The organism is Kitasatospora sp. NPDC058406, assembly GCF_042722765.1.
Taxonomy (GTDB): Bacteria; Actinomycetota; Actinomycetes; order Streptomycetales; family Streptomycetaceae; genus Kitasatospora.
The window spans coordinates 1-55,801 of record NZ_JBHXKE010000027.1; the positions used below are offsets into that span (position 1 = coordinate 1).

The 55,801-nt window shown below is 73.0% G+C and carries 49 protein-coding genes, 1 tRNA gene and 2 pseudogenes (1 of these 52 cut by a window edge); 23 read left to right on the forward strand and 29 right to left on the reverse strand.

Annotated features, from left to right (window positions below; all coding sequences use genetic code 11):
* The 8 genes and pseudogenes from ACFWOG_RS08015 to ACFWOG_RS08050 all read right to left on the reverse strand — a co-directional run.
* Positions 1-512, reverse strand: a pseudogene (locus ACFWOG_RS08015) (hypothetical protein); the annotation flags it as partial.
* A 168-nt stretch (positions 513-680) separates the two neighbouring features.
* Entirely contained in the window at positions 681-1,382 is a 702-nt protein-coding gene (locus ACFWOG_RS08020) for a spherulation-specific family 4 protein (RefSeq protein WP_329884931.1), read from the reverse strand.
* A complete protein-coding gene (locus ACFWOG_RS08025) occupies positions 1,379-2,284 on the reverse strand; it encodes an NAD(P)-dependent oxidoreductase (RefSeq protein WP_329948784.1) in 906 nt (301 codons plus the stop codon). The genes ACFWOG_RS08020 and ACFWOG_RS08025 overlap by 4 nt, the downstream gene beginning before the upstream one ends.
* A gap of 134 nt (positions 2,285-2,418) precedes the next feature.
* Positions 2,419-3,126: pseudogene (locus tag ACFWOG_RS08030) on the reverse strand (NDP-sugar synthase); the annotation flags it as partial.
* Positions 3,127-3,196: 70 nt separating this feature from the next.
* Positions 3,197-4,189 (reverse strand): SDR family NAD(P)-dependent oxidoreductase, encoded by a 993-nt coding sequence (locus ACFWOG_RS08035; protein ID WP_329884933.1) that lies wholly within the window; start codon positions 4,187-4,189, stop codon positions 3,197-3,199.
* Positions 4,190-4,275: 86 nt separating this feature from the next.
* Positions 4,276-5,808, reverse strand: coding sequence for a hypothetical protein (locus tag ACFWOG_RS08040; RefSeq protein WP_329884934.1), 1,533 nt, complete (start codon positions 5,806-5,808; stop codon positions 4,276-4,278).
* A 150-nt stretch (positions 5,809-5,958) separates the two neighbouring features.
* Positions 5,959-7,464: a GT4 family glycosyltransferase PelF gene (pelF, locus tag ACFWOG_RS08045; protein ID WP_329884935.1), complete on the reverse strand. Its 1,506-nt coding sequence runs from the start codon at positions 7,462-7,464 to the stop codon at positions 5,959-5,961.
* Between the two features lie 104 nt (positions 7,465-7,568).
* On the reverse strand, positions 7,569-9,956 hold the full coding sequence (locus ACFWOG_RS08050) for a hypothetical protein (RefSeq protein WP_329884936.1): 2,388 nt from the start codon (positions 9,954-9,956) through the stop codon (positions 7,569-7,571).
* A 415-nt stretch (positions 9,957-10,371) separates the two neighbouring features.
* Here ACFWOG_RS08050 and ACFWOG_RS08055 point away from each other — a divergent pair, with 415 nt between their 5' ends.
* A complete protein-coding gene (locus tag ACFWOG_RS08055) occupies positions 10,372-11,280 on the forward strand; it encodes a tyrosine-protein phosphatase (RefSeq protein WP_380355921.1) in 909 nt (302 codons plus the stop codon).
* 130 nt (positions 11,281-11,410) lie between these two features.
* Here the strand turns inward: ACFWOG_RS08055 and ACFWOG_RS08060 are convergent, their stop codons facing one another.
* From ACFWOG_RS08060 to ACFWOG_RS08095, 8 genes are all read right to left on the reverse strand, one after another.
* Positions 11,411-12,388 carry an RNA polymerase sigma factor SigF gene (locus ACFWOG_RS08060; protein ID WP_380355924.1) on the reverse strand — a complete coding sequence of 326 codons (978 nt, stop codon included), beginning with the start codon at positions 12,386-12,388 and terminating at the stop codon, positions 11,411-11,413.
* Positions 12,389-12,579: 191 nt separating this feature from the next.
* Complete coding sequence (locus ACFWOG_RS08065) at positions 12,580-13,425, reverse strand: RNA polymerase sigma factor SigF (protein ID WP_329948780.1); 846 nt, start codon at positions 13,423-13,425, stop codon at positions 12,580-12,582.
* Between the two features lie 317 nt (positions 13,426-13,742).
* Positions 13,743-14,036 (reverse strand): Dabb family protein, encoded by a 294-nt coding sequence (locus ACFWOG_RS08070; protein ID WP_329948779.1) that lies wholly within the window; start codon positions 14,034-14,036, stop codon positions 13,743-13,745.
* Positions 14,037-14,098: 62 nt separating this feature from the next.
* Positions 14,099-14,263 carry a hypothetical protein gene (locus tag ACFWOG_RS08075; RefSeq protein ID WP_355405344.1) on the reverse strand — a complete coding sequence of 55 codons (165 nt, stop codon included), beginning with the start codon at positions 14,261-14,263 and terminating at the stop codon, positions 14,099-14,101.
* Positions 14,264-14,723: 460 nt separating this feature from the next.
* Positions 14,724-14,813 (reverse strand) — tRNA-Ser (locus tag ACFWOG_RS08080).
* Between the two features lie 138 nt (positions 14,814-14,951).
* Complete coding sequence (tadA, locus tag ACFWOG_RS08085) at positions 14,952-15,461, reverse strand: tRNA adenosine(34) deaminase TadA (protein ID WP_329884942.1); 510 nt, start codon at positions 15,459-15,461, stop codon at positions 14,952-14,954.
* Between the two features lie 57 nt (positions 15,462-15,518).
* Positions 15,519-16,067 carry a hypothetical protein gene (locus tag ACFWOG_RS08090; protein WP_329884943.1) on the reverse strand — a complete coding sequence of 183 codons (549 nt, stop codon included), beginning with the start codon at positions 16,065-16,067 and terminating at the stop codon, positions 15,519-15,521.
* Positions 16,068-16,310: 243 nt separating this feature from the next.
* Positions 16,311-16,547: a hypothetical protein gene (locus ACFWOG_RS08095; RefSeq protein WP_329884944.1), complete on the reverse strand. Its 237-nt coding sequence runs from the start codon at positions 16,545-16,547 to the stop codon at positions 16,311-16,313.
* Between the two features lie 184 nt (positions 16,548-16,731).
* On the opposite strand from ACFWOG_RS08095, the gene upp reads away from it, so the two are divergent.
* On the forward strand, positions 16,732-17,367 hold the full coding sequence (upp, locus tag ACFWOG_RS08100; RefSeq protein ID WP_329884945.1) for a uracil phosphoribosyltransferase: 636 nt from the start codon (positions 16,732-16,734) through the stop codon (positions 17,365-17,367).
* A gap of 92 nt (positions 17,368-17,459) precedes the next feature.
* Here upp and ACFWOG_RS08105 read toward each other — a convergent pair whose 3' ends face one another.
* Positions 17,460-18,131, reverse strand: a complete 672-nt coding sequence (locus ACFWOG_RS08105) for a LytR C-terminal domain-containing protein (protein ID WP_329885014.1) — start codon at positions 18,129-18,131, stop codon at positions 17,460-17,462.
* A 302-nt stretch (positions 18,132-18,433) separates the two neighbouring features.
* Complete coding sequence (locus ACFWOG_RS08110; protein WP_030061387.1) at positions 18,434-18,730, reverse strand: type II toxin-antitoxin system VapB family antitoxin; 297 nt, start codon at positions 18,728-18,730, stop codon at positions 18,434-18,436.
* A gap of 147 nt (positions 18,731-18,877) precedes the next feature.
* On the opposite strand from ACFWOG_RS08110, the gene ACFWOG_RS08115 reads away from it, so the two are divergent.
* Positions 18,878-20,560, forward strand: coding sequence for a helicase HerA-like domain-containing protein (locus ACFWOG_RS08115; RefSeq protein ID WP_380355931.1), 1,683 nt, complete (start codon positions 18,878-18,880; stop codon positions 20,558-20,560).
* Between the two features lie 62 nt (positions 20,561-20,622).
* On the opposite strand, the gene ACFWOG_RS08120 is transcribed toward ACFWOG_RS08115, so the two are convergent.
* The gene (locus ACFWOG_RS08120) at positions 20,623-21,786 is read right to left on the reverse strand and encodes a hypothetical protein (protein ID WP_329884947.1); all 1,164 of its coding nucleotides are present in this window, start codon (positions 21,784-21,786) and stop codon (positions 20,623-20,625) included.
* Between the two features lie 90 nt (positions 21,787-21,876).
* Positions 21,877-22,542 carry a rhomboid family intramembrane serine protease gene (locus ACFWOG_RS08125; RefSeq protein WP_329884948.1) on the reverse strand — a complete coding sequence of 222 codons (666 nt, stop codon included), beginning with the start codon at positions 22,540-22,542 and terminating at the stop codon, positions 21,877-21,879.
* A 115-nt stretch (positions 22,543-22,657) separates the two neighbouring features.
* On the opposite strand from ACFWOG_RS08125, the gene ACFWOG_RS08130 reads away from it, so the two are divergent.
* Positions 22,658-23,176: a YbhB/YbcL family Raf kinase inhibitor-like protein gene (locus tag ACFWOG_RS08130; protein ID WP_380355936.1), complete on the forward strand. Its 519-nt coding sequence runs from the start codon at positions 22,658-22,660 to the stop codon at positions 23,174-23,176.
* Between the two features lie 145 nt (positions 23,177-23,321).
* Here the strand turns inward: ACFWOG_RS08130 and ACFWOG_RS08135 are convergent, their stop codons facing one another.
* Entirely contained in the window at positions 23,322-24,290 is a 969-nt protein-coding gene (locus ACFWOG_RS08135; protein ID WP_329884950.1) for a YafY family protein, read from the reverse strand.
* Positions 24,291-24,443: 153 nt separating this feature from the next.
* On the opposite strand from ACFWOG_RS08135, the gene ACFWOG_RS08140 reads away from it, so the two are divergent.
* Together ACFWOG_RS08140 and ACFWOG_RS08145 are read left to right on the forward strand one after the other, a co-directional pair.
* On the forward strand, positions 24,444-25,886 hold the full coding sequence (locus tag ACFWOG_RS08140) for an MFS transporter (protein ID WP_380355998.1): 1,443 nt from the start codon (positions 24,444-24,446) through the stop codon (positions 25,884-25,886).
* 289 nt (positions 25,887-26,175) lie between these two features.
* Positions 26,176-26,514 carry a DoxX family protein gene (locus tag ACFWOG_RS08145; RefSeq protein WP_380355939.1) on the forward strand — a complete coding sequence of 113 codons (339 nt, stop codon included), beginning with the start codon at positions 26,176-26,178 and terminating at the stop codon, positions 26,512-26,514.
* A gap of 105 nt (positions 26,515-26,619) precedes the next feature.
* On the opposite strand, the gene ACFWOG_RS08150 is transcribed toward ACFWOG_RS08145, so the two are convergent.
* The 3 genes from ACFWOG_RS08150 to ACFWOG_RS08160 form a co-directional block, all read right to left on the reverse strand.
* Positions 26,620-27,234 carry an HhH-GPD-type base excision DNA repair protein gene (locus ACFWOG_RS08150; protein WP_329948774.1) on the reverse strand — a complete coding sequence of 205 codons (615 nt, stop codon included), beginning with the start codon at positions 27,232-27,234 and terminating at the stop codon, positions 26,620-26,622.
* Between the two features lie 189 nt (positions 27,235-27,423).
* Entirely contained in the window at positions 27,424-27,978 is a 555-nt protein-coding gene (locus tag ACFWOG_RS08155; RefSeq protein ID WP_380355942.1) for a class IV adenylate cyclase, read from the reverse strand.
* Positions 27,979-28,139: 161 nt separating this feature from the next.
* The gene (locus tag ACFWOG_RS08160) at positions 28,140-28,874 is read right to left on the reverse strand and encodes a TetR/AcrR family transcriptional regulator (protein ID WP_380355944.1); all 735 of its coding nucleotides are present in this window, start codon (positions 28,872-28,874) and stop codon (positions 28,140-28,142) included.
* Positions 28,875-28,947: 73 nt separating this feature from the next.
* On the opposite strand from ACFWOG_RS08160, the gene ACFWOG_RS08165 reads away from it, so the two are divergent.
* The 8 genes from ACFWOG_RS08165 (at position 28,948) to ACFWOG_RS08200 (ending at position 39,869) form a co-directional block, all read left to right on the forward strand.
* The gene (locus ACFWOG_RS08165) at positions 28,948-29,688 is read left to right on the forward strand and encodes an NAD(P)-dependent oxidoreductase (RefSeq protein ID WP_380355947.1); all 741 of its coding nucleotides are present in this window, start codon (positions 28,948-28,950) and stop codon (positions 29,686-29,688) included.
* A gap of 288 nt (positions 29,689-29,976) precedes the next feature.
* Positions 29,977-31,317 (forward strand): helix-turn-helix domain-containing protein, encoded by a 1,341-nt coding sequence (locus ACFWOG_RS08170; protein ID WP_380355949.1) that lies wholly within the window; start codon positions 29,977-29,979, stop codon positions 31,315-31,317.
* A 92-nt stretch (positions 31,318-31,409) separates the two neighbouring features.
* On the forward strand, positions 31,410-32,213 hold the full coding sequence (locus ACFWOG_RS08175; RefSeq protein WP_380355952.1) for a TIR domain-containing protein: 804 nt from the start codon (positions 31,410-31,412) through the stop codon (positions 32,211-32,213).
* The gene (locus ACFWOG_RS08180) at positions 32,210-34,168 is read left to right on the forward strand and encodes a hypothetical protein (protein WP_380355955.1); all 1,959 of its coding nucleotides are present in this window, start codon (positions 32,210-32,212) and stop codon (positions 34,166-34,168) included. Before ACFWOG_RS08175 ends, ACFWOG_RS08180 begins: the two co-directional genes overlap by 4 nt.
* The gene (locus ACFWOG_RS08185) at positions 34,165-35,499 is read left to right on the forward strand and encodes a hypothetical protein (RefSeq protein WP_380355957.1); all 1,335 of its coding nucleotides are present in this window, start codon (positions 34,165-34,167) and stop codon (positions 35,497-35,499) included. Before ACFWOG_RS08180 ends, ACFWOG_RS08185 begins: the two co-directional genes overlap by 4 nt.
* A 189-nt stretch (positions 35,500-35,688) precedes the next feature.
* A complete protein-coding gene (locus ACFWOG_RS08190) occupies positions 35,689-38,394 on the forward strand; it encodes a germacradienol/geosmin synthase (RefSeq protein WP_380355959.1) in 2,706 nt (901 codons plus the stop codon).
* A 177-nt stretch (positions 38,395-38,571) separates the two neighbouring features.
* Complete coding sequence (locus ACFWOG_RS08195) at positions 38,572-39,378, forward strand: VOC family protein (protein WP_329884961.1); 807 nt, start codon at positions 38,572-38,574, stop codon at positions 39,376-39,378.
* Positions 39,375-39,869: a DinB family protein gene (locus tag ACFWOG_RS08200; protein WP_380355962.1), complete on the forward strand. Its 495-nt coding sequence runs from the start codon at positions 39,375-39,377 to the stop codon at positions 39,867-39,869. Before ACFWOG_RS08195 ends, ACFWOG_RS08200 begins: the two co-directional genes overlap by 4 nt.
* On the opposite strand, the gene ACFWOG_RS08205 is transcribed toward ACFWOG_RS08200, so the two are convergent.
* Positions 39,832-40,623, reverse strand: a complete 792-nt coding sequence (locus ACFWOG_RS08205) for an ArsR/SmtB family transcription factor (RefSeq protein ID WP_380355965.1) — start codon at positions 40,621-40,623, stop codon at positions 39,832-39,834. The two genes, ACFWOG_RS08200 and ACFWOG_RS08205, sit on opposite strands and share 38 nt — an antisense overlap.
* A 65-nt stretch (positions 40,624-40,688) precedes the next feature.
* On the opposite strand from ACFWOG_RS08205, the gene ACFWOG_RS08210 reads away from it, so the two are divergent.
* Both ACFWOG_RS08210 and ACFWOG_RS08215 read left to right on the forward strand, forming a co-directional pair.
* Positions 40,689-41,822, forward strand: a complete 1,134-nt coding sequence (locus tag ACFWOG_RS08210) for a hypothetical protein (protein ID WP_380355968.1) — start codon at positions 40,689-40,691, stop codon at positions 41,820-41,822.
* Entirely contained in the window at positions 41,819-42,655 is an 837-nt protein-coding gene (locus ACFWOG_RS08215) for an isocitrate lyase/phosphoenolpyruvate mutase family protein (RefSeq protein ID WP_329948763.1), read from the forward strand. The genes ACFWOG_RS08210 and ACFWOG_RS08215 overlap by 4 nt, the downstream gene beginning before the upstream one ends.
* Before the next feature lie 138 nt (positions 42,656-42,793).
* Here the strand turns inward: ACFWOG_RS08215 and ACFWOG_RS08220 are convergent, their stop codons facing one another.
* On the reverse strand, positions 42,794-43,711 hold the full coding sequence (locus tag ACFWOG_RS08220) for an alpha/beta fold hydrolase (protein ID WP_380355975.1): 918 nt from the start codon (positions 43,709-43,711) through the stop codon (positions 42,794-42,796).
* 238 nt (positions 43,712-43,949) lie between these two features.
* On the opposite strand from ACFWOG_RS08220, the gene ACFWOG_RS08225 reads away from it, so the two are divergent.
* The 3 genes from ACFWOG_RS08225 (at position 43,950) to ACFWOG_RS08235 (ending at position 48,744) form a co-directional block, all read left to right on the forward strand.
* On the forward strand, positions 43,950-46,190 hold the full coding sequence (locus tag ACFWOG_RS08225; RefSeq protein ID WP_380355979.1) for a BTAD domain-containing putative transcriptional regulator: 2,241 nt from the start codon (positions 43,950-43,952) through the stop codon (positions 46,188-46,190).
* Between the two features lie 227 nt (positions 46,191-46,417).
* Positions 46,418-48,022, forward strand: a complete 1,605-nt coding sequence (gene dacB, locus ACFWOG_RS08230) for a D-alanyl-D-alanine carboxypeptidase/D-alanyl-D-alanine-endopeptidase (protein WP_380355981.1) — start codon at positions 46,418-46,420, stop codon at positions 48,020-48,022.
* A gap of 257 nt (positions 48,023-48,279) precedes the next feature.
* Positions 48,280-48,744 (forward strand): MarR family winged helix-turn-helix transcriptional regulator, encoded by a 465-nt coding sequence (locus ACFWOG_RS08235; protein ID WP_380355984.1) that lies wholly within the window; start codon positions 48,280-48,282, stop codon positions 48,742-48,744.
* An 80-nt stretch (positions 48,745-48,824) separates the two neighbouring features.
* Here the strand turns inward: ACFWOG_RS08235 and ACFWOG_RS08240 are convergent, their stop codons facing one another.
* Positions 48,825-49,232, reverse strand: a complete 408-nt coding sequence (locus tag ACFWOG_RS08240; protein ID WP_329884968.1) for a hypothetical protein — start codon at positions 49,230-49,232, stop codon at positions 48,825-48,827.
* A gap of 165 nt (positions 49,233-49,397) precedes the next feature.
* On the opposite strand from ACFWOG_RS08240, the gene sigJ reads away from it, so the two are divergent.
* Both sigJ and ACFWOG_RS08250 read left to right on the forward strand, forming a co-directional pair.
* On the forward strand, positions 49,398-50,360 hold the full coding sequence (gene sigJ, locus ACFWOG_RS08245) for an RNA polymerase sigma factor SigJ (protein WP_329884969.1): 963 nt from the start codon (positions 49,398-49,400) through the stop codon (positions 50,358-50,360).
* Between the two features lie 251 nt (positions 50,361-50,611).
* Positions 50,612-51,451, forward strand: a complete 840-nt coding sequence (locus tag ACFWOG_RS08250) for an NAD(P)H-binding protein (RefSeq protein WP_380355988.1) — start codon at positions 50,612-50,614, stop codon at positions 51,449-51,451.
* A gap of 249 nt (positions 51,452-51,700) precedes the next feature.
* Here the strand turns inward: ACFWOG_RS08250 and ACFWOG_RS08255 are convergent, their stop codons facing one another.
* Positions 51,701-53,812 (reverse strand): MMPL family transporter, encoded by a 2,112-nt coding sequence (locus ACFWOG_RS08255; protein WP_380355991.1) that lies wholly within the window; start codon positions 53,810-53,812, stop codon positions 51,701-51,703.
* Positions 53,813-54,573: 761 nt separating this feature from the next.
* Here ACFWOG_RS08255 and ACFWOG_RS08260 point away from each other — a divergent pair.
* Together ACFWOG_RS08260 and ACFWOG_RS08265 are read left to right on the forward strand one after the other, a co-directional pair.
* Complete coding sequence (locus tag ACFWOG_RS08260) at positions 54,574-54,855, forward strand: type II toxin-antitoxin system Phd/YefM family antitoxin (RefSeq protein ID WP_329884972.1); 282 nt, start codon at positions 54,574-54,576, stop codon at positions 54,853-54,855.
* Positions 54,856-54,860: 5 nt separating this feature from the next.
* Complete coding sequence (locus ACFWOG_RS08265) at positions 54,861-55,139, forward strand: type II toxin-antitoxin system RelE/ParE family toxin (RefSeq protein WP_329884973.1); 279 nt, start codon at positions 54,861-54,863, stop codon at positions 55,137-55,139.
* A gap of 386 nt (positions 55,140-55,525) precedes the next feature.
* Here the strand turns inward: ACFWOG_RS08265 and ACFWOG_RS08270 are convergent, their stop codons facing one another.
* On the reverse strand, positions 55,526-55,801 hold the 3' portion of the coding sequence (locus ACFWOG_RS08270) for a hypothetical protein (protein ID WP_329949073.1). 81 nt of this gene lie beyond the right edge of the window; the window shows 276 of its 357 coding nt (coding positions 82-357); its start codon lies off the right edge, out of view; its stop codon occupies positions 55,526-55,528.

Consider the following 55,801-nt stretch of genomic DNA (forward strand, 5'->3'; position numbering starts at 1 on the left):
GTCTCGAAGCCGTCGATGTCGTAGACGGGGACGTCGACGGACTGGTCGACGCCGCCTCCGAGCAGCCACTGCCAGGCGAGGCCGGGGGTGGGCTGCCAACGGGTGCCGTTCGAGGTGCCGTTCGGCGTGCCGGTGCCGCCGGTGCCGCCCGTACCCGGGCCGGGCGGCGTCCCCGGTGCGGTGCCCGGGGTGGTGCCCGGGGTGGTGCCGGGCTTGCCCGTCGGGGTGCCCGGCGTGCCCGGGGTGGTGCCGGTCGGGGTGCCCGGTGCGGTGGTGGCGGTGCCGGGCGCGGGCGGGGTGGTGGCCGCCGTGGCGGCGGGGGCCGACGACGAGCTGTCCGGGGCGGTCGGGCTGCCCGGGACCGGGTCGGCGGTGGCCGCCGGGGGCTGGGCGCCGGTGGCGTCGGCCGAGGAGGTGTCCTCGTCATCCGGGCCGGAGCTGCTGCACGAGGTCGCCAGCAGGGCCGTGGCGAGGGCGAGGGCGGCCAGGAGCGGCCGGGTACGACGGGTCACGGTGCTCGAACTCCGGGTCTGGTCAGGTCCGTTCGGCAACGGGCGGGTCGGTGGCGATCGGTGGGTGTGCGGGCCGGGCGGCAGTCGGCGATCCGCTGACTGCCGGTCCGGTGGTCGGTCGGGCGGCCGGTCCGGTGGTGCCGGGTCGGCCGTGCGCGGCCGGGACCGTCACGCCGGCGACGCCAGGTCGGGGGCGGTCAGGTCGTGCGGCAGGGTGCTCCAGGGGTTGTCCCCGGCGCCCGGGACCGCGCAGCCCGCGCCGGCCCGGCGGGCGGCGATCAGTGCGGTGGCCTCGCGGGCCCGCTCGGCGGGCACGTCGTAGACCAGGTGGCAGAACCGGGCGGCGGCGTGCCGGCCGGTCCAGAGCGGCAGGGTGAGCGACTGGTAGGCCGTCCAGTCCCCTTCGAAGGTGACCAGCAGGTCGGCGAGCCCCACCTCGGCGTACCCCGGGTCGGGGTGGTCGCCGTGTCCGAACACCACCGTGGAGCACCCGGCGGCCCGGGCCGCGGTGGCGAGGCGGCGGTAGTGCGGCAGGGCGCCCGGCTGGGTGGACACCTGGTCGAGGTAGACGCCGGTGATGCCGTGCCGCTGGCGGTAGGTCAGGACGTCGTTCACCACGGCGGCGTGCGACCGCCGACCGTAGTCGGTGTCGGCGTAGCCGAGCAGCGGCAGACCGGCGGCACGGAGCTGCTCGGCGGCGTCGGTGAAGACGTGGTCCGGATCGCCGGGGCCGTCGGCGAGGTTGAGCACGACGGCGGCGATCCGCTTCGGGTCGGCGGCGGCGACCGCCTGCCAGGCCGCCGGGTCCACCGCGGGGTGGACGTACAGCGGCACCAGCAGGCGGCCGTCGTGGTGGCTTGCGCCGGTCATGCGGCGACCAGCGGTTCGGTGGAGAGCCAGAGGTCGCGCAGCGTCTCGTCGAGCCCCGTCTCCGGCCGCCAGCCGAGCGTCCGGGCGGCGGCCGACACGTCGGCCTGCTGCCAGGAGACGGCCGCGGACCGCTCGGAACCGGCGCCGCTCTCGTCGATCCGGCCGGTGAATCCGGCCGCCGTGACCAGGCCGTCGGCGATCGCCCGGACCGGCCTGGCCGTTCCGGAGGCGAGGTTGAGCACCCTGGGCAGCGGGCCCTGCGCGGTGACGGCCAGACCGACCGCGCGGGCGATGTCCCGGGCGTCGACGAAGTCGCGGTGGGCCGAGAGGTCCCCGACCTTCACCACGCCCTCGGCGCCGTCCGGGGCGGCCCGGCGCAGTTCGGCGGCGAGCCGCCCGGGCAGCGAGCCCGCCGGGGCACCCGGGCCGACCGGGTTGAACACCCGCAGCACCACGGCGTCCAGCGGCGAGCCGGCCACCGCGAGGGAGCCGGCCAGCTTGGTGGCGCCGTAGACGCCGACCGGGCGGGCGTCGGCGTCCTCGTCGAGCGAGCTGCCGGGCGGGCAGACGCCGTACTCGCCGGCCGAGCCGATGTGCACCAGCCGGGCCTTCGGGGCACCCTGTTCGAGCGCCTCGCAGAGCACGGCCGGGCCGCGGGCGTTGACCTCGGCGAGCTTGACGGCGCTGCCGGCCACCGCACCGGCGAAGTTGACCACCGCGTCGGGGGCGAGCGCGGCCAGCTCCTCGCCGAGCGGGCCCGACCCGGCGGCTGCCAGGTCGAGGCGCAGGTCGTGGTCGGGCCGCCGTCCGGCGGTCAGCACGGTGGCCCCGGGCAGGGACCGCAGGACGACGGCGGCGTGCCGGCCGAGAAAGCCGTCGGCACCGAGCAGAAGGATTCTCACGCGGCCCGTCCGTCGTTCTCTGAACCGGCCTGGCCCACCGCGGCGGGCTGGTCGGCGACGTCCGGTGCGGTACGGGCGGCCGGGATCGGCAGCTCCTGCTCGCTCGGCACGGCGTACAGGCCCTCCGCGGCCTCGCCCGGGAGCAGCAGCGACCGGTTGAGCGCGAACTCGGCGTTGGCCCGGTCGTAGTCGTCCGGGCGCCCGATGTCGAGCCAGTAGCCGTCGAACTCGTAGGCGGCCGGCGGCGTCTTGGCGGCGAGCAGGTCCAGGACCAGTTCGTCGAAGCCGAGGGGCAGGCCCGGGGTGTACTTGGCCAGCGCCGAGCGCGAGACGCCGTACACGCCCATCGAGACCCGGTAGTCGATGGTCGGCTTCTCCTGGAAGCCGGTGATCGAGCCGGACTCGGTGGTCAGGACGCCGAAGTCGATCCTCACCTGGCGGGCGTAGGTGGCGATGGTCAGCGGCGACCCGGACGCCTCGTGGTGCTTGAGCACACCGGCGAAGTCCAGGTCGGTGAGGACGTCGCCGTTCATCACCAGGAAGTGCTCGGGCAGCCGGTCCTGCAGGGTGAGCAGCGGGCCGAGGGTGCCGAGCGGGCTGTCCTCGACGGCGTAGCCGACCCGCAGGCCCCACTGGGAGCCGTTGCCGACGTAGGCGCGGATGATGTGGCCGAGGTGGCCGATGGCCAGGGTGACGGTCTTGAAGCCCGCGGCGGCGAGCTGACGCATCACGATCTCCAGGATCGCGTGCTGGTCGCCGATCGGGACGAGCGGCTTGGGAAGGGCGGTGGTGTACGGGCGGAGGCGGACGCCCTTACCGCCGGCCAGGATCACTGCGTGCATGGTGTTTCCCCCACGGAAGTCGGTGCGACAGGGGCCTTCGATGCCGGGAGCGGACGGAAGGCGGGCTGGGTCAGACGTTGTAGATGTCGGTCTTGTAGCGGGCCAGGTTGGCCGGGTCGCGGAAGAACTCGATGGTCTGCTCCAGGCCCTCTTCGAGGGAGTACTGCGGAGCCCAGCCGGTGGCGGTGCGCAGCCGGGTGGCGTCGGCCACCAGGCGCATGACCTCGGAGTTGGCCGGACGGATGCGCTGCTCGTCCTCCTTCACCGTGACGTCCACGCCCATCAGCTTGCCGACCAGGATCACCAGGTCGCCGACCGAGATCTCGCCGCCGGTGCCGGCGTTGAAGGTCCGGCCGACCACGGTCTCGGCGGGGGCGGTGCCGACCGTGCGGAAGGCCAGCGCGGTGTCCTTGACGAACATGAAGTCGCGGGTCGGACGCAGGTCGCCGAGGGTGATCTCGGTCTCGCCGGCGGCCAGCTGGGCGATCACGGTCGAGATGACGGCGCGCATCGACTGGCGCGGGCCGAAGGTGTTGAACGGGCGCAGCGTGACGACCGGCGTCTCGAAGCTCGCGTGGTAGCTGTCGGCCAGCCGGTCCCCGCCGGCCTTGGAGGCGGCGTACGGGGACTGCGTGTTGATCGGGTGGTCCTCGCTGATCGGCACGGTCTGCGCGGTGCCGTAGGTCTCGCTGGTGGAGGTGTGCACCAGGCGGGGGATGTCCAGGTGACGCACCGCCTCCAGCACGTTGAGGGTGCCGGTCACGTTGGTCTCGATGTACGAGTGCGGTGCCTGGTAGGAGTACGGGATCGCGATCAGGGCGGCCAGGTGGTAGACCGCCTCGGTGCCCTTGACCAGGCCGTTGACCGACCCCGGGTCGCGGACGTCGCCGAGGACGATCTCGACCGAGTCCAGCACCTCCTTGGAGAGGGTCTCCAGCCAGCCGAACGACGAGAAGGAGTTGTACTGGACCATCGCGCGGACGTGGTGGCCGTCGGCCACCAGGGCCTCGACGAGGTGGGAGCCGATGAAGCCCTCGGCTCCGGTGATGGCGACGCTGCTCATACGGTGATTCGCTTTCTTCTCTCTGGGGACTGGCTTTCTGGGACCGGGCCGGGTGTGTGAACGGTGGTGACCCGGCCGGTGGTGGTTCAGCGGTGCTTGGTGGTGCGGCCGAGCACGGGCCCGGCGATGGCGGTGAGGAGCGCGGCCGAGGCCCCGCAGCCGATCAGCTGCAGGAGGGTCGGGTCCACACCGGTCAGCAGCCCGGCGCACTCGGCACCCGCGGCGGCCAGACAGATGAGGGCGGTGCTCCAGCTGAGCCCGAAGGCGTTCAGCAGCAGCGCCAGCCAGAGCGAGCCGCCCAGCAGCAGCAGCGCGCCGAGCTCCGGGACGCCCAGCGCCGGGGCGCCGGGCCAGAGCACGGTGGCGGCGGCGTCGAGGGCGGCCACGGTGGTGAGGTAGATGAACAGGCATCCGAGCAGCACGCCGCCGGTGCGGCGGACGAACTCGATCGGCGTGTGGCTGGTCCGCAGCGCGGCCACCGCCATCGCCCGGTACCGGAAGAGCAGCCACTCGGCGAGGCCGAGACTGAGCGTCAGGGCGATCATGGCCGGCCCCGTCGGGCTGGCCGAGGCGCCCTCGGCGGCTCCGGTGCGCACCGCCTCGTGCACGGTGACGCCGAGGCCGGCGATCATGGTCAGGGTGCCGACCGCCAGGCCGAACAGCAGGTGCGGCACCTCCTTGACGAGCGGCAGCCGCAACGGCACCGGCTCCGGCTCGCTGCGACGACAGCGCACCAGCTCCCGGGCGGCCAGGCCGATCGCCAGGCCGAGGGAGGCCAGCAGCACCGCGGTGCGGACCACCTGCGGCACGTCGACGGCGAGCACCACGCCGGCGCCGAGCGCGGACGGTGCCAGCGCGAGCAGCAGGAACTTCTCCCGGCCGAGCACCAGCAGCACGGTGGCCGCCGCCAGGTAGCCGGACTGCCCGGCGGCGAAGCAGAGCGCGCCCAGCGGCCCGCCGACCACGTACCCGGCGGTGGCGGAGGCCACCGCACCCAGCGGTGCCCCGATCGCGAGGCAGGCGGCGGCGGACCGGCGCCGGCCCCGGCCGAGCCAGGCGTACGAGCGGTGCGCCAGTGCCTGGTTCCAGGCCCAGCTGGCCAGGGTGGCGACGGAGAGCGCGAGCATGCCCGAGGGCAGCCCGAACCGCATCCGGTCGGCGGCGAACAGGTTGGCGCCGAGCAGGTAGCCGAGGCCGGGCAGGGCGAACACCAGGCCCCGGACCACGCAGCGCCAGGGGTCGGCCCGCCAGGGGTTGGCGAACTCGGCGCTCGGGCCGGGGTAGCGGCGCTCGACCTTCTCGAACAGCTCCGCGGCGACGGTGAAGGAGTCGGGGCGGCCGTACAGCAGGGCCGCCTGCTCGTCGGAGAGGCCGTCGGACTCCAGGAAGGCCGCGATCTCGTACGGGTGGACGGCGTCCGCGCAGACGTCGCGCAGCCGCTCGGCGAGCTCGTCCAGCGGGTCGGGGGAGAGGTCGAGCGGGTCCTCGGCCGGTTCGGGGCGCTGCTCGGGCAGGACCGGGCGGCGCCGCCCCCGCGGCGGGAGGGTGCGCAGCTGCACGGTCTGCTCGGCCCAGTCGGGTCCGGCCTCGTCGGGGACGAGACGGAGGGGACCGCTCATGCGCCCACCTCGCTGCGCTCGGCGGCCGCTTCGCGGCACGCGCACCTGCTGATGATTCGCTCGCTGCGCTCGCTCATGCGCCCACCTCGCCGCGTTCGGCGGCCTCTTCGCGGCACGCGCACCTGCTGATGATTCGCTCGCTGCGCTCGCTCATGCCGTGACCTCGCTGCGCTCGTGCTCGGACGGCTGCTCCCAGTCCGGGTCCGGCGGGCCGTCCGTGACGGCGACCACGCCTTCCGGCAGCCAGCGGGAGGTGCCCAGCAGCTCGGTGTAGATGCCGCGGAAGCCGTCGATGTTCTGGCGGAGCGTGAACTGCTCGATCACCCGCAGCCGGGCCTGCTCACCGAGCCGGGCCCGCCGCTCCGGGTCGCGCAGCAGCTCGATCGCGGCGGCCGCCATCGGCTCGGGCTCGCGCGGCGGAACGACCAGGCCGGTGTCGCCGACCGCCTCGCGCACACCGCCGACGTCGGTCGACACGGTGGAGCGGCCGCAGGACATGGCCTCGATCAGGGTGAACGGGAAGCCCTCGCTGATCGAGGAGAGCATCACCACGTTCCCCGCGGCGTACGCGTCGGTGATGTCCGCGACGCGGCCCTCGAAGGCCACCGAGTCGGCGACGCCGAGCTCGGCGGCCAGGGCTATGCATCCGTCGCGGTACGCCTCGCCGCCCTTGGGCGTGCCGCCGAACAACCGCAGCCGTGCCTCGGGTATCTCCTGCTGGACGATCGCGAAGGCCCGGATCAGCGTCTCCAGGTCCTTGATCGGGTCGACCCGGCCGGCCCAGCTCAGGGTGGGGGTCTCCGGCTCGGGTCCGGCGGGCGGGAAGGCCGCCGGGTCGACACCGTTGTAGACGGTCCGGATGTGCGCGGAGGGCGTGCCGCCGCGCTCCTCCCAGCGCCGGTTGTACCGGTTGCCGGGGGTGACCAGCGCGGCCCGCCGGTAGCTCTCCTCGGCGAGCATCCGGTAGAAGCCCAGCAGCAGGGCCTTGACCGGCCAGCGGTACGGGCCGGTGCGGTAGCCGAGGTAGCGCTCGCGCAGGTAGATGCCGTGCTCGGTGAGGAGAAACGGTACGCCGTACTGCTGGGAGGCGATCAGGCCGGGCAGGGTGGCGAGGCCGCCGCTGGCTGCGTGCGCCACACCGTCGCGGGGCGGGTCGACCGAGAGCGGCCGGAGGGCGTGCTCCAGCAGGTCGGTGGCGTTCAGCGCGTCGTGCAGGGTGGGCCGGGAGACGGCGGTGGAGAGGTAGTCGCGGGTCCAGACGTGCTGGAGGGTGCGCAGGGCCCGCTCGCTGCGCAGCGCCGGGCTGAGCAGCCCGCGCCGGGCGAGGTCGGCGAAGCCGTACAGCTCGGTGCCGAAGTGGGTGGTGTAGACCGGGTCCAGGATGGAGTGCAGGAAGCGCTCGTAGGCGTTGAGGAAGCGCCGCATCTCCTTGCCGCGCGGTGCCCGGCCGTCCGCGGCCGGTGCCCAGAGCGGCGCGGTGGTGACGGACCGCACGTTGGCGGGCAGTTCCCAGGCCAGTGGTTCGTGGCCGGTTCCGGTGACGGCGATGATGTCGAAGTCGACGTCCGGCATGCCCTGGACGAGCTGGTCGCACCAGACGCTGACACCACCGTGCTGGTGCGGGTACGTCCCCTCGGTGAGCAGGGTGACGCGCATCTCTGTCCCCCCTCCTGTTCTTGCGTCAAGCACCCGGCCGTGGTGGCCGGGTCGGGTGGTTCCGGTGGCGGGCCGGGAGGACCGGCCCGCCACCGGGTCACCGTTTAGCGGGTGCCGGTCTTGCCGGCGGTCTTCTTGGCGGGTTCGGCCTTCCCCCCGGAGGCCTTGCCGTGCTGCGGGGTGGTGCCCTTGCCGGCGGCCTTCCCGGCGGTACCGGTCGTGCTACCAGCAGTGGTACCAGTGACCGCGCCCTTGCCGGCCACCGGGGCCCCGCTTCCGGGGACCAGGGTCGGCGCGTCGGTGCGGTCGGTGTCGCCCGGGCCGGCCGGGACGGCGTCCGCCGTGCCCTGCGGCACGACCTTGGTGTCGCTCGGCGCCGGGGCGGTGACCGACTTGGCGGCGACGCTCGGGCTGGTGCCGGCCGGGGCGGCCGGGGTTCCCGCGGCGGGCAGCTTCAGCTGGATGCCGCTCTGCAGCTGGCCGGGCTTGACCCAGCCGGAGAGCGAACCGGCGTAGGCGGTGCCGAACGCGGTGCTGCCGATGGCGAGCTGCTGGACGGTGCCGGTCGGCATGGTGGCCTGGACCTGGACGCCGGCCGGGGCGTTCACCGTGACGGTGTCGCCGGTCCGGTAGGCGGTGACCTGGCCGGAGGAGAGCGCCGTGTTCCAGGCCGCGCGGCGCTGGAACTCGACGCCGAGGTCCTTCTGCGCCAGGTTCACGATCGGGGTGTTGTCGGCGTGCAGCGACCGGTAGGTCGAGAGGATCCGCTCCAGCACCGGGTAGACGATCCGGTCCTCGGCCAGGTTCGACTGGTGGATGAAGTGCGGCCGCGGGTCGTTGCTCAGCACGTGGCCGAGGTCGATCCGGGCCTCCAGCGGAACGATGTACGAGAGGTAGCCGGTGTTCACGTCCAGCGGCGTCGGCAGGCAGGTGGAGTTGGCGTTGTTCTCGCAGACGCCGCTGCCACCGTTGGCAGCGCTGGTGTAGATCCAGTTGTACTCGTCCGTCTGCTCCTTCGCCGTGGCGGCGTTGTAGAAGACGTTCATCGGGTAGCGCGGCACGGTCAGCGTGGACGAGCCGACGGCCCGCTGGGCGGGCTCGCGGGACGCGTCGCTGGCGGTCCACTTGACCCCGTTGGCGGCCAGCGCGGGAGCCAGGAACGGGTTGTCGCTGGTCTCCTGCGGGGCGGTCAGCAGGCCGGAGTGCTCGCCGGTGACGAGCTCCGTCTTGTCCAGCGTGAGGCCCCGGGCGGTGGCCCAGTCGAGGTTGTTCTTGATCTGCGAGCTGATGGTCGCCTGGTCGATCCAGACGGTGTTGCCCGCGCCGTCCTTGGAGCACTTCCACGGGACCACCGAGACGTCCTGGAGGCAGCCCAGGTACGGGTGGGTGTAGGTGTGGTTGACCCAGCGGTAGCTGGTCTGGTCGGCGATCATCTGGTCCACCACCGGGTCGGTGGTGGTCTCGTGGTCGACCTTCCAGTCCTCGCTGCCACCGCCGTTGAACACCATGTCCATGGTGAAGTTGTTGGTGGTCTGCCACTGCTTCGCGAACTGCGCGTCGGCGACCGACATCCGGATCGGGTTGGCCGTCTCGGGGGTGCCGGGCGGGCAGGTGACGTCACCGGGGGTGCACTTGAGGACGGTGTCCCAGCGGTCGTCGGCGAGGAAGACGTCGTCGACGTGGGCAGCGAAGTAGTTGCGGTCGTAGCCGAGGTGGACACCCTGGGTTATCCAGTCGACTATGCCGCGGGCCAGCAGGCGGTACTGCTGCTGGTACTGGTTGTAGACGAAGGTGACGACCAGTTCCTTGCGGCCGTCGTGGCTGTACTCGCCGACCAGCGAGCCCTTGGCGGTGCTGCCGGGGATCGGCACCTCGACCAGCGGGGTGAAGCTCGATCCGGCCGGCAGCGTGGCCAGCGGGGTGGCCAGGTAGCCGTAGCTCTCGGAGACGCTCGGGTCGTTGTCCTCGAACGGGACGGAACCCTTGAGGTACCCGAACGGCCCCGTCAGGCCGGCCGTGGAGACCTGTCCCTGGAAGCCGTCCAGCGTGCCCATGTAGCCCGGGTTGACGGCCCAGTTCAGGCCGACCTCGGGCCGGGCGTAGGTGTAGGCGTCGACCTGGCGGACGTTGAACGCCGCCTCGTACGTGGCGATCGCGGTCATCTCGGCGGAGCCGGCCGCGAACGGGTTGTCGTTGGGCAGCACGATGCCCTGGTACTTGCCGCGCGGCTGCCCGTTCAGCGTGTCGCTGAGGAAGGCGGCGTCGATCACCGGGCGGTTGGCGTCGTTCAGGTCGACGATCTTGTACGGGGTGCCCTGGCTCTTGAGCTCGGCGGCGATCGCCGCCGTCGCCGGTCCGCCGTCACTGATGACCAGGACCGTGAGGTCGATCCGGGGCGTGGTGGTGGCGCCGTGTGCGAGGGACGACTGCAGGCCACCGGCCAGCAGAACGGCTGCCGCGCAGGCGGCAACTCTTCGGGTCGCTCGACCCATGTTGTCTTTCCTCCCCTGGGCAGGGCGCTCCGCTGCTCGGCACTCGCCTGCCCTGTCGCTGTTCGCAGGCAGCATGCTGCCCGGCGCCCATCCTGGTGGAGAGTCCGTTCCAGGTGGGACCAAATGGGCAGGAGTGCAGCGAATCTGTTACCAACGTTCATGGTCGGGCCATGAAAGCGCTGATTGTGGCCGGAACGGCACCGGCTGCGCAAATAATCAATTAAAAATTAAAACCCGAAGCCTGAGCGTTACCGCTGCTCACCCACCGTGTGGTCCGGGCGGGCGAGGTGGACCCTACACTGGCGGCGTCGCGCCTCACACTCTCGCACACCCTGCCGTTTCGATGGGCAGGTTCATGCAATATCGCGCAGGGTTGTGCCACGTCACCGTCCGAATATCCAATGGAGGCCGCCGCGTGACCGAACAGCAGACCGAGACCGCCGTTTTCCCGGCCGCCCGCAGCCTGGGTCTGTTCGGTGCCGTCAATGCCCGCGACCTCGGTGGCTATCGGACGGTCGGCGGGCGGCTCCTCCGCCCCGGTGCCGTACTGCGCAGCGACGGGCTCAACCGGCTCACCGACGAGGACCTCGCCCTGCTGGCCGCGCTGGGCCTGCGGCAGGTCGTCGACCTGCGCAGCCTGGAGGAAGTGCGCGAGGCGGGCCCCGACCGGGTGCCCGGCCTGCCGGTCGCGGTGATCGCCGACGCCGAGCACTCCGCCACCGCGATCACCGTGGAACGCGCCGCGCCCGACGGCGTGACCCTTCATCACCTGCCCGTTTTCGCGGCGGACTTCGATATTTTCGCGGCACTGCGGGAAGCGCTCGGTGACCGTAGCCCGGAGAGGCAGCGCGCCCTGCTCGGTGACGGCCGGGCCGGCGCGATGATGACGGGCCTCTACCGGTGGTTCGTCACCGACCGGATCGCCTGCGAACGATTCTCGGCCGTCCTGCGCCTGCTGGCCGCGCCGGGCGGTGCGCCGCTGCTCTTCCACTGTTCGGCCGGAAAGGACCGCACCGGCTGGACGGCGGCCGTGCTGCTCACCGCGCTCGGCGTCGATCGGGAGACCGTGTTCGCCGACTACCTGCTCACCAACGAGCGGTCGGCCGCGATCGTGGCCTCGATCGTGGAGAGCTTCCGCGCCCGGGGGCTGATGCACGAGCCGGAGCTGCTGCTGCCGGTCTTCCGGGCCGAGCGCTGCTACCTGGAGGCGGCGTTCGAGGAGGTCGAGTCCGGATGGTCCGGTTTCGAGGCGTTCTGGACGGACGGCCTCGGTCTGGACGACGAGGTGCTGGCCGGTCTGCGCGCCAACCTGCTGGAGCCGTAGGGCCCGCCCGGCCCCGGCCCGCCCGGCGATCCGCCGGGCGTTCGGTCTGACCGGCGATCCGCGGGTGCCCCGGCGCCGGGTGCGCGTCCGGCGGGAGCCGTCGGGCACGCACCCGGTCGGGACGGCGGAGTCACCCCTCGCTGATCAGGCCCTCGCGCAGCTGGGTGAGGGTCTTGGTCAGCAGCCGGGAGACGTGCATCTGGGAGATGCCGATCTCGTCGCCGATCTGCGACTGGGTGAGGTTGCCGAAGAACCGCAGCATGATGATCCGGCGCTCGCGCGGCGGCAGCTTCGCCAGCAGCGGCTTGAGCGACTCCCGGTACTCCACGCCCTCCAGCGCGAGGTCCTCGTAGCCGAGCCGCTCGGCCAGCGGTCCGTCGCCGTCCTCCTCGCCCGGGCTGGAGTCCAGCGAGCTGGCGGTGTACGCGTTGCCGACCGCCAGGCCCTCGACCACGTCCTCCTCGCTGACGCCGAGGCAGACGGCCAGCTCGGCGACGGTGGGGGAGCGGTCCAGCCGCTGGGAGAGCTCGTCGCCGGCCTTGGTGAGTGCCAGGCGCAGCTCCTGGAGACGCCGGGGCACCCGGACCGACCAGCTGGTGTCCCGGAAGAAGCGCTTGATCTCCCCGACCACCGTCGGCATCGCGAAGGTCGGGAACTCGACCCCGCGCTCCGGGTCGAACCGGTCGATCGCCTTGATCAGGCCGATCGTGCCGACCTGGACGATGTCCTCCATCGGCTCGTTGCGGCTGCGGAACCGGGCCGAGGCGTACCGGACCAGCGGCAGGTTCAGCTCGATCAGCGTGTCGCGGACGTACGTGTGTTCGGCGCTGCCGGGGGCCAGGGCGGCCAGTCGCAGGAACAGCGAGCGGGAGAGCGTCCGGGTGTCCAGCCCGGCGCCGGACGGCGCCGGGGCGGCCTCCGGGACCGGCTCGGGGCCCGTCTCCGCGGTGCTCGGCCCGGCTGCCGCCGGGCCCGCCCCGGGGGGTGCTCCCGCTTCGGCGCCGGGTGGCGCGGCCGGGCCCCGCCGGAACGGGATCCGGTCGACGGCGAACGTCGCTCCTTCGGCCTGACCAGCGTGGATCTCCGCAGTGCCCAGCTCTCCGGACATGCACCCACCCCCTTGTGACTGACAGTTGAACGGGTGCCCTCGCCCGGCGGTTCCCGAGCGATGCCTTCCCCCTCCATACCGGAACACGGTCTCCGGCAAACCAGGGGGTCGCAAGACGTCACGCGCCGGTAACGCGGAGCGATCCCGCCGTCGCACGGAGCGCCGTCCTGTTTTGTCGGGGATTGTGACGGTCAGTCTTCCCAGGAGTTGCCGGTCCGAAGCCTGGCCAGGATCCGGGAGAGCAGCCGGGAGACGTGCATCTGGGACATGCCCAGCTCGGTGCTGATCTGGGACTGCGTCAGGTTGGCGAAGAACCGCAGCATGACGATCCGTCGTTCCCGCTCCGGCAGCTGCACCAGGAGGTGACGGACCATGTCCCGGTGCTCCACCTCGGCCAGCGCGGAGTCCTCGTAGCCGAGCCGGTCGAGGAGGGCCAGCCCGCCCTCGTGCTCCTGCGCGGCTTCCAGCGACGCCGCGTTGTACGCCCGGCCGGCGTCCAGGCAGGCGCGGACGTCCTCCTCGGGGATGCGCAGGCTGGCGGCGATCTCGGGGACCTTGGGGGCCCGGCCGTGCGTGACCGTCAGCTCCTCCATCGCTCCGCTGACCTGGACCCAGAGCTCCTGGAGCCGGCGCGGGACGTGCATGGTGCGGACGTTGTCCCGGAAGTAGCGCTTGATCTCGCCGAGGATGGTCGGAAGTGCGTAGGTCGGGAACTGCACGCCCCGGGTGGGGTCGAACCGGTCGATGGCGTTGATCAGGCCGATCGTGCCGACCTGGACGACGTCCTCCATCGGTTCGCTGCGGCTGCGGAACCGCGTGGCGGCGTACCGGACCAGCGGGATGTTGACCTCGATCAGTGCCGCCCGGACCCGCTCCCGCTCGGGGGCGTCCGGGGGCAGCTCGGCGAGCCGCTCGAAGAGCACCCGGGTCAGGGTCCGGACGTCCACCGTCGGACGGCCTCCGGGGCCGCGCAGGCCGTCCGGGCGGAGTTCGCCGGCCGGGCTGATCACGGTGGCCAGCACCTCGTCGTCCGGCACGCTCCCTGGTGTCCGCACGGACACGTCACCCCTCCCAAAGTCGACAACGGTGAGACCTGTGGACCGGGTGTCGTCGGGTTTCGTGCACCACCTAGCGATGTCCGGCAAAACCGGTCATAGCATCACAAGGCGGGCGCACGTCGGGCAAGCACCGCGTGGAGGTGTGTTGGTGCCGCGCCGGAGGATCCACCGGGCCCTCCGGCGGCACGGCGGCGGATCGTTCCGGGACAGAGCAAGGCGCCCCGTCCGGGTTCCGGGCGGGGCGCCGCGGCCGTCCGGGGGACGCGCCGGGGGTGCGTCGGGACGGCCCTCCGGGCTCAGACCTCGATGTCGGCGATCACCCAGGTGGCGAACTCGCGCCACTGGCCGGCCGCGGCCTGGTGGGCCGGGTGGGTGAGGTACGCCTGCAGGGCCTCGCGGTCCTCGACGAGGCTGTTGATCGCGTAGTCGTGGGCGATGTCGCGCTCGGTGGTGTTCCAGCCGCACTCCCACTCGCGGAGCTCGGGAACGACCGGGCCGAGCTCCTCGAAGGCCTTGGCGCCGGCGAGCGCGCGCTCGTCGTCCTTGCTGACGCCTTCGTTGAGCTTGAACAGGACCAGGTGCCGGATCACGATGCCGCTCCTCGCGGACGGGGGGTGAGAGTCAGGGCCCACCGTAGCCGGTGGGGTCCGGGCTACTTCACCAGCCCGGACATGAAGGTGCCGACGGCCTTGGCGGCGTTCGAGATGCCTTCGAAGCCGAGCTGGACCAGCTCGGCGGCGCGGGCCGGCGAGGTGATGATCGTGTAGAGCACGAAGACGAGCAGGAGGACCATTCCGATCTTCTTCGCCTGTGCCATCCGGTGACCTTCCTCCTTGCCGTGGGCCGCCGCCATCCGGTCCCCGAGCGGTCCTCTGCACTGGGCAGCTTATCCACCCGGACGGCCCATCAGGTGTGCGACGCGTTCACCCGGTGGGACGAAGGTCCCCGTGACAGGGGCCTTTCTCCGGGTGCCCGCTCGCGGATCGGACGGCAGGATGGGGAACGTACCGAGGATCTGGCAGGAATCCCCGGTGCGTGGATCCGGAGCTCCCCGCTGTGGGACCGGGTGTCGCGACTTCCCCCCCGACGCGACCCCGGTTGTGGGACTCCGTCGGGGGAGCGGTCAGTCCCCCCGAGCCGCTCCCCCCTTCCAGGCTCCGTACTCGACCGGGCGTTGGTGGTCATCGGCCCCCGAGTGCGGAGCCCATTTCCGTGTATGAGGGTGCGCGGAAACGCCGAGGGCCCGTCCGGACTTCCGGACGGGCCCTCGGGCTTTCTGGCGGTAGCGGTGGGATTCGAACCCACGGTGAAGTTGCCCCCACACACGCTTTCGAGGCGTGCTCCTTTGGCCGCTCGGACACGCTACCGAGGGGAACTCTACCGGACGGGTGGCACCGTCACGAAATCTTTGTCGGGGAAGGGCCTGCGGCGGTCCGCGGCGCGGTGCGCGGGGGCCTTCGGCGGTGCGCCGGGGGGTGGTGCCGACGGCGGTGTCCGCGGTGGTGTCAGCGGTGGCCGTCGAAGAAGGCGCGGAGCTGCTCGCCGCACTCGTCGGCGAGGACGCCCGGGACCACCTCGGGGCGGTGGTTGAGCCGGCGGTCGCGCATCACGTCGAAGAGGGAGCCGGCCGCGCCGGCCTTCTCGTCGAGGGCGCCGTAGACCACGCGGTCGATCCTGGAGAGCACGATCGCCCCCGCGCACATGGTGCACGGCTCCAGGGTGACGACCAGGGTGCAGCCGCCGAGGCGCCACTCCCCGATCTTCCCGGCGGCCTGGCGGATGGCGACCACCTCGGCGTGGGCGGTCGGGTCGCCGACGGCCTCGCGCTCGTTGTGGCCGCGGCCGAGGACCTCGCCGTCCGGACCGAGGACGAGCGCCCCGACCGGGACGTCTCCGGTGGCCGGCGCCAGCGCGGCCTCGGCGATGGCGAGGCGCATCGGCGCCGCCCAGCGGTCACGGACCGGGTCGGGGCGGACGGGGGCGGGCAGCGGCGGGATCGGGCGGGCGGACTGCATGGCATCCAGTGTCGGGCATGGCGGGCATCCGGCCGTCCGGACGGCGGACACGGACCGTTACCGGACCGCCTCCAGGACCTCGCCGCAGCCGAGCGCCTCGGCGATCTCCTCCAGGGCGTCGCCCGGCACCGCGCCCTCGCCGCTGAGGGCGAGCAGCCGGTCCGGGGCGAGGCCGAACTCGGTGAGCAGGTGGGCGTCGCCGAGCGGGCCGACCGGGACGCTGCCGCGGTCGCCGGACTCCTCGTCGTCGTCCTGCTCCCCGGCCTCGCCGCCCTCCTCCAGTTCGGCGACCAGGTTGTCGAGGTCGCCGAACTCGCTCTCGCCGGCCTGGTCGACCAGCTCGTCGGTGAGGACGGACCCGTAGGAGCTCCGGGCGGCGGCGGCGCCGTCCGACACGAAGATGCGGGGATCCTCCTCGCCGTCCACCCGGACGACGGCGAACCAGGCGTCCTCCTGTTCGATGAAGACCAGGACGCTGTCGTCGTCCTGGGTCGCCTCGCGGGCCAGGTCTGCCAGATCGGCGAGGGTTTCGACGTTGTCGAGTTCCGTCTCGCTCACATCCCACCCGTCGTCGGTGCGAGCAAGCAGTGCAGCGAAGTACGCCACCAGGGACACTCCCAAGATCTCGGTCTCGGCTGTCGGCGCTCTCGGGCAACGCGGAACTGGCCGCCCCCGCGCCAGAGGCGGTCCGCCGTTCGGACCGTCCCATCGGAATCGTGACAGAAAGCCCGGCTCTGCGGGGGGTGTTCGGCAGCGCGTCTTTGCAGGTCGTGTCGGAAGGGTTGGCTGCCGGACGGCGAACGGGGGACGGGGTGGGAAGAGGCATGTGGAGAAGCCGTGGAGGGCTTGTCAGATCCGGAAGGTTCGCATCCGCATCGCTTCGCGCATGCGGCGTTCCTTGGTCCGGCGTGGCTGGACCCGCTCGCGCAGTTCGCGCGCCTCGGTGAGCTCGCGAAGGAAGACGGCACGCCGTTTGCGGCGTTCCGCCTCGGTCTCCGGGCGGTCCGGGGGCGGGCCGAAACGGCCGTCCGACGAGGTCGCGGCCTCGTCCGCCGAGCCGTCCCCGGTGTTCGGGTTGCTCGTCATAAGACCTGACCTTCCCAGATCGGCCCGGTTGATACCACAGGAAGCGCATCCGTCCGGACGTTCGCGGTGCGTCACGGCGTGTCACTGTCCGGCAGGAGGCGGACGGGGGGCGGACGGGGGGCGGCGCGCCCGGGTCTGGCACGGCGTGTCGTACGGGCGTCCGGGCGCGGGCTAACCTCGATGCATGCGGACCCACGTCGTCGACCACCCCCTGGTCGCCCACAAGCTCTCCACCCTGCGCGACGAGCGCACCGACTCGCCGACCTTCCGTCGCCTGACCGACGAGCTGGTGACCCTCCTCGCGTACGAGGCCACCCGGGACGTCCGCACCGACGAGGTGGAGATCACCACCCCGGTGGCGGTCACCACCGGCACCCGGCTGTCCTACCCCCGCCCGCTGGTGGTGCCGATCCTCCGGGCCGGCCTCGGCATGCTGGACGGGATGACCCGGCTGCTGCCGACGGCCGAGGTCGGCTTCCTCGGCATGGTGCGCAACGAGGAGACCCTGGAGGCCTCCACCTACGCGACCCGGATGCCGGACGACCTCTCCGGCCGCCAGGTCTACGTGCTCGACCCGATGCTGGCCACCGGCGGCACGCTGGTCGCGGCGATCCGGATGCTGATCGAGCGCGGCGCCACCGACGTCACCGCCGTGGTGCTGCTGGCCGCGCCCGAGGGCGTCGCGGTGATGGAGAAGGAGCTGGCCGGCCTGCCGGTCACCGTCGTCACCGCCGCCGTCGACGAGCGGCTGAACGAGAACGGCTACATCGTTCCGGGCCTCGGCGACGCCGGCGACCGGCTGTACGGCACGGCCGGCTGAGCAGCCCCGTACGTGCGACGAGAGCCCCCCGGCGCGGTGCCGGGGGGCTCTCGTCGGTCGACCGGGCGGGCGGACCGCCGGCTGTCGGTGGTTCAGCAGCTGCCGGTGGTGCTCGGAGCCGGCGTGGGCTTGGTGGCCAGGGCCAGCGCGGCGGCGGCCTGGGTCTCGTCGAGCAGCGCGTTGTAGCTGTCGCCGATCACGAAGTCCACGGTGCCGTCGGTGCGGGCGTCGGCCGTGCTGGTGGCACCGGCGATCACCGAGCCGACCAGGGTGGACGCCCCGGCGCCGGCCGGGCCGGCGACCACCTGGGCGGTACCGGGCACCTTCTTGTCCAGTTCGGCGGGCGCGTTGCCGACCTTGCCGATGGTGAAGCCGCGCTTCTTCAGCTCCTCGGCGGTCCGCGCGGCCAGCCCCGCCTTGGCTGTGGCGTTGTAGACGTTCACGGTGACCGACGCCGGCTGCGGGATCGCCTGCGGGTCGACGGGGGCGCCGGGCGCTCCCGGGGCGGTCGCCGCGCCGTCCGGGGTGGGAGCGGCCAGCGGTTTGCCGGAGGGGGAGGCGCAGGCCTGGGCCGAGGCGTGCTTGCCCTTGCCGCTGAAGATGTCCCAGAGCTGGACGCCGCCGAGACCGATCAGCGCCAGCGCGAGCAGCGCGCCGATCAGGGCGAACACCTTGCGGCTCTTCTTCGGTGGTCGGCCAAGCCGCGGATAGGCGTTGCCGGTGATGCGGTACTGCTTCCCCTTCAGGCCTTGGGGAGTCAACATGCTCACGGTTTGTCTCCCCCTCGTGCCGGGGCGGGGATCGGGTGTGACGGGCCGGCCGGGGCGCGGTGTCGGAACGGGGCCGCGGCCGTAGTCAGCAGATTAGTGCCGTACGGCTGCGAAGGTACTAAACGATCATCATCTGGAGTATCCCGGCACCCGAAAGGGGGTATCCGGGTGCGAACGGACCGCCCTCCGGGTGGTGACCGGAGGGCGGTCCGACGTCGCGTGAGGGGCCGGCTGCCCCGACATCTCCGCCGGCGTTCCGGTCGACCCCGTCGACTTCTCCGCCGGTGGCCGGTCCGTCATTCCATTTCGAGGACACGGGCGTGCAGCACCTGGCGCTGCTGCAGCGCGGCGCGGACCGCGCGGTGCAGCCCGTCCTCCAGGTACAGGTCCCCGTGCCACTTCACGACGTGCGCGAAGAGGTCCCCGTAGAAGGTGGAGTCCTCCGCCAGGAGGGTTTCCAGATCCAGCTGGCCCTTGGTGGTCACCAACTGGTCGAGTCGCACCGGGCGTGGGGCGACGTCCGCCCACTGGCGGGTGCTGGTACGGCCGTGATCCGGGTACGGCCGCCCATTGCCGATGCGCTTGAAGATCACACGGAAAGCCTACCGTTTGGGCGGCGGATGGCGCAGCAGCCGCGGCGCCGCCACGCGCTCGGGTGCGAGCTGCGGGCGGCGGATTGGGGCTGTTTCATGGGAAATGTCGCGAAGGTCTATCTGTAGTTCTGCCCAGGAGTGTGCCCGATGTCCGCTGCCGAGCCGCCGTCCCCTTCTCTTTCCTCCTCCGGCGTGTCCCCCGGAGACGTCGTCCCGGCCGCCGTCCGGGAGATCGCCGACGGCTACGCCTTCACCGGCCCCGCCCTCGACCTGGGTGCGGTGCTGCTGGACGGCACCGCCTACCCGGACGCCCAGGTGCGGGTGCCGCTCGGGGTGCTCAACCGGCACGGGCTGGTGGCGGGCGCCACCGGCACCGGCAAGACCAAGACCCTCCAGCTGATCGCCGAACAGCTCTCCGCCCAGGGAGTGCCGGTCTTCCTGGCCGACGTCAAGGGCGACGTCTCCGGCGTGGCCGCCCCCGGCACGCCCGGCGAGCGGACCGCCGCCCGGGCCGCCGAGGTCGGGCAGGACTGGCGGGCCCGGGGCTGTCCGGCCGAGTTCTACGCACTCGGCGGCCTGGGCGCCGGCATCCCGATCCGGGCGACGGTGACCAGCTTCGGCCCGCTGCTGCTCTCCAAGGTCCTGGACCTGAACGAGACCCAGGAGTCCTCGCTCGGGCTGGTCTTCCACTACGCCGACCGGAACGGCCTGGAGCTGTACGACCTCAAGGACCTCACCGCGGTGATCACCTTCCTCGCCTCGCCCGAGGGCAAGGAGGAGCTGAAGGGCATCGGCGGTCTCTCCGCCGCCACCGCCGGGGTGATCCTGCGTTCGCTGACCACGCTGGAGAACGAGGGCGCCGGCGCGTTCTTCGGCGAACCGGAGTTCGACACCGCCGAGCTGCTGCGGACCGTGGACGGGGGCGGCTCCGGCCCGGAGGGCGGAGGAGGCCGGGGCATGGTGTCGGTGCTGGAACTGCCGGCGGTGCAGGACCGGCCGCGGCTGTTCTCCACCTTCCTGATGTGGCTGCTGGCCGACCTCTACCAGGAGCTGCCCGAGGTGGGCGACCTCGACCGGCCCAAGCTGGTCTTCTTCTTCGACGAGGCGCACCTGTTGTTCAGGGGCGCGTCCAAGGCCTTCCTGGAGGCGATCACCCAGACCGTCCGGCTGATCCGGTCGAAGGGGGTCGGGATCTTCTTCGTCACCCAGACGCCGAAGGACGTCCCGGCCGACGTGCTGGCGCAGTTGGGCAACCGGGTGCAGCACGCGCTGCGCGCCTTCACGCCGGACGACGCGAAGGCGCTCCGGGCGACCGTCTCGACCTTCCCGAAGTCGCCCGCGTACGACCTGGGGGAGGTGCTGACCTCGCTCGGTACGGGGGAGGCGGTGGTCACGGTGCTCTCCGAGAAGGGCGCGCCGACGCCGGTCGCGGCGACCAGGCTGCGGGCGCCCCAGTCGCTGATGGGCCCGATCGAGCCGGCGGCACTGCAGGCGGTGGTGGACGGGTCGGCGATCGTGGCGAAGTACCGGGACGCCGTCGACCGGGAGTCGGCGTACGAGAAGCTGGCGGCGCGGGCGGCCCGGCCGGAGGCGGAACCGGCGCCGACGGGGGGACCCGACCGGGAGGAGTCACGCACCGGGCCGTCGGACGGCGGTGCGGTGCGGGGCGGTACGGCGCGGGGCCGTGCGCCGGGAGAGAAGGAGAGCGGCGGGCTGCTCGGGTCGTTGCTGAGCAACCCGGCGCTCAAGTCCTTCGCCCGGTCCGCCGGGACGCAGCTCGGGCGGGAGATCTCCCGGAGCCTGTTCGGGACGTCCCGGCGGCGGAGGTGAGCCGACCGCGGCAGCGGCCTCTCCGGGAGCCGGAGGGGGGGAAGGGGAGGGGGAGGGGAAGATCAGGCGAGCGCGGCGCCGATCCGGTCGAGCGAGGAGAGCCGCATCAGGCCGTAGTTGTAGAACTCGACCTCCGGCACCCCCAGGTCGCGGAGGACGGCGATCTTGGCCGCGAGGTTCGCCGGGCCGTCGCAGTCCGAGGCCATCGGCCGCAGGATCACCGCCATGTCCTGCGGGCGCACCCCGTGCAGGGCGAAGGCGGCGATCTTCTCGCGGACCGCCTCCGGGGTGCGCGCGTAGCCGAGCGTCTCGATCTGGTGCGCGGCCCCGGCCAGGCCCGGCAGGTCGATGCCGGAGAGCCAGCCGGTGCCCGGACCGCCGCCGTCCATGAAGCTCAGCCGCATGCCGTGCTGCTCCGCCGCCCCGGCGACCTCGGCGGCCAGCGAGGTCACGGTCGCGGCGGAGGCGTCCACGTAGGCGGCGACGGCGCCACCGGCCAGCTCGTCCAGCGCCGCGGGCTCGGCGGCGGCCGCGTCGTCGGCCAGCCGGCGGCGCAGCTCGGTCCGGACCGCCCCGGCCACCTCGTCCGCCGGTACGCCCGCGCGGACGGCGGCGGCGCGGCAGTGGTCGCAGAAGCAGAGGCCGAGCAGCGCCTCGGCGGCCGGGCCCAGCTCCTCGAAGTAACGCTCGTGGTGGTAACCGTGGCGCAGGCCGTGGAAGTGCAGCGACTCGGCCCGGATCGCGTCCACGCCGTACCGGGCCAGCTCGGCGACCAGGGAGACGGCGTACTCGCGGACCTCCGGATTGGCCGGACAGAGCTCGGTGAGGTGCCGGTCGCCGAAGGCGTTGGCCGGGGCGCAGTCCGGGTGCTCGAAGCCGAGCCGGTCGTTGTGGCAGAAGACCGTCCAGGCGTGGAGCTTCATGCCCCGGCGGCCGGCCTCGGCGGCGGCCTCGGCGAACGGGTCGCGGTCGCCGATCGCGGTGGACGCGACGGGCCGCAGCCGCCGTCCGGACCAGAGGGCCGGGTCGGGGCGGAAGTAGGCGGCGCCCGGCTCCAGGTAGCGGATCACCCGGCGCGGGTTGTGCGGGAAGACGTCGCGGGCCTCGTGGTAGACCGACGCGAGGGTGACGCCGCCGACCCCGGCCCGGTCGGTGAGGTTGCCGAAGAAGGTGTCGGCCCCCTCGTCGATCAGGTCGGTGGCGAAGGCGAGGACGGACGACTCCACGGTGCGGCTCCGGAGCAGGGGGCAAGGTGCCTGCTCACGCTAACCGCAGTGAGGGGAATGGTCTATACCTGACGTGACCGGCCGGTACGGCTAGATGCCCAGGTCGTCGAGTTCCCTGAGCAGGGCGGAGCCGGGTCCGGCGGGTCCGGCGGGTGCGGGCGTGGGGGCGGCAGCCGCCTTCGGGGCCCGGTCGCGCAGCAGCCAGGCGCCGGCGAGCCCGCCGATCAGCCCGCCGAGGTGGCCGAGCCAGCTGACTCCCTGGGCGCTCGGCAGGACACCCAGCAGGAGGTACGAGTACAGCGCGCCGACGACCACGCCGATGGCGGTGTCCACCAGGTTGCGGTCGAAGATCCCGCGCAGCACCACGTAGCCGAAGTACCCGTAGACCAGGCCGCTGGCCCCGGCCGTCACGGCGTCCGGGCGCTCGAAGAGCCAGACGGTGAGCCCGCCGGCGACCACGATCAGCAGCGTCGCGAGCAGGAACCGCTTGACCCCCCGGTACGCGGAGAGGAAGCCGAAGGCGAACAGCGGCCAGGAGTTCGCCTGGATGTGGTCCCAGCCGAAGTGCAGCAGCGGCATGGTGAACATGTCCGGCAGCTCGTCCAGCCGTCCGGAGCTCATGCCGTACTCGTAGGAGAGCCGGTAGTCGTCGAGCCAGTTCGCCACCTGGACGGCCCAGATGACGGCCAGTACGCCGAGCATCGTGAACAGTGCGAGGCGGGAGTCGCGGAGCAGACGGGCGAATCGCGGGGCCATGACTCCGACTGTAGGGCCGGGCCACCGCCGCGGTCACCCCACTAAGGTGAATCGCGTCGATCAACCCGCGCCCCGGTCGGGGCCGTTCCCGGCTCGTCGAGAGGTGACCCGCCCCATGAGTGTTCGTCCCCCGCTCCCGTACGAGTTCCTTCCGCAGGTCCCGTCCTTCGAGCTGACCAGCGAGGACATCACCGAAGGCGGCACGCTGGCCGAGGAGTTCATCCACGCCGGGGGCAACCTCTCGCCCCAGCTGGCGTGGTCCGGCCTGCCCGAGGGCACCCGGTCGATCGCCGTCACCTGCTACGACCCGGACGCGCCGACCGGCTCCGGCTGGTGGCACTGGCTGGCCCTCGGCCTGCCCGCCGACACGACCGGCCTGCCGCGCGGCGCCGGCTCCTCGGATGCCGACCTGCCGGGCGTGAACTCCTTCCACGGCCGCAACGACTTCCCCGGCAACAAGTACGACGGTGCCGCCCCGCCGCCCGGCCCGGCCCACCGCTACGCCTTCGCGGTGCACGCGCTGGACGTGGACGCCCTGGACGTCGCCGCCGACCTCCCGCCGGCCCAGATCGGCTTCAACATCACCTTCCACACCCTGGCCCGCGCGGTGCTCACCGCCGAGTACGGGATCTGAGCGGTCTTCCGTTCCGTCCTGTTCTCCCTGCTGTTGCTGTTGCTGTTGCTGCGCTGTCGCTGCCGCCCGCTCGTCTGCGGGCGGCAGCGTTCGCGTTCCGGCGGCTCCGGGTGCGTCGGTGCCCGGGGCCCGGGTGGGTCCGGGGTCAGTGGCCGGCGTCGGCCGCGCGGGCGGCCCGGCCGGCGAGGGCGCGGAGGTGGGCGTGCATCTCGGGGGGCTCGTGCACCTCGAACTCGCAGCCCAGCATCAGCAGGCGCATCGCCAGCCACTCCAGGGAGTCGGCGCGGGAACGCAGCCGGCAGGTCCGGTCGTCGACGGCCTCGACCTCGGAGTCGCCGTTGTGGCTCAGCCAGCGTTCGACCTCGGCGGCGGGCACGTGCAGGGTGGCGTCCAGGGTGTAGACCGGGGCGAGGCGGCGCAGCTTCTCCGCCACGTAGGCGGCCGCGTCCTCGGCGGGGAGCGGACGCGGGGTGAACCGGGCGCCGGTGGCGAAGGGGTCGGCGAGCCGGTCGACCCGGAAGATCCGCCAGTCGTCGCGGTCGAGGTCGAAGCCGACCAGGTACCAGCGGCGGCCGGCCGAGACCAGCCGGTCCGGCTCCACCTGGCGCCGGGTCTCGGCGCCGTCGCCCGCCCGGTAGCCGAAGCGGAGGCGTTCGCGGTTGGCGACGGCGTTGGCGAGCACGGTGAGGTCCTCGGGGTCGACGGTCGGCCCGTCGCCGCTGAGCAACGGGAGGGTGGCCTTGTCGAGGGCGGCGACCCGGTGGCGCAGGCGCGAGGGCAGCACCTGGAGCAGCTTGCCGAGGGCGCGGACCGAGGCCTCCTCGATGCCGACCACGGCGTGTCCGGCCGCCGCCCGCAGACCGACGGCGATGGCCACCGCCTCCTCGTCGTCCAGCAGTAGCGGCGGCATCGCGGTGCCGGCGACCAGCCGGTAGCCGCCGATCGGGCCCATGGTGGCCTCGACCGGGTAACCGAGCTCCCGGAGCCGGTCGATGTCGCGGCGGATGGTGCGGGGGCTGACGTCGAGGCGCCCGGCCAGTTCGCTGCCGGGCCACTCACGGGGGGTCTGGAGGAGGGAGAGCAGGCTCAGGAGTCGTGCCGGAGTGTCGGTCATGGCATCCAGGGTGCCGGAAGTCCAGGACAGGATCTGGCCTAGATGCCTCCTAATGTCGTCGACGTGTGGAGGAACGGCGACGAGGAGCAGGCAGTGGGAACGGTTTCGGACCGGGCGGCGGACCGGCGGAGGTGGATCGCGTTGGCGATCGTGATGACGGCCTCGTTCATGGACCTGGTGGACGTCACGATCGTGAACATCGCGATCCCGAGCATCCAGGAGTCGACGGGAGCGTCGTTCTCCGCCGTGCAGTGGGTGACCGGCGGGTACGCGCTGGCCTTCGCGATCGGCCTGATCACCGGCGGTCGACTCGGTGACATCTACGGTCGGAAGCGGCTGTTCCTGATCGGGATGGGTGGGTTCACGCTCGCCTCGGCACTGTGCGGCCTGGCCGGCGGGGCCGAGATGCTGGTCGCGATGAGGATCCTGCAAGGCGGGACGGCGGCGCTGATGGTGCCACAGGTGCTGTCGATCGTCCATGCGACCTTCCCGGCGGAGGAACGCGGCAAGGTGTTCGGCCTGTACGGTGCGGTGATCGGGCTGGGCGCGGTCACCGGTCCGATGATCGGTGCGGTACTGACGGAGTGGGACCTGTTCGGGCTGGGCTGGCGGCCGATCTTCCTGATCAACCTGCCGGTCGGCGTGGCCGGACTGCTGCTCGGCCGGGCCTTCATCGGCGAGTCGAAGGCCGAACGGGCCCTGAAGCTCGACCTGGTCGGTGTGGCGCTGGCCAGCGCCGGACTGCTGATGCTGATCTACCCGCTGACCCACGGCCGGGAGGCCGGCTGGCCGCTCTGGGGGTACCTGACGATGGCCGGCAGCCTGCCGGTGTTCGCCCTGTTCGTCGCCTACGAGCGGGTGAAGGCACGGCGGGACGGCTCCCCGCTGGTGGAGCTGTCGCTGTTCCGGGTCAAGAGCTTCGCCGCCGGGATCGGCGTGCAGCTGACCTTCGGGGTGGTCTCCGGGATCTTCTTCCTGGTCTGGACGCTCTACATGCAGCTGGGGCTCGGCTGGAGCCCGCTGAAGGCCGGCGCGACGGGCATCCCGTTCTCGCTCGCCGTGTCGACCGCGGCCGGGATCTCGGTGCAGCAGCTGGTGCCGCGGTTCGGGCGGAAGGTGCTCCAGGCGGGGGCGCTGGTGATGGCGGCCGGCGTGCTGCTCTACATCGGTGAGGCCGAGCGGTACGGCACGGAGGTCACGCCCTGGCAGATGGCCCTGCCGCTGGTGGTGATGGGCGCGGGGATGGGCCTGATCGTCGCGCCGATCACGGACGCGGTCCTGGCGGAGGTGCCCCGCGAGCACGCCGGGTCGGCGTCCGGGCTGATCAACACGGTGAATCAGGTCGGGCTGGCCCTGGGGCTCGGACTGGTCTCGGTGGCGTTCTTCGGGGCGATGCCGGCTGCGGCCCCCTCGGTCGGGGACGCGTTCGGGGCGGCGTTCGTGCACGCGATGTGGTGGGTGCTGGGCGTGCTGGTGGTGGCGTTCCTGCTGATGTTCGCGATGCCGGCGCGAAAGGCGTCGGGTGGGGATGCCGGTGCGGACACCGGTGCGGGTGGGGGTGCGGCTCCGGTGGCCCGGGAGCCGGTGCTGGTCTGAGCGTCCCCCCGGTAGGAGGGCGGACCCCGGTCGCGCGGTGCGGCCGGGGTCCGTCGGCATGTCCGCCGGTGCGTCCGTCGGTGCGCCCGTCGGTGGTGCGTTCCGTCCGGGGTGGGTCGCCGGGGTGGGTCGCCGGGGCGGGGCGGCCGGATCGGCGGACGGGGCGCGACGGTGGGGCGCGACGGCGGGGCCCGGAAAAGTTTCTTCGGCGCGGCTGTCACACACGCGCGGTGCTGCGGGTCAGGGAAGCGAGAACGCAACGAACACCCACCGCACGAGGAGCCCTCCGATGTCCACCGCCTTCATCGTCGTCACCGTCCTCGCCGCCGTCATGGCGGGCTTCTCGGGCGGATCGATCTTCGCCCGCGCCGCCTTCGTGGTGGAACCGCTGACCGAGTACGGCGTGCCGCGGTCGTGGTGGAACTGGCTCGGCGCGGCCAAGGCCGCCGGGGCGCTGGGGCTGCTGGTCGGCCTGTTCGCACCGGTCGTCGGGGTGCTGGCGGCAACCGGCCTGGTGCTCTACTTCGGCGGCGCCGTCATCACGGTGGTCCGCGCCCGCTCCTACGCCCACGTCGCCTTCCCGCTCGTCTACATGGCGCCGGCGGTGGCCTCACTGCTGCTGATCTGAGCGGTGCGGCGGAGGAAGTCCGTCACCGCCGGTGTCCGGCACTCGCGTCGGAGTGCCGGGCACCGGCGGTGACGGACGTTCAGAAATACCGGGAAGTCAGGGCGTTCAGGCCCGGACCTTGGCCTTCGCGTCGGCCGCCACCTTGGCCTCCTTGGCGACCCGCTTCACCTCCTGTTTGTGGGCGCGGACCTGCTCCAGGGACTCCGGGCCGGTGATGTCGGCGACCGAGTGGAAGGCCCCCTCCTCGCCGTACGTACCCGCCGCCTCGCGCCAGCCGTCCGGCTGCACGCCGTACTGCTTGCCGAGGAGGGCCAGGAAGATCTGCGACTTCTGCTTCCCGAACCCGGGAAGGGCGTTGAGCCGGCTGAGCAGTTCCTTTCCGGTCGTGGCGCTCCGCCAGAGGGCGGCGGCGTCCCCGTCGTACTGGGCCACCAGGAACTGGCAGAGCTGCTGCACCCGTTTGGCCATCGCCGCCGGGTAGCGGTGCACGGCCGGCTTGTCGGAGAGCAGCGCGACGAACGCCTCCGGGTTGTACGCGGCGATCTCGTGCGCGTCGAGGTCCTTGTGTCCGAGCCGCTGTGCGATGGTGAGCGGCCCGGCGAACGCCCACTCCATGGGCACCTGCTGGTCCAGCAGCATTCCGACGAGCGCGGCGAGCGGGCTCCGCCCGAGCAGTTCGTCGGCCTCGGGCTGTTGCGCCAGCCGCACGGTGACGTTCATGGGGATGACCTCCTCGGAGCATGGACTCGGGTCGCCGCCCAGTCTGCTGGACGGGGGAGGAGGCGACGGCGTCAACACGCCAGAAGGGATGGATTGCTTGGCGCAAGCGGATGGTTCGTCAGCGGAATTGTTTCGGTGTCGACGAGCGGGGCAGCGGCGCCCCGGTGGGGGGCCGCCGCGCGGCGTCGTTCACGCCAGGCCGAGGGCCAGGTGGGGGCAGCCGAGGTGGAGGCGGGGACCCAGAGGGATGCGGAGGGAGGCGATGAACGCCTCCAGCCGGGCGGTGGCGTCCTCGACCGTGTCGGCGTCACCCTTGAACTCGAACTCCACGAAGTCGCCGAGCCCGGCCACGGTGTCGAAGGCGACGGCGACCTCGTCGGCCCGCCATTCCTCGCGGACCTTGTCGACCACGGTCAGTTCGGCGAAGTCGAGGGCGTCGAGGAGGCGGCGGACCGCCTCGGCGTCGGCGACGGTCGTCTCGTACTCGTCGCAGTGGGTCTTGACCGGCTCCGGGAGCGGGTGGAAGCGCTTGAAGTTGAGGGAGGACGAGCCGTCCTCGACGCGGACGGGGAGCCATTCGGAGACCACCCGGTTGTCGAGGAAGTCCCGGTGCGGGGCGTTGTCGTACGTGTCGACCTGGCGGCTCGGGCGGCCCGGGGTGGCGCCGCGGGCGAGGAGGAGCGCCTTCAACTCCCCGGGAGCGCAGGGGAGTCGGAACTTCTGCTCGATCTCGGTGTACTGCACGACGGGTACCCCCAGGGTGCGGTTCGGGCTCCGGTGGGCGGAGCGCCGGCGCCGCCCGGGTGATCGGTCACCCGTCACTCTCCCCTCCGGTGCCGGTCGGCGGCGCCGGTCGGTCGACTCGTAGGCCGGTCAGCCAGTCGCCCGTTCAGCCGTTCGCTCGTTCAGCCGTTCAGGCCCAAGGAGCTTACGAGCGCGCCGAGTTCCTGGTCGAAGAGCTTTCCGGGGCTGACGGTCTGCCGGCTCAGGTGCCCGTAGACCTCCAGGGAGACCGTGCCGTGCAGGGAGCCCCAGATGCGAAGGGCGAGCGCCACGCCCGCCGGCGGCAGGTCGGGGTACGCCGGGCGGACCTTGGCCAGGAGGCCGGGGTCGAAGTCGGACCAGTCGAAGCCGGGCGACTCCGGCCCGTGGTCCGCGTGGCGCGGGCCGGCGTGCGGCCAGGCGGCGTCGGCCAGGCCGGCGAGCCCGGTGCAGACGCGGTGCGCCGCGTCCGGTGCGGCGCCGCCCTCGGGGGCGCGGTAGCCGGGCACGGGGTCGCCGTAGATGAGCCGGAAGCCCTCCGGATTGCCCAGTGCCCAGTCCCGGAAGGCGCGCGCCCAGGCGCGGATCCGGGTGGCCGGTGGATCGGCGGGCGTGGCGGCCCACGCGGCGTCGACGGCGTCGGCCAGCGCGGTGTAGACGTCGTCGATCAGTGCGGTGACGAGGTCGTCGCGGGTGGCGAAGTAGCCGTAGATGGCGTTGGCGGTCATGCCCATCTCCCGGGCGATGGCCCGCAGGGTGATGGCGTCCGGTCCGCCCGAGGCCATCAGGGCCAGCGCGACGTCCTTGATCTCCGCCGTCGTCTCGGCCCGCAGTCGTTCGCGGCGTCCCCGGGTGCTTCTCGTCGTCGCGCTCTCCACGCCGGTCACTGTACAGCGCCTCGGTTCTGATTGCCGTATCAAAACTTCACGCCGTATAGTTTCGCAACGCCGTATGGCAATCATGTCGGACGTGCCGGAACAGGGGAGAGCCATGCACATCGGAGTCATCGGAGCGGCCGGGACCATCGGCAGCCGCGTCGTCACCGAAGCCCTCGCGCGCGGGCACCGGGTGGCCGCGTTCAGCAGGGACGCCGCCCGGATCCGCGAGGGGCGGGAGAACATCGACTGGAGGAGCGTCGACGTCCTCGACGCCGGCAGCATCGCGGCCGTCCTGCCCGGGCTGGACGTGCTGATCAGCGGTTACCAGCCCGGCAACGCCGCGCAGGACATGGCCGACACCCTGCGCCGGTCGATCGCCGATCCCACCGTCTACGCCACCGCCGCCCGGGCGCTGCTGAAGGCGCTGGAGTCCCACCCCCGCACCCGGCTCATCGTGATCGGCGGCGCCGGCAGTCTGGAGGCCGAGCCGGGCCTCGTCCGGGCCGACTCGGACGAACTCCTGCACGACACCCTCGACGGGGTCGGCCTGCCCCGGGAGTACGCCGCCGCGGTGCGCGGCCACCGGGACGCGCTGAACGTCCTGCGCACCTCCAACCGGCTCTGGACGTACTTCAGTCCGGCGGAGTCCATCGCCCCCGGCGAGCGCACCGGCCGGTTCCGGATCGGTGGCGACCAGCCCGTCCTCGACGCCGACGGGCGCAGTCACATCTCCGCGGAGGACGCCGCGGTCGCCCTCGTCGACGAGGTCGAACTGCCCCGCTTCGTCCAGCGCCGCTTCACGATCGGCTACTGACCCCGAGCCCCCCGCCCGCCGGACCCTCGACCGGGGCGGGGGCGGATGGTAGGCGCCCCCGCATGGGCCGGTCGCATGAAGTGACTTATCGTCAATTCCCTTTGTCGGCAGACCGGATAATCGTCGAATCGGCAATGGTGGGCGCCTCGGAAAGAGGAAACGGGAAACACCGCCAACTCCTGCTCGCCCCTGCCTTCGCGTGCCAATATTCATGCGGAGGCAGGGGATGGGGCCGCTTCCGGACCAAGGTGGAGTCGCCGGTCGGACGGTTTCTGAATGGGGGTTGGCATGAACGCATCCAGTGAGTTCGGGCCAGAGCTGCGGAGGCGGCGGCTCGCCGCCGGACTGACGCTCACTCGGCTCGCCGAGTTGCTCAACTACAGCAAGGGCCACCTCAGCAAGATCGAATGCGGGCGCAAGGTTCCGCCACCCGACCTGGCCCGCCGCTGCGACGCCTGCCTCGGCGCCGGTGGCGAGTTGGAGGTACTGGCGCCGTCCGGCACGGCCAACGGGCGCGAGACGGGGGTGGACGGCGGCCCGAGCGGTGACGAGTCCCCGCTGCTCCGAGTCGACCGGGACGGCGTCCGCTGGCCCGGAGGCCTCGGGCGGCGCCAACTGCTCGCGGCCGGGGCGACGTCGGTGCTGGGGCTCGGCGTGGCCGGAATCGGCGCGCCGAGACCTGGCGACAGCGCGGTCGCGGCCGGAGCGATGCCGGACGGAGCGCCGGCGGACCTGGCGCCGGTCGGGATCTTCCGGGCGCAGTTCGACCAGATGCGACTGCTCGGCCAGAGCGTCGATCCCGTGCTGCTGTTGCCCATGCTCACGGTCCAGACTCACACGCTGCGTGAACTCGCGGTCCAGGCCGCCACGGCGGAGCGGACGGAACTGCTGACGCTGGCTGCCCGGTACGCCGAGTACGCGGGCTGGATGGCTCAGGAGTCCGGTGACAACCAGTCGGCGCTCTGGTGGACGGCCCGTGCGGTAGAGCTGGCCGAGGCCGGCGGTGACCGCCATCTCGCCTCGTACGCGCTCGTTCGAAGGGCCCTCGTCACGTTCTACGCGGGCGACGCGTCCCAGACCGTCGAACTCGTCGCCGCCGCCCAGGACGGCCGCCTGCCGCCGCGTATCCGCGGCCTCGCCGCCCAACGTGAGGCCCAGGGGCACGCCTTGGCCGGCGACCGCACTGCCAGCTTCCGGAGCCTCGACCGCGCACGCGAGTTGCTGGCACGGGCGGCGGCCGACGACGGCACGGGTGAGCCCGTGCTCGGCACCGGCAATCTGGCCGATCCGGCAGCGATGGTCACCGGGTGGTGTCTCCACGACCTCGGCCATCCCGCACAGGCCGCCGAGGTACTCGACCGCGAATGCCCGCGGATTCCCCCGCACGCCGTCCGCAGTCGCGCCCGGTACGGCCTGCGGCGGTCCCTCGCGCACGCGGCTGCGGGGGAAGTCGAGCACGCCTGCGCGCTGGCGGCCGAACTGCTCCCGAGTGTCACGGTGCTGAGGTCGGCGACGATCACCACCGACGTGGCTCGACTGGCTCGTGAGCTGACCCGGTTCCGTGCCAACCGGGCTGTGCTCGACCTGCAACCCGCGCTCGCCGGGGCGCTCCACCCGCGACAGCCGTAGGGCTGCCGCGCCTCGGACAGAGCCGCTGTCCGCCTTCCTCCGAGCCTCATCGGCCGGAACCGAACCCTCACTCACCGGAGAGGTGATCCGTCATGCCCGACATCTTCGTGAACTACCGCACCATCGACGAGGACACCGGCGCCGCCCTGATCGAGCGCGAACTGTCCCGGCGGTTCGGCAGCGAGCGGGTGTTTCGCGCCAGCAAGTCGATCAAGGCCGGCCGGCGCTTCCCGCAGGAACTGCTCACCGCCGTCCGGCGCAGCAGCGTGCTGGTCGCCGTCATCGGTGACCGCTGGGCCGACGCCCGGAGTGCCGACGGCCTCCGCGCGCTGGACGACCCGGAGGACTGGACCCGCCGGGAGATCGTCGAGGCATTCGAGAGCGGAGCCCTGGTCGTGCCCGTGCTGATCGGTCGGGCCACCCGGCTCAATCGGCGGGATCTTCCGCCCGAACTGGCCGAGTTGGCCGATTGCCAGTACCTCCGACTGGACACCCGCAACGCGGAGGCCGACCTCGCCCGGATCGGCGACGATCTGGCCGAGGCGCTGCCCCAACTGGCCGAGGCGGAGCGCCAGATCTCGCGGGCCGACGGGGAGGCGGGCGCCGGTACCGGCATCGGGATCGGCAACGGGCCCGGCGGGTCGGACGGCGGTGTCGTCCGGGCCCGGGAGTACCACCACCTGCAGGACGGCGGAGTGAGCAACGTCAGCAACTCCGGGACGTTCATCAACACTGCCAACGGCCCCTTGCACACGGGCAGCGGTGATCAGAACACCGAGATCCGGCACGGCAGCCGTGTCACGTTCAACGGCGACGGCGGCAACTACATCGAGCGGGGCACGGCACAGCAGCGGTTCGGCGGTCGTGACGGCGACCGCGAGGACCGCGGGCGGTGAGCGAGGAAGGAGGAGACGTCCGGTTCGAGACGGCGAACGGACCGGTTCACAGCGGCTCGGGGAACATCTTCATCGGTGCCGACGTCTATCGGGAGCGCAGGACGACGGCCGAGCCTTGGCAGGTGGCGCTGGATCAGCGGCTGAACCTCGCCGAGTGCTTCGTGCCGCCGCCCGGCTACGGGGCGGTGGTCGAGAGGCTCGGGTCGGCCGGTGCGACCGTGCTGTTGGCCGGTTCGCCGGGGGACGGACGCCGGACGGCCGGGCTCATGGCCCTGCACCGGGTCGGCGGCGACGACAGGTTGTTCCGGGAGTCGTCGCTCCCGGGCGACCGGGAGCGGCTTCCCGACCCGGAACCGGGCGAGCGGCTGTTGCTGAACCTGTCCGGGCTGGCCGAGGCGGAGTACGCGCGTGCGGCCGGATTCCTGCTCCGGTGGCGGGGCAAGATCGCGGAGGCCGGGGCCAGGATGGTCGCCGTGCTGCCCTCGACCGACGAGGCTCTGGTGGACTCCGCACTCCACCCGCTGCTGCTGGAGATCGGCAGGCCGAGGGAGCAGGCGGTGCTCCGCCGGCACCTGGTCAGTGCGGCCGTACCGTTCGACCTCGATGACCTCCGGGCGGAGACGCCGCCCGGGCGGCTCGGTGGCCTTGCCATGCGGGACATGCGGCGACTGACCGTCCTGGTGGGGCAGGCCCGGTCGGCCGACCGCCACGGCCGGGGCATTCGTGGGTGGCTCCAGGACACGCTCTCGGCCCTGAGCGACCGCAGCGACGACGTGGCCGTCCAGGTGGCGGCGCTCGACTCGGGTGCACAGCGGGCACTGCTGCTGTCGGCGGCGATGCTGGAGGGCGCGCCCGCGGATGCGGTGTTCCACCACACCGACCGGCTGCTCGCGATGGTCGAGCACACTCCGGACGGCAGGCCCCCGCTGGAGCGCGCGGATCTCGCCGAGCGGCTCGGCAAGTTGCCGTTGAAGGTCGTCGACGGCCGGATCCGGTTCACGGCGCTGGCCTACGACGGCGCGGTGCGAGCTCACTTCTGGACGTACTTTCCGGGCCTGCGAGAGCAGTTCGGCACGTGGGTGGCCGGGACGGTCGAGAAGCCGGTGGCCATGCCGAACGTCGACGATCGGACCAGGCTGGTCGGCCGCTTCACGGAACAGAGCCTGCGCACGGGGGAGTGGGCGTTGCTCCAGCGGCTGGCCGGAACGTGGGCCGACGATCCCCGGCACGGCGAGGAGGCGTACGTCGTCATCCGGCTCGGGCTGGAGGACGAACGGTACGGCGCCGGGTTCCGCGGGTGGCTCTACGACCAGTCGACCAAGGGCGGGCTGCAGCCGAGCGCGGTCCGGGTGCTCGCCCGGGTCTGCGCCGAGGTGCTCGCCCGGACTCACCCGGACCAGGCGCTGGTCCGGCTGCACCATCTTGCGAGGGGAACCGTCGGCAGCGGCGTCACCGAGGCCCGGGACACGCTGTTCGCACTGGTCCGGCGTGACCGGCGGCTCTACCGGAAGCTGCTGGCGCGGGTGGCCGATCAGCTGGAGGCGGGCCGGGACGGCGGGCCGGACGCAGAACTGTTCCTGAGGTTGATCACGCCGGTGGAGTTCGGCACCGAGCCCGACGTGGAGGCCCGCTGTCTGCGCGGGGTGGTGGGGTCTGACCTGTCCTCGCGGTCGCGTGCCGGAGTGGAGCAGTGGCTGGCGGCGGCCGTAGTGGCACCACCGGGGGAGGACGAACGTCTGCTGGACACCTTGGTGGGCGTTGCAGAGGGCCGGGCCGAACTGCTCGGCCGGCTCTACCTGGGGGCCTACGCCTGGACCGCCGCCGTGCAGCCGGCGGAGGTCCGGATTCAGCGGGCGGAGATGGCGTCGCGGCTGTGGCAGAAGATCGATATCGCGCAGGGCATCGAGCCGGTGGGTTCCGTGCGGGCGCGGCGGAGTGGGGAGAGGACCCGGTGAACTCCATGGAAAAGGGTCGGACAGCGGCGCTCGTCGTCGCGGCTGCGGTGGTGCCCGTCGCCCTCGGGTCGTGGGCCGGGTGGCCCGTCTGGCTCTGGGTGGCGCTGGCCGTCGGGATCGCGCTGCCGGTGCTGCTGACGACGGCGACGCGGGTCCGGCCGTCAGTGGGTGTCCCGCCGTACGTCCCGCCGTACGTCCCGCCGTACGTTCCCTCGGACGTGTCGGCGGCGGTGCCGCCGCCGGCCACGGCGGCTCCCGCCGAACTGCCCTACCAGGAGACCTCGGTGGTGGGTGTGGCGCTGCCGAGCGCCGTGCCGGACTACGACTTCGTCTTCTCGGCCACGGTCTGGTGGCGTCCGGTGCCGAACGGGGGTGGGCTGGTGCACGCCGCGCCGGGAAGCCTGGCGATCGAGACGGTCCTGGCCCGCGCGCGGGCCGTGACCGAACGGGAGCACCCCGGTCGGCTGGACCTCGTCCGCCACCGGCTGGACGGCGTGCTCGGCACGCAGAGCCCCGACACCTCGGGGTTGGTGGTGGCGATGGCCGGACGGGTCGGGTTGGGTCTGTCCGAAGCGGACCGGGACCGGCTGGGGAAGCTCGCGGAGGTCCGGAAGGCCGAGGAGGTCTGGGAGCACGAGCGGCGGTACGAGCGGAGCAAGCGGGCGTACCTCGGGGAGGACGTGCTCAGTTCACCGGGCAGCGCGGTGGTGTGGTGGCTGGCCCGGCACGACGAGGAGGTCCGCGGAGCGGTCGACATGATCGGGCCGCTGGCTCAGCTGGCGGCGGCGGCCAACGACCAGGCCGTCGAGGCGCTGTACGAGCACCTGGTGCCTCGGCCGGGGTCGCAGGCGATCCCGTTCCTGGACGATGTCGCCCCCCGGGCCGGTGACGGGCGCGGTGAGGGGCCGGAGGAGAGCGGCGGAGGTGTGTCGCCGTCCGGGCCTGCGGGCCCGGGCGGGCCGGGGCGGGGGCCGTCGGTGATCGGGCCGTTGAGCGAGTTGATGAACGACGTCGCCTTGGCCGACGAGGCCGAACGCCTCGTCTTCACGCACCGGGTGGCCCGGTTGGCCGAGGCGGTGGGCCGGCCGGAGGCGGCGGCGTTGATCCTGGAGAGTCTCGGCGGGCCCGGCCCGGCGGCGCCGGATCCGGCACCGGACTCGGCGGCGGGCTTCGCCCCGGGGCGGATCCGTCCTGTCGAGGCCGACGGCGAGGACGAAGGCGAGGACGACGAGGCCGACGAGGACTTGGTGACCGCCGTCTGGGAAGCGGGACCGGGGGCGTCGGGGCCGGTGGCACATGACTGGGGTGGGGCCGATCAGTCGTACAGGTGATCCAGTGTGGGGGTGGTTTTTGGGCGGGTGTTCGAACCGGTCGGGTTATCTCATATGACTGTTCCTGTTCGTCGGTCGAGATCGTCGGTGACGGGTAATGCTGAGCCGACCGGGTGGCGGTGCCGTGCAACGGAGCTCCGTTTCGCCGTGCCGGTCGGCCCCGTCGACGCGTCCAGAAAGGCTCGCCCGGTGACCCAGCCGTTCGAACTGCCGTCCTTCTACGTGCCGCACCCGGCGCGTCTCAGCCCCCATCTCGAACAGGCCCGGGTCCACTCCCGCGAGTGGGCCCGGGAGATGGGCATGCTGGAGGGATCGGGCATCTGGACCCAGGTCGACCTGGACGCCCACGACTACGGACTGCTCTGCGCCTACACCCACCCCGACGCCTCCGCCGAGGCGTTGTCACTGGTCACGGACTGGTACGTCTGGGTGTTCTTCTTCGACGACCACTTCCTGGAGATCTACAAGCGCACCAACGACCGGAAGGGCGGCAAGGCGTACCTGGACCGGCTGCCGCTCTTCATGCCGGCCGACCCGGGTGTCCCGCTGCCCGAGCCGACCAACCCGGTCGAGGCCGGCCTGGCCGACCTCTGGCGTCGCACCGTGCCGTCGATGGGCGAGGACTGGCGGGTCCGGTTCGCGGAGAGCACCCGGAACCTCCTCAACGAGTCCCTCTGGGAGCTGGCCAACATCAACGCCGGCCGGGTCAGCAACCCGGTCGAGTACATCGAGATGCGCCGCAAGGTCGGTGGCGCGCCCTGGTCGGCCGGGCTGATCGAGTACGCGGCCCACGCCGAGGTACCGGCGGAGGTGTCCGGTTCGCGTCCGCTGCGGGTGCTGATGGACGCCTTCTCGGACGGGGTCCACCTGCGCAACGACCTCTTCTCGTACCAGCGGGAGGTCGAGGACGAGGGCGAACTCAGCAACGGCGTGCTGGTGCTGGAGAGGTTCCTGGACTGCACCACGCAGGAGGCCGCCGAGGCCGTCAACGACCTCCTCACCTCGCGGCTCCAGCAGTTCGAGAACACCGTGTTCACCGAACTCCCGCAGCTGTTCGCCGACTCCGGGCTCGACCCGGCGGGCTGCGCCAAGGTGCTGGCCTACGTCAAGGGTCTGCAGGACTGGCAGTCCGGCGGGCACGAGTGGCACATGCGGTCCAGCCGGTACATGAACGGCGGCGGCGCGGCCGCGGGCAAGGCCACCTGGTGGGACCCGTTCGCGATCGGCGGCGTCGGGACCTCGGCGCTGGACGTGCTGCGCTCCGGCGCGCTGCGTGACCTCGCCGACGAGCTGGGGTCGTTGAGCCGGTCCGGGCCGGCTTCGCGCGCCGCCGCCGGGCCCGGTGCGGCCGTGATCGCGGGCCTGTCGCCGGCCTCGCTGGAGTCTCCGGGGACGGGGCTGATCGGCGGTTCGCACGGCGACGCCGAGCCCGGCGTGCGGCGGGCGCGCTCGCACACCCACGTGCCGTTCCAGGAGGTCGGACCCTCCCGGCTCCCCGAGTTCAGGCTGCCGTTCACCGTCGAGCTGAGCCCGTACCTGGACGCGGCACGGCTCAACACGGTCGAGTGGGGTCGCCGGATGGGCATGCTGGAGCCCCAACCGGGCGTCCCCGCCTCGCACATCTGGACCGCCGAGAAGCTCGCCGACTACGACTTCCCGCTCTGCTCGGCCGGCATCCACCCGGACGCCAGCGCCGCCCAACTCGACCTCACCTCGGCCTGGTTGACCTGGGGCACGTACGCGGACGACTACTTCCCGGCGGTGTTCGGCCAGACCCGGGACCTCGCCGGCGCCAAGGCGGTCAACGCCCGGCTCTCGGACTTCATGCCGGTCGACGGCGGGCCCGCCCCGGTGCCGGGGAACGCCCTGGAGCGCGGGCTGGCCGACGCCTGGGCGCGGACCGCCGGGCCGATGACCGTCGAGGCCCGGCGGCGGCTCCGCGAGGCCGTCGAGGAGATGACGCTGAGCTGGATCTGGGAGCTCAACAACCAGGCACAGAACCGGATCCCGGACCCGGTCGACTACCTGGAGATGCGTCGGGCCACCTTCGGGTCCGACCTCACCATGAGCCTCTGCCGGCTGGCCCACGGGCAGATCGTCCCTCCCGCCGTCTACGAGAGCGGCCCGATGGGTTCGCTGGAGAAGGCGGCTGCCGACTACGCCTGCATGATGAACGACCTCCACTCGTACCAGAAGGAGGTGCAGTTCGAGGGCGAGGTGCACAACATGGTGCTGGTGGTGCAGAACTTCTTCAACTGCGACTACCCGGCGGCGGTCCGGATCGTCGACGATCTGATGCACTCGCGGCTGGCCCAGTTCCAGCACGTGGCGGCGAACGAATTCCCCGTGCTGTACGACGACTTCGCGCTGGAGCCCGCCGCGCGGGCGATGCTCGACGGGTACGTCGGCGAGCTGGAGAACTGGCTGGCCGGAATCCTGATCTGGCACCGGGACTGCCGCCGCTACCGGGAGGAGGACCTGCTGCGGCACTTCGGGAGCGAGGCGGGCCCGGTCCCGGACGAAGTGGGGGCGGGAGACGTGGCGCCGGCGGCTCCGGATGCCGCGGCCTCGGGTATCGCGGCCTCGGGTATCGCGGCCTCGGGTATCGCGGCGCCGGGTACGGCGGTGACGGCGGGTGCGGCCGACGGCGGTGTGGTGCCGGAGCCCGCCCGGGCCGGGTTCGCGTGGTTCGTCCCGACCGGGCTGGGGACGTCCGCGGTCCGCCCGGCGGCGGCGGTGTCGGTCTCGGCGTCGGTGGTGCGTGCGGAGGCGGGGGCGGTCGGCGGCGCCGCGGAGTCGGCGCCGCGTCCGGGTGCGGTGCCGGCCGGGCCGACCGGGTTCGGCACGCTGGGTGCGCAGCCGGTGCCGGTCGCGGGTGTGTCGCAGGTCGGGTAGCGGTCACGACGGTGCGCGGCGGTCCGCCGGGGAGTGTCCCGGCGGGCCGCCGTCGCGTCCGGGCGGGGCGGCGGGGCGGGCCTCGCGGGTGGTCGTGGCCGGGTGGACGCGCGGGCGCCCGGGGGACTGGCTAGTGTGGCAAATCGGGACGAAACGCCACACGGAGAGGGCTGGGCCATGACCGTGCAACCCGAGGGAACGCCCTGTTGGGCCGACGCGATGTTCACCGACCTGGAGGGCGCGAAGGTCTTCTACGGAGAAGTACTGGGCTGGACCTTCGGCGAGTCCTCGTCCGAGTACGGCAACTACACGCAGGCCTACGTGGACGGCAAGGCCGTCGCCGCGATCGTCCCGCCCATGCCCGGCCAGCCGATCGAATCGATCAAGTCGGCGTGGTGCCTCTACCTCGCCTCGCCGGACGCCGCCGCCACCGCCGAGAAGATCCGCGGCAACGGCGGCGAGGTCCTGATGGGCCCGATGCAGGTCGGCGAGTTCGGTTCGATGGTGATCGCCAAGGACCCGGGAGGCGTCGTCTTCGGCGTCTGGCAGGCCGGCACCCACGAGGGGTTCGAGGTGCAGGGGGTCCCCGGTGCCTACACCTGGGCCGAGGTCGTCACCCGCGAGCCCGGCCGGGCCGACGCGTTCTTCCCCGCCGTCTTCCCCTACACGGTCAAGCGGATGGACGTCGAAGAGGTCGACTACAAGGTCTTCGAGATCGGCGGGGCCCCGGTGCTCGGCCGGATGAAGGCCGGTCCGGACGACCTGCCGCCCGAGGCGCCGAACTACGTGAGCGTCTACTTCGCGGTGGAGGACTGCGACGCGACCGTCGCCAAGATCACTCTGCACGGCGGGCAGCTCTACTTCGGCCCGATGGACAGCCCGTTCGGCAGGTTCGCGGCGGTCGGCGACCCCGGGGGCGCGGCGTTCGGCGTGATCGCCCTCGGCGCGACCGTCGGCGACATGCCCGGGATGGTGGCCGAATGAGCGGCAACTCCGAGCGTGCGGACCTGCTCCAGACCCTGGACAAGCACCGGGGCTTCCTGCGCTACACCGTCCGCGACCTCACCGACGAGCAGGCCGCCCGCCGCACGACGGCCAGCGAGCTGTGCCTGGGCGGCCTGATCAAGCACGTCTCCGGGGTGGAGTCCCGCTGGCTGCGGTTCGCGGTCGGCGGCGCGGCCGCGATGGAGGACGAACCGGTCGACTGGGCAGGGCAGTTCCTGATGACCGACGGCGAGACCCTGGCCGGACTGCTCGCCGCGTACGAGCGGGTGGCGGCCGAGACCGACGAACTGGTCGCGACCCTCCCCGACCTCGACCTGGCCCACCCGCTGCCCCAGGCGCCGTGGTTCGAACCGGGTGCCTCCTGGTCGGCCCGGCGGGTGCTGCTGCACGTCATCGCCGAGACCGCGCAGCACGCCGGGCACGCCGACATCATCAGGGAGTCGCTGGACGGCGCGAAGACGATGGGCTGAGCGGGTCCTGCCGCGCCTCGAACTCCACCCCGAGCAGCTCGCGCAGCGCCCGGTCGCCCTCCGCCGTCACCCGCAGCGCCCGTCCGGAGCCGATGCGTTCCACCCAGGCCCGGTCCAGCGCCGTCCGGCACAGCGCCGCCCCGAACGCGCCGCCCAGGTGCCCGCGCCGCTCCGTCCAGTCCAGGCAGCTGCGGACCACCGGGCGCCCGCCCCCGCGCCCGGACCGGGCCGGCAGCTCCACACCCAGCTCGGCCAGCCACGCCCGCCCCCGCTCGGTGAGGGCCGGACCGGAGTCCTCGGCGACCAGCCCGCGCGTCAGGACGGCGTCGCAGACCGCCACGCCGAGCCGGCCCGCGAGGTGGTCGTAGCAGGTCCGGGCGCGGGCCTCGGCGCTCATCCGGGTGGATTCGCGCAGGGAACGCGGCCCGGGGGCGGACCGCGGGGTCGCGGACAGCGGGGTCGGGGCCAGCGTGACGCCGGACGCCGGGGTCGCGGGCGAGAACGACGACAGGTCCTCGATCAGTGTGGCCACCGCCGGGCCGGCCAGCCGGACGTACCGGTGCCGGCCCTGCCGCTCCTCGGCCAGCAGGCCGCCGGCGATCAGACGGGACAGATGCTCACTCGCCGTGGACGGGGCCACGCCCGCGTACCGGGCCAGCTCGCCGGCGGTCCAGGCCCGGCCGTCGAGCAGAGCGGTGCAGAACGCGGCGCGGGTCGGGTCGGCGAGCAGTCCGGCGAGCTGGGCGAGCGACATGGCTCCATGGTGCCGCGTGGACGCTTCGGCCGACACCGAAGTGTTCCGTCCCTAGCGTGAGGGCCATGCGTACTCCGGTCGTTCGTGTCGCCTCCTCCTCGTCCGCTCCCGTTCCGGCTCCCGTTCGTGCGTCCGTTCCTGCCCTGGGCCCGGATGCGGTCCCCGAGTCCGTCCCCGAGCCGGTGACCGGTGCGGCCAGGGGCGCCGACGCGCTCGTACCGGTCCGGTTCGACCGGTACGAGCACGTCACGGCCGCGCTCGCCGATCCCGCCCTCGTGCCGGTGCCCGCCGCCCCCGGGCCAGTCGGCGGCGCGGCCTGGCTGCGTGCCACGGTGGCGCGGTTCAGCGCGGGCGAGCGGCACGCCGTGCGCCGGGCGGGCGTCGAGGCCGACCTGGCCCGCCTCGACCCGGACGCGCTGCGGGCGTCGGCCGCCGCCGGCTCCGAGCCGGACGCCGGTCTGCGGGCGGTACGGGTCCTCGCGCAGGCGTTGGGCCTGGCCGAGCCGGACGCGGTCGCGCGAGCGGTCGCCGCGGTGGCGCGCGTCTACTTCGTCGAGCGGCCGGACGACCCGGAGGCCGACGCCGCCGTGGCCTGGCTGCTGCCCCGGATGCTGCCCGACGAGGACCCGGTGGGGCGCGGCGGGGCGGGGGCGGAGGCGGGCCACGGTCCGGCGGAGCGCCGTCCGGCGGAGCACGGCGCGGCTGCCGTCCGCGCGGCCGAGGAACGGGCCGCCAACCGGATCGGCCTGCTCGTCCAGTCCTTCGACGCCACCGCAACCCTCGTCGACCACGCCCGCCGGGCCGTCGGCAGCGGCGCCGACCCGATCGACGCGGCGCTGCGCCACGACCCGCCCGTCCGGACGATGCGCCGCCACGCCGTCCGGGACACCGAGGTCGGCGGGGTGCCGGTCCCCGCCGGGGCCCAGGTGGTGCTCGACGTCGCCGCCGCCCAGGCGGGCCGCCCCGGGCTGCCCCCGCTGACCTTCGGCGCTCCGCCCCGGCTCTGCCCCGGTCGCACCCACGCCCTGGCGATCGCGTCCGGCATCCTGCACGGCACCGCGGACCCGGCCGGATCCTCGCCCGACGCCCCCGACCCCGACCCCGACCCCGACGGGCTCGTCCCCGCCCCGGGCGTCCCCGCCCCGGTCGTCCCCGCCCCGGTCGGCGACCTCCGCCCGCACGAGAGGACCGCCCGATGAGCGCGCCCACCCCGTTCGCCGCCCTGCACCACCGGGCGGGCGAGCCGTTGCTGCTCCCCAACGCCTGGGACCACGCCTCCGCCGCCCTCCTGGCCGAGCAGGGCTTCCCCGCCGTCGGCACCACCAGCCTGGGCGTCGCCGCAGCCGCCGGGCTGCCCGACGGCGTCGCCGCCACCCGCGCGGAGACCCTCCGGCTGGCGCGCCGCCTCGGCCGTACCGGCCGTTACCTGCTCTCCGTCGACGTGGAGAACGGATTCAGCGACGACCCCGGAGAAGTCGGCTCCCTCGCAGCCGAGTTGGCCGATGCCGGGGCCGTCGGCATCAACCTGGAGGACGGTCGTGCGGACGGCACGCTCACCCCCGCCGCCCTGCACGCCGCCAAGATCGCCGCCGTCAGGTCCGCCGCTCCCGGCCTCTTCGTCAACGCCCGTACCGACACCCATTGGCTCGCCGTGCCGGACGCCGGCCGGGAGACCGACCGCCGGCTCGCCGCCTACCGGCAGGCCGGCGCGGACGGGGTGTTCGTCCCGGGCCTCGCCGATCCGGCGGCCATCGCGGAACTCTGCGCCACCCTCGACGTCCCGTTGAACATCCTCTACAGCCCGACCGGACCGACCGTCCCCGATCTCGCCGCCCTCGGCGTCTCCCGCGTCAGCCTCGGCTCGCTCCTCTACCGCACCGCCCTGGCCGCCGCCACGGCCACCGCCGTCGCGATCCGTGCCGGCGCCCCTGCCCCGGATCCCGGCACCGGGACGCCCGGCTACGCCGCGGTGCAGGCCCTCCACCACGACCGGCCCGGACCGGTCCCCCCGGCCGGGCCGCCGCCCCGCTGACCGCCGACGCCGGTGCTCCGCCGCCCGTCGCACCCCGGCGTCCCGTCGCACCCCGGCGTCCCGCCGTCGTCCTGCGGGAGGCGGCGGGACGGGGAATCGGAGGGCCGGCAGGTGCGGAGGATCAGCGGGTGCGGAGGGTCAGCGGGTGAGGAGGGCGTGGAGGGCGGACGCCACCTCGGCCGGGGCCTCCTCGGCCATGAAGTGGCCGTAGGGGACGGTCGCGTGGTGCAGGTCGGGAGCCCAGGCGCGCCAGCGGGCGGCGGCGTCGAAGCCCAGGGCGGCGCCCCAGTCCTGCTGGAGGACGGTGACCGGCATGCGCAGCCGTCGGCCGGCCTCGCGGTCGGCGCGGTCGTGGTCGACGTCCGTACCGGCCGAGGCGCGGTAGTCGGCGACGATCGACGGGACGGCGGCGCGGCAGGCGGACAGGTAGGCGGCGCGGACCTCGTCCGGCAGGGCCTCCGGGTCGCGTGCCCAGAGGTCGAGGAAGTGGCCGAAGAAGGCGTCCGCGCTCGCGCCGATCATGGTTTCGGGCAGTCCCGGCGGCTGAGCCATCAGGTAGAGGTGGAACCCGACGGCGGCGGTGGTGCCGTGCATGACCTCCCACGTGTCGAGGGTCGGGAGCACGTCCAGCGCGGCGAGGTGGGTGACGGTGTCCGGGTGGTCGAGCCCGGCCCGGACCGCGACCAGCGCGCCGCGGTCGTGCCCGGCCAGCGCGAAGCGGTCGTGACCCAGCGCCCGGGCGAGGGCCACGACGTCGGCGGCCATGGTGCGCTTGCTGTACGCGGTGCCCTCGGGGTCGGTGGGCTTGTCGCTGGCGCCGTAGCCGCGCAGGTCGGGACAGATGACGGTGTGGTCGGCGGCGAGGTCCGCGGCCACGTGCCGCCACATCAGGTGGGTCTGCGGGAAGCCGTGCAGGAGGACGACCGGGCTTCCGCTGCCGGCGACGGCGGTGTGGAGCGCCACGCCGTCCGCGACGGGGACGCGCAGGTACTCGAAGCCGGGGACGGCGGGGGAGGGCGTGGGGACGGGGGTCGGTCGGGGGGTGGGGAGGGGCACGGGGCGGCCTTTCTCGGTGGGCGGTTCTTCGCTGCACCACGAGCCTCGCCGACGCGAATCAGCATCCGGTCAGCGACAGCGTCAGCGGCAGTGTCTGCGGCTGGTGTCTGCGGCCGGTATCTGCGGCCGGTGTCGGCGCGGCCGCAGGGGTCGCCAGGAGCGCCGGGGTCGCCGGGGTCGCCGGGGTCGCCGGGGTCGGCGTACCGGGCCGGTGCGGCGGACGCCGTACGGTGGCGGGGTGACGAGGGTGTCCGGAGAAGCGGGGCGGACGGGGACCGTGTTCGGGGTCCTCGGGCCGGTGGTGGCCGAGCGGGCCGGCGGCGGGGTGCTCGCACTGAAAGGGCCGCGGCACCGGGCGGTGCTGGCGCGGCTGATCGTGGCCCGCCGGCGGGTCGTTCCCGTCACCCGTCTGGTCGAGGACCTCTGGACGGAGCCGCCGCCGGGCGCCGTCGGGGCCGTACAGACCTTCGTCTCCGCGCTGCGCCGCGTCCTGGAACCGGATCGTCCGCCGCGTTCCCCGGCGAGGCTGCTGGTCACGGAGGGACGGGGCTACGCGCTGCGCGCCGGACCGGACGAGGTCGACGCCTGGCGCTTCGAGGCCGCGGTCGCCGGCGCGGTGCACGGGGAAGGAACGGCGCGGGGTGAGGGCGCGGAGGCGGCCCTGCTGCGGTTGGACGAGGCGCTCGCTCTCTGGCGCGGCCCCGCCTACACCGAGTACGTCGAGGAGGACTGGGCCCGCGCGGAGCGGGCCCGCCTCGCCGAGCTGCGGCTGCTGGCCGTGGAGCGGCGGGCCGAGGCGAGGCTGGCGCTCGGCCGGGCCGCCGACGCCGTCCCCGACCTCGACGCGCACCTCGTCGACCACCCCTGGCGCGAGGACGCCTGGCGGCTGCTGGCGCTCGCGCTCTACCGGCAGGGCCGCCAGGGCGAGGCGCTCGCCGTGCTGCGCCGGGCCCGGACGACGCTGGTCGAGCAGTTGGGACTGGACCCGGCTCCGCGGCTGCGTGCCCTGGAGGCGGACATCCTCGCGCAGTCGCCCGCCCTCGACGGCGACCGCGACCTCGACCCAGGCCCTGGCTCTGGCACCGGTCCCGAACCGGGCCCCGGCGCCGTGGACGGCGGGCCCGTCGACGCCACCGCCCGGCTCTGGACGTCCGCCGCCGCGGCGTACGACCGGAGCGTGGCCGCCGGGGCCCGGGCCCGCCTGGAGTCCACCGTCGGCCTGCTCCGCAGCCTGGCGGTCACCGGCCCCGACGGCCTGGCGGCTGCCCGACAGCACCGGTGGGCCGCGGTCGAGGCGGCGGAGGAGTTCGGCGATCCCGAGCTCACCGCCCGGGTTCTCGGGGCCTTCGACGTCCCCGCGATCTGGCCGCGCAGCGACGATCCGGCGCTCGCGGCCCGGCTGGTCGCCGCCGCCGAACGCACCCTCGCCGCCCTCCCGGACGGCGGCGTCCACGATCCGGCGCGGTGCCGGTTGCTGGCGACGGTCGCCGTCGAGACGCGCGGTGCCCGGTCGGCCCGTGCGCTGCGGGCGGCGCACGAGGCGGAGACGATCGCCCGGGGGCTGGACGACCCGGCGCTGCTCGCCTTCGCCCTCAACGGTGTGTTCATGCAGTCCTTCGCCGGAGCCGGCCTCGCCGGGCGGCGGGATGCGATCGGGGCGGAACTGGTCGCGCTGGCCGCCCGCCACGGTCTGACCACGTACGAGGTGCTCGGCCACCTGATCCGGATGCAGTCCCGCAGCGCGTTCGCGGACTGGCCGGCCGCCGACGGGCACGCCGCCGCTGCGGACCGGCTCGCCGAGCGGCACGAGCTTCCGTCGGTGGGGGTGTTCACCGACGGGTACCGCGCGCTGCGGCTGGCCGCCGAGGACCACCCGGCCTCCGCCGGGTGGGCCGCCGACAGGCGTGGACGGGCCGAGGCCGCCTACCGGGCCGTGGCCGACCGGCTCGACGCGGCCGGGATGCCCGGCATGGCCCCGGGACTCCGCGCGCTTGCGCTGTTGTCGCTGCCCGCCGCCGAACGAGCCCGGGCCGAGGCCCGGCGGCCCGACGAGGTCGAGAGCGGGGCCGAGGGCGGCTCCGAGAACAGGGCCATGGACGGCGACACGGACCGCGGTACGGACCGCGACGCGGACCGCGACCCGGACTGGGCGCGCGCCGTCGGACCGGACCGGGACTGGGGTCCGTACCGCCCGTGGGTCGAACCGCTCGTGCTCGCCGCCGCAGGCCGGGACACCGAGGCCCGCGCCGCCCTGCACGCCCTCCCCGAGCCCCTGGCCGATCCCCTCTACGAGGTCTGCTGCTGCCTGGAGGCCGCCGCCGCCCGCCTGCTCCACGACCGCCCGGCGCTCCGCCGCGCCCATGCCCGCCTGCTCCCCGCCGTCGGCGAACTCGCGGGCGCAGCATCGGGGTTGCTCTCCTTCGGCCCGGTCGCCGGCCACCTCGCGACCGTCGCCCGGGCGCTGGGTCACGCCGGCTGACGGCCGGTCCGGGGCCCGCTTCGTCCGCCTCCGCCCGCCGGGTGCGCCTGCCTCCGTCCGTCTCCGCCTCGCCCCTGTGCCCGCCTCCGGTCGCCGTTCCGGTTGACGGTCGAGCGAGTGAACTGCGCCGCGGAAGGTTCGATCACGGACTCCTGCGAGGTATCCCTGCCCGGGACCTGCGCAACCGTCGGATCGGCGCCGAAGCACGGCCCGGGACAGGTGGATCCATGAGTTCGACCGTCAGTCAGAGACGCATCCGGGCCGGCGCCCTGGCCGTCCTCCTCGCCGCCGTGACCCTCGGCACGGCCGCGCCCGCGTCCGGGGCGCCCGAAGACGGCATCCTCGGCTCCCTCAGCCCCGACATCCGGGCGATCATGGCCAAACCGGCCTACCAGCACGCCCAGTGGGGCCTGCTGGAGATCGACGACACGACCGGTGAGGTCATCCACTCGATCTACCCGGACCAGTTCTTCATCCCCGGTTCGACGGCCAAGCTGGTCAGCGTGTCCGGCGCCTGGCACGCCCTCGGCGGCGAGCACCGCTTCACCACGCCCGTGCAGGCCGTCGGCAGCCGGGACGGGGAGGTCCTGAACGGCTCGCTCGTCCTGGTCGCCCAGGGCGACCTCACGATGGGCGGCCGGACCGCGCCCGACGGCTCCGTCTCCTACACCCCGATCGACCACACCTACGCGAACGACGTCCCCGGTGCGACCCTCACCCCCGAGAACCCGCTCGCGGGCCTCGACGAGATCGCCGGGCAGGTGCGGCAGGCCGGCATCACCGAGGTCCACGGGGACGTCGCCGTCGACTCCCGCCTCTTCACCTCGTTCCCCGACCTGGACCCGAGCCCCACCCCGTTGATCATCAACGACAACGTCATCGACCTGCTCACCACCCCGACCGCCCCCGGCCAGGCCGCTCAGCTCAGCTGGCGCCCGCAGGTCGCGCCGTACCAGGTCGAGTCGACGGTGCAGACGGTCGCGGCGGGAGGCCCGACCGAGCTCACCGTCTCCGCCTCACCCGACGGCACCCGCATCACCCTCTCCGGGACGATCGCCGCCGACGCGCCCCCGACGCTCCGGATCTCGAACGTGCAGGACCCGGCGTCCTTCGGTCGTACCGCCCTGATCGAGGCGCTCGCCCGGGCGGGTGTCACCGTCACCGCCCCGCCGACCGGGCCGAACCCGTCCGGCACGCTGCCGGACTCCTACGACGGCACCCAGCGCGTCGCCGCCTACGTCTCCCCGGTCTTCGCCGATTACACCCGGCTGATCCTGAAGGTCAGCCACAACCTCGGCGCCAACCTCGGCATCTGCCTGATGGCCGTGACGGCGGGCAGCCACCAGTGCGAGGACGGGTTCCCCGTGCTCACCGCCTTCCTCCGCCAGGCCGGGATCGACCCCACCCAGGTCCAGCTCCTCGACGGGCGCGGCGGCAACCCCGTCGACCGGGTCACCCCGCGCGTCGAGAACCAGATCCTCCACTACTGGCAGGGCACCCCCGAGGCGACCCGGTTCCGTGAGGCCCTCCCGATCCTCGGCGTCGACGGCAGCCTCGCGTCCGTCTGCGAGGGCTGTCCCACCTGCCCGGGGAAGGGCAAGGTCTGGTCCAAGCCCGGCACCGTCGCCGGCTTCGACGCCGTCAACAACCGCATCGCCGTCGGCGCCCAGACCCTGGGCGGGTACCTCGACGCGGGCCACGGCCGCCTCCACACCTACTACCTGGCCGTCAACGGGGCTTCCACGCCGGACATCGAGGGCGTCATCGAGATGATCGGCGACCTCTCGCTCATCTCCGGCCTCCTCCAGGAGCAGGCCGAAGCCCGCTCCTGACCCCACCCCGCTCGCTCCGTCAGCTCTGTCGGCTCCGTTCGCTCCGGTGCTCCCCTCCGGCCCCGAAGGCCCTCGCCGCTCCGCCCCCGTGCGCGGCCGGGGCCTTCGGGCGTTTTCGCGACCGGCCACCGGGCGTGTAGGACTGGGACCCGACGTGCGGCCCGCCGGGGTTCCGACCGGACCGCCGTCCGGCAGCCACCGCAGAGACGAGACATCTCCCTCCTCCCCGGGGAAGGGAGTACGGAGAGGGGGAGCCCGTGTCCACGCCCGCCATGCGGCCCGACGCGAGCGAGGTCTACCGCCGGTACCTGAGCGCCGTGCTGCTCCACGGCCACGCGAGTGCCAAGGCCTGCGAGCTCGGCGCGACCGACCTGTACGCGCTGAACATCCTCCAGCTGTCCGGGGCGATGACCCCCGGCGAACTGGCCACCCGCACCGGGCTGACCACCGGCCCGACCACCCGCCTCGTCGACCGGCTGGAGCAGGCGGGCTACGTGCGCCGGGCGGCCGATCCCGGCGACCGGCGCAAGGTCATCGTCGAACCGGTCGGCGGGCCCGCCGATCTCGACCGGGTGATGGCCCCGGCCCGGGAGCGGGTCGGCGAGATCCTCGCCGGGTACGCGCCGGAGCAGCTCGACGTCCTCTTCGACTACTTCGCCCGCGCCGCCGACGCCTACCGGGAGGCCGCCGACCACCTCCGCACCGGTCCCGCCGACGTCTGACCCGGTCCCCGGCCCCGGCCCCGGCCCCGGCCCGAAGACAGGGGGCGGCGTCCACCCGGCGCCGGGGTTCGCGCGATCGGTCACGACCACCGGGTGCCGGAGTGCTCCGACCGGCGGGCGGACAGCGTCTGCCCCAGCACCAGCAGGCTCAGACCGAACATCAGCACGCCCAGGGGGACGTGGAACGACGGGACGTGCGCGACGCCCAGCACGACCTGGACCGAGGCGAGCACCAGGAAGCCGGACGCGTACAGGACGGGGCGGGGCGATCCGCCGCCCGGCCGCCACGCGAGGATCGCGGCGAGCAGGTACAACATCGACGCGCCGTACATCACGCGCGCTCCGACGCTGTGCAGGACCTCGCCGCTGTGGGAGGTCAGCAGCAGCCCGGCGGTGACCGCCTGGAAGAGGATGGCCAGGGTCTGCAGGGCGATCGCGACCTGCGCGAACGTGAAGCTGCGGTGTCCTGCCGTCATCGGTGTGGCCATGGTGCGGTCCCCTCTTCCGCCTCGCGGCGGTTGATCGGTACTGTCTCGGTAGTCCGACGACGTGGGCCCGCGAAATGTGAGGTGGAGCGTCGATGTCCGGCCCGGGGGTTCGTCGACGTGACGGCTGCGGAGGCGGACGGGAAGAACCAGGGAGCGGCCCCGGCCATGAGCACTCCGTCCGAGCCAGGGCATGACGGGTCCGAGCCGGGCCTGCGCGAGATCGTCGGCGAGCGGCGGCACCTGACCAACGTCGCCTACCGGCTGCTCGGTTCGCTGGCCGAGGCCGAGGACGCCGTGCAGGAGACGTACGCCCGCTGGTACGCGATGCCGCGCCGGAGCCAGGAGGCCGTCGAGTCGCCCGGTGCCTGGCTGACGACGGTGGCTGGCCGCATCTGCCTCGACCTGCTGGGCTCGGCGCGGGTCCGGCGCGAGCGCTACGTCGGTGAGTGGGTCCCCGAGCCGCTGCCCGACCGCGCGGAGTGGATCGGCGGGCCGGTGGGCGGCGGCGGGACCGAGCCGGCCGACCCGGCCGACCGGGTGACGCTGGACGAGTCGGTCAGCATGGCATTCCTCGTCGTACTGGAGACGATGACGCCGGCCGAACGCGTGGCGTTCGTCCTGCACGACGTGTTCCGGTACTCGTTCGCGGAGGTCGCCGAGATCGTCGGCCGGACGCCGGCGGCCTGCCGTCAGCTGGCCTCCTCGGCCCGCCGGCGTGTGCGCGCCGCAGGGGCCACGGCCGTCCCGGCGGCCGGTCAGGCCGGGCTCGTGCGGAGCTTCAAGGAGGCGTGGGAGGCCAGGGACATCAAGTCCCTCGTCGACCTCCTCGACCCCGACGCCACGATGGTCGCCGACGGCGGCGGGCTGGTCGGCGCCGCCCTCCGCCCGGTCGAGGGCAGCGAGCGCATCGCCCAGTACCTGATCCACATCGCCGACAGGGCCCCCGGGCTGACGCTCCTGGAACGGACGGTCAACGGCAGCCCCGGCCTGGTCGCCCAGTTCGGCGGCGTCACCGTGACCGTGGCGGCGTTCGGCCTCGCCGACGGCCGCGTCACCCGCATCTGGGCGGTCCGCAACCCGGAGAAGCTCCGCCCCTGGCACCGGAACGGCGACAGGACCGACGGCTGACCCGTGCGGGCTCGGTCCGGGCTCGGTCCGGACCTGCTGCTCCCCGCGCGCCGATCGGCTCGCCGGCCCCGGCGAGCCCGCACGGCGTGCGGGCCCCGTTCGTCCCCGGGTCGCCATGCCCGGGCGCTCCTGCCCGCCGGTTGCTCCGCGGTCCGCCCGACGGGCTCTTCCTAGGACGGAATCCGTCCTAGATGCTCCCTACCGTCTGTCGGGAAGGAACTGATCGGAACGGTGATTCGGAGGGATCCGTCATGATTCTCGTGATCGGCGCGACCGCGCACTTCGGGCGGCAGACGGTGGAGGCGCTGGCGGGCGCCGGGCGGCAGGTCCGGGCCCTGTCGCGCACCCCTGAACGGGCGGGACTGCCCGAGGGCGTGGAGGTGGTGGGGGGCGACCTGGCCCGGCCGGAGACGTTGGGGCCTGCGTTGGACGGCGTCACCGAGTTGTTCCTGGCGCTTCCCTACGGTGCTGATGCACGGCCGCTGCTGGACCAGGTGCGGCAGGCAGGGGTGCGACAGATCGTGTTCCTGTCCTCGGGGGCCGTCGTCGACGGCGCGGACCCGCAGCCCGATGTGATCGCCGCCTACCACGCGAAGGTGGAGCAGGAGATCAGGGCGACGGGCGTCGACTGGACGTTCCTGCGGTTGTTCTTCCCGGCGATCAACTCGCTGGCCTGGGCGATGCAGGTGCAGGGCGGGGACACCGTCCGCGGGCCGCACGCCGCGGCCGCCGCCTCGGTGGTGCACGAGCGCGACGTCGCCGAGGCAGCCGCCGCCGTGCTCGGCGCCGTCGAACACCACGGCCGGGTCCACGAACTGACCGGGCCGCAGTCGCTCACCCAGACCGAGCAGGTCGAGGTGCTCGGCCGGGCCCTGGGCCGTGAGCTCCGCTTCGAGGAGGTGGCGGATCACGTGGTGCGGCAGCAACTCGGCCGGTTCATGGACGCCGACTTCGCGGGTGCCCTACTGGACTTGATGGCGAACACGGTGGGCGGGCCGGCGCCGGTGGGCGACACCGTCGAGAAGCTGACCGGCCACCCGGCACGCCCGTACGCGCAGTGGGTCGCGGATCACCTGGCGGACTTCCGCTGACCCCCGCCGCTCCGCCCGAGGTCGTGGAATCGGGCGCGGGCGCGCGGGAGCGGGAGGAACACCGGGTGCACCGGATCGCCGCCGGACCGTCTCCGCCCGGCCCGCGGAACGCCGAAGGCCCCGACCGCTGGGCGGTCGGGGCCTTCGGGCTGCCATGGCCGGTCCCACACGCGGACCACGTCGGCGAAAAGGCGGGCGTGCCGCCCGGCGGCCGACCACGGCACCGCGATCAGCTCCGCGAGTCGGTCGTCACCTGCCCACGAGTGCGGGTTCGCGGTCGGCCTTGTCCGCCCGCGGCCGGGGGTCGTCATGGTGCCTGAACAGCTTGCCCGGCCACCACATCCATCGACCCACGTCCAGGGTCAGCGCGGTGACCAGCACCGAGCGGACGATCATGGTGTCCAGCAGCACGCCGAACGCCACCGCGAACCCGAGCTCGGCCGCGAACACCAGCGGCAGCGAGGCCATCGCCGCGAAGGTGCCGGCCAGCACCAGACCCGCTGAGGTGATCACACCCCCGGTGGTGGACAGACCCGTCAGCGCGCCGCGCCGGGTGCCGTGCAGCAGCGCCACTTCGCGCACCCGGGTGACCAGGAAGATGTTGTAGTCGGTGCCCAGGGCGACCAGGAACACGAACGTCAGCAGCGGGAAGGAGGCTTCCGCGCCGGCGAAGTGGAACACGTGGTTGAACAGCAGACTGCTCACGCCGAGGGCCGCTCCGAACGACAGCACCACCGTGGCCATGAGCAACAACGGCGCGACGATAGCCCGCAGCAGCAGCGCGAGGATGAGGAGCACCACCACCAGGACGATGGGGATGATCACCTTGGAGTCGCGAGCGGCCGCCTCCTGCGTGTCGAGCATGATCGCCGTGCTGCCGCCGACATGGGCATCCGCATCCTCGATCTTGTGGACCGCGATTCTTGCCTGCTCCACAGTGCGCATCGCGGTCGTACTGCTGGGGTCGTCCTTGAGCTCCGCCAGCAGGACGGCCTCGCCGCCCTTGACCATGGGCGTCGAGACGTCGCCGACTCCCGGTACGCCGGACAGCGTGGTCCTCACCCGCTCCGCCGAGGCGGCCTTGGCCACGACGAGGACGGGGTCGCCCGACCCGGCCGGGAAGTGCCCGGACCGAATCTCCTCGCCGACCGCCATCTGTGGTGTGTTGGTGAACTGGTCCTTGTTGGAAAGCCCGTCGGCCTTGAGCCCGAACGCCCCGATCGCCATGACGGCGAGGGCGAGCGTGGTGCCGATCCACACGATCCGCGGCCGGCGGGAGACAGCGGTGCCGACCCGGGTCCAGATGCCTTCCCCGGCCGCCTCGGCCGACCCGTGCGACGGCTTCACCGGCCAGAAGATCCAGCGGCCGCAGACGACCAGCAGGGCCGGCATCAGGGTGACCATGGCGACCAGTCCGACGAGCACGCCGACAGCACAGGCCGGCCCGAGCCCCTGGGTGGAGTTGAGAGTGGCCAGCATCAGCAGCATCAGGCTGACCGCGACGGTCGCGGCGCTGGCGACGATCGCGGGACTGGAGCGGTACAGGGCCTCGGCCATCGCCTCGTGCCGGTCCTCGTGCCGCAGCAACTCCTCCCGGTACCGCGAGATGAGCAGGAGCGCGTAGTCGGTCGCGGCGCCGAACACCAGCACGGTGAGGATGAAGCTGGTCTGCTTGTTGACGACGAGTCCGGCATCCTTCGCCAACAGGTAGATCACCGCTTCCGAGGTGACCAGGGCGACGCCCACGGTCAGCAGCGGCAACACCGGAAGCAACGGGCTCCGGTAGGTGAGCAGCAGGATCACGACCACCACCAGTGCGGTGATCGTCGTCAGGGCGCCTCCCCCACTGAACGCCTCGATCGAGTCGGACGCGTAACCGGCCGGCCCGGTGACGTGGAAGCCGAGACCGTCGGCGTTCTCCCCGCCGACCTTGTTCATCGCGGCAACGATCTCGCCGATCCCCTCCCAGCCCATCTGGTCCTTGTGGAGCTGGACCACGGTCTGGACGGCTTTGCCGTCCTGGGCCTTCAACGGCCCGTGCGGCTGACCCACGACGTTGTCGATGCCCTTGAAGGCTTCGGCGTCGGCTTCGGCCTTGGCCATGTCGGCAGGGGTGATGCCCTCGGGCCGGTCGTAGATCACAATCGCGGGCAGTGTGTCGCCGAGTTGGAAGCTCTCGGCCCGCTCGACGACCTTGGTGGACTCCGCGTTACCGGGCAGCCAGGCCGAGTTGTCGTTCTTCTCGACGTCGCCGAGCCGGCCGGCCAGCATCAGGGCCGGCACCAGGACGACCGCCCAGAGTGCGAGGACGACCCACTTCCCCACCCTTCCACCGGGCAGGGACGCCATTCTTCGTATCACGTTGATTCCTCAGTGTTCACTTGGCGTGGGAGAGCTTGTCGGGCTCGGCGACGGTGCAGGTTCGGCACACCTGGCTGCCGTCCGGAGCGAGGCCGAGGTCGAGGACGAGGACCGACCGGCGCCGGCGGGTCGCCGTCGGCCCTGCGTCGGGTGATGGTGAGGCCTCGGCCGGAGTCGGGGCGAGAGCCGCGAGCAGACGGGCGACCTTGTCCCGGCCGTGGACGGGGCGAGCCCCGGCTCGGATGAGGTGATCATGGCCGTGACGCCCCCGGGTCTTCTCTTCGTCCGCTTTCGCTGTCAGAACTTCGACGAAACAGCGCACCGGAGTGTGAGGTCGGCGCTTCGCCCCACAGGCCACGCACCACGCGGCCGGCCCACCGAGGGCACCGCCGACCCACCGCCGCGATCCGCGCGGCGGGGCGGCGGTGCGGCGCCGACCAAGAGACTCCGGGCGGTGCTGTACGGAGGCGAGTGCAAACCAAAGCTGCAACAGGAGAACGCCGAAGGCCCCGACCGCCGAGCGGTCGGGGCCTTCGTGCTGCCATGGCCGGCAGAGACGGAGGACACGAGATTCGGACTCGTGAGGGGTTGCCCCCAACACGCTTTCCCAATGTTTGTCCGGCTGTTCGGGGGGTGAACGCAACCAGAGCTGCAGCCAGGGCAGTGGGCGCCCCATGTCCAAACGGGCTCGGACGGCGGAGCTCGGAGGCGGGTGGACAGAAGCCTCGGAGGGGCATATGTACATCTGCTACATTTGTGACATGAGTGAACCGGTGATCGCATCCATGGCCGAGGTTCGCAGTCACTTGGCGGACGTCCTCGACCGGGCCCGTCGGGACGAGACCCCGACGATCATTACTCGGCGCGGCAAGCAGGAAGCCGTCGTGATCGACATCCTTGAGTACCGGCGGCTGAGCCGGTTGGCTGAGCAGGCCGAGGAGTCCTGGCTGAACCAGTTGGCCGACGAGGCGGAATCCGAAGGCACCGAAGGTTCGGTCTCGCTCGAAGAGATGGCCGCCCTGCTCCGTGCCCACCACGCCTGATCTCCATGGGCTACGTGACGCGGTTCACCCCGCACGCGCAACGGGACATGCTCAAGATCCCGCGCCCCGATGCTCTGCGGATCCTCTATCGCCTGACCGAGCTCCAGAAGGGGTTGGACGAGGGCGACACAACGGCCTTCGACATCAAGGCCCTTCAGGGGCACAGCTCGCGGTGGCGTCTCAGGGTCGGCGACTACCGCGTCGTGTACACGATCGAGGACGGCCAGCTGATCGTGTGGGTGATGGCTGCCGGAAACCGCCGCGACGTGTACCGCGGCCTGTAGGTGCTGTGGCTCCGATCATCCACGACGCTCAGGCCGGTGGGGCGCCACTGCCAGTGGCGCCTCCTCCGCTCCAAGGCATGAGAGTTGGCCGTTGAAACTGCAGATGAGCCTGTGAACGCCGAAGGCCCCGACCGCTGGGCGGTCGGGGCCTTCGTGCTGCCATGGCTTGCAGAGGCGGAGGATACGAGATTCGAACTCGTGAGGGGTTGCCCCCAACATGCCTTCCAATTCTCCCGAACGCCGTCTGCCGGGGTTCAGACCTGTTCTGACCTGCGCCGGAGCGAACCGTCGGGTGGCGGTCGAACCAGCCGGACGGCGATGAATGAGACCAGAACTGAGACCACGCTACCTGGCACCTGCAGCTGGATCGTCCACCTCGTGCTTGGTCAGCTGTCCGTGTCTTTGGGGTGCCGGGGCGAGGCGTAGACGAGATGTACGGTCCGCCCTGGCTCGTCGACGAGGTAGCGCACGCGCCCGCCGGCGGTCACCTCGTACTCCCACTGCGGCAGCTCGCTCCCTCCGAGGGTGCGAGCCGCCAGACGCCCCCGAAGCCGGTGCTGCCGATCAGGGTCGCCCATGGACATGGGGTCGGTGCGAAGGGCTTCGAAGCAGCGTCGTGTATTCCCGGGAGCTTCGGAGCAGAGATCGCCCCACCCCTTGGC

Excerpts from the sequence above, each read along its gene's own strand:
- ACFWOG_RS08020 (WP_329884931.1), bottom strand. The coding sequence starts at position 1,382 with ATGACCGGCGCAAGCCACCACGACGGCCGCCTGCTGGTGCCGCTGTAC.
- ACFWOG_RS08035 (WP_329884933.1), bottom strand. The coding sequence starts at position 4,189 with ATGAGCAGCGTCGCCATCACCGGAGCCGAGGGCTTCATCGGCTCCCAC.
- ACFWOG_RS08040 (WP_329884934.1), bottom strand. The coding sequence starts at position 5,808 with ATGAGCGGTCCCCTCCGTCTCGTCCCCGACGAGGCCGGACCCGACTGG.
- pelF (WP_329884935.1), bottom strand. The coding sequence starts at position 7,464 with ATGCGCGTCACCCTGCTCACCGAGGGGACGTACCCGCACCAGCACGGT.
- ACFWOG_RS08050 (WP_329884936.1), bottom strand. The coding sequence starts at position 9,956 with ATGGGTCGAGCGACCCGAAGAGTTGCCGCCTGCGCGGCAGCCGTTCTG.
- ACFWOG_RS08060 (WP_380355924.1), bottom strand. The coding sequence starts at position 12,388 with ATGTCCGGAGAGCTGGGCACTGCGGAGATCCACGCTGGTCAGGCCGAA.
- ACFWOG_RS08075 (WP_355405344.1), bottom strand. The coding sequence starts at position 14,263 with ATGGCACAGGCGAAGAAGATCGGAATGGTCCTCCTGCTCGTCTTCGTG.
- tadA (WP_329884942.1), bottom strand. The coding sequence starts at position 15,461 with ATGCAGTCCGCCCGCCCGATCCCGCCGCTGCCCGCCCCCGTCCGCCCC.
- ACFWOG_RS08095 (WP_329884944.1), bottom strand. The coding sequence starts at position 16,547 with ATGACGAGCAACCCGAACACCGGGGACGGCTCGGCGGACGAGGCCGCG.
- upp (WP_329884945.1), top strand. The coding sequence starts at position 16,732 with ATGCGGACCCACGTCGTCGACCACCCCCTGGTCGCCCACAAGCTCTCC.
- ACFWOG_RS08105 (WP_329885014.1), bottom strand. The coding sequence starts at position 18,131 with ATGTTGACTCCCCAAGGCCTGAAGGGGAAGCAGTACCGCATCACCGGC.
- ACFWOG_RS08115 (WP_380355931.1), top strand. The coding sequence starts at position 18,878 with ATGTCCGCTGCCGAGCCGCCGTCCCCTTCTCTTTCCTCCTCCGGCGTG.
- ACFWOG_RS08125 (WP_329884948.1), bottom strand. The coding sequence starts at position 22,542 with ATGGCCCCGCGATTCGCCCGTCTGCTCCGCGACTCCCGCCTCGCACTG.
- ACFWOG_RS08130 (WP_380355936.1), top strand. The coding sequence starts at position 22,658 with ATGAGTGTTCGTCCCCCGCTCCCGTACGAGTTCCTTCCGCAGGTCCCG.
- ACFWOG_RS08135 (WP_329884950.1), bottom strand. The coding sequence starts at position 24,290 with ATGACCGACACTCCGGCACGACTCCTGAGCCTGCTCTCCCTCCTCCAG.
- ACFWOG_RS08140 (WP_380355998.1), top strand. The coding sequence starts at position 24,444 with ATGACGGCCTCGTTCATGGACCTGGTGGACGTCACGATCGTGAACATC.
- ACFWOG_RS08145 (WP_380355939.1), top strand. The coding sequence starts at position 26,176 with ATGTCCACCGCCTTCATCGTCGTCACCGTCCTCGCCGCCGTCATGGCG.
- ACFWOG_RS08150 (WP_329948774.1), bottom strand. The coding sequence starts at position 27,234 with ATGAACGTCACCGTGCGGCTGGCGCAACAGCCCGAGGCCGACGAACTG.
- ACFWOG_RS08165 (WP_380355947.1), top strand. The coding sequence starts at position 28,948 with ATGGCAATCATGTCGGACGTGCCGGAACAGGGGAGAGCCATGCACATC.
- ACFWOG_RS08170 (WP_380355949.1), top strand. The coding sequence starts at position 29,977 with ATGAACGCATCCAGTGAGTTCGGGCCAGAGCTGCGGAGGCGGCGGCTC.
- ACFWOG_RS08175 (WP_380355952.1), top strand. The coding sequence starts at position 31,410 with ATGCCCGACATCTTCGTGAACTACCGCACCATCGACGAGGACACCGGC.
- ACFWOG_RS08195 (WP_329884961.1), top strand. The coding sequence starts at position 38,572 with ATGACCGTGCAACCCGAGGGAACGCCCTGTTGGGCCGACGCGATGTTC.
- ACFWOG_RS08200 (WP_380355962.1), top strand. The coding sequence starts at position 39,375 with ATGAGCGGCAACTCCGAGCGTGCGGACCTGCTCCAGACCCTGGACAAG.
- ACFWOG_RS08205 (WP_380355965.1), bottom strand. The coding sequence starts at position 40,623 with ATGTCGCTCGCCCAGCTCGCCGGACTGCTCGCCGACCCGACCCGCGCC.
- ACFWOG_RS08210 (WP_380355968.1), top strand. The coding sequence starts at position 40,689 with ATGCGTACTCCGGTCGTTCGTGTCGCCTCCTCCTCGTCCGCTCCCGTT.
- ACFWOG_RS08215 (WP_329948763.1), top strand. The coding sequence starts at position 41,819 with ATGAGCGCGCCCACCCCGTTCGCCGCCCTGCACCACCGGGCGGGCGAG.
- dacB (WP_380355981.1), top strand. The coding sequence starts at position 46,418 with ATGAGTTCGACCGTCAGTCAGAGACGCATCCGGGCCGGCGCCCTGGCC.
- ACFWOG_RS08240 (WP_329884968.1), bottom strand. The coding sequence starts at position 49,232 with ATGGCCACACCGATGACGGCAGGACACCGCAGCTTCACGTTCGCGCAG.
- sigJ (WP_329884969.1), top strand. The coding sequence starts at position 49,398 with ATGAGCACTCCGTCCGAGCCAGGGCATGACGGGTCCGAGCCGGGCCTG.
- ACFWOG_RS08250 (WP_380355988.1), top strand. The coding sequence starts at position 50,612 with ATGATTCTCGTGATCGGCGCGACCGCGCACTTCGGGCGGCAGACGGTG.
- ACFWOG_RS08260 (WP_329884972.1), top strand. The coding sequence starts at position 54,574 with ATGAGTGAACCGGTGATCGCATCCATGGCCGAGGTTCGCAGTCACTTG.
- ACFWOG_RS08265 (WP_329884973.1), top strand. The coding sequence starts at position 54,861 with ATGGGCTACGTGACGCGGTTCACCCCGCACGCGCAACGGGACATGCTC.